Source organism: Acidiferrobacterales bacterium (assembly GCA_028820695.1).
GTDB lineage: Bacteria > Pseudomonadota > Gammaproteobacteria > Arenicellales > JAJDZL01 > JAJDZL01.
On sequence record JAPPIB010000051.1, the window covers coordinates 1 to 55,229 of the forward strand.

Here is a 55,229-nt window from a genome sequence, read left to right on the forward strand (position 1 = left end):
CGCCAGAATCGGGCTGTTGATGCGAAAATAATGCTCTAACGCGATTTCAGGGTTTATACTGTTATGGACTATAAAATCGGTTTGTTTCACCATGACGATCACTTATTGTGATTTCGCGTCTGCGAAAACAGGATTGAATGAGTGCATTGAGCGCTGTTGAAGCAAAGCACCGGTTCTAATGACTCAATTATCAAATGGAATGATAGGGGTATAGGATGAAAAGGTCATTTGCTGCGATCGCAGCGACAGTCATACTGTTTTGCGGGATGCATGGCCAGGCAGGGTCGCTGGGGCCGGTACCGCAGATAATTGCTAAATACGATCGTAGTTTCATTGAGCGGTCTGGCGCACAGACTTTCGGGGAGATGCTTGATACCGGCATCCTTCGTTACTTTTTTACCGGCGGGCGCAATCTGCTCGTCATGGTGAACGGTCAGCCATACGGAACGACCGCCAGCAATCTGGACGCCATCGTGCTTTCAGCTGTTGAGCGAATCGAGGTGATCAGGGCGGAAAGTCTAGGAACGATTGGCGGCTCGGCGGCGGTACGAGGCGCTTTCAACCTTGTCCTTAGAGACGATCTGGAAGGGTTCGATGTTCGGGCCGTCGTTCGCAAACCAAGTCGAGATGGTGGTGAATCCGGGCAAGGGAGCGTAGTATGGGGAGAAAAACTTGATGCGGGTGGGTATATAACCGTCGGTATCGATATCTTTGATCGCAGTGAGATTGAAGGCAGTACGCGCGACCATAGCCGTTCGGAGTGGACTTCAGAAGGGGGTTTTGCAGGATCGAAAAATGTCAGCGTGGGCGGCAACACTGCCTATTTCTTCGATAATGGGTTAAGGTCTAGTCCGGTCGGTGGCTGCGACAAGGCTCACGGTTACACTGGCGAACTCAGCAACCCTCCGGGGATCACTACCGGCGACAAAGGTTGCGGATTCGCCTACGGCAAATTCTGGTGGGACACGCCAAGTTACGAACAAAAAAATGCGATTATAAATCTCAGCAATCCAATTGGAGAGCACACTGAATTTGAGATGTACGCCAATTTCACGCAGGGCAAACGCAAGTTTCGCTACGCCCCATCGGTTGGCACGTTCGTCCTTTACGAAAATATTCCTAAAAAACTGGTTAACAGTATAAATTGCAACTTAGGCGGCAATCTAGGTTGCGACCCAGACGACCCACCGGAATTAGACCAAGGCCCCGTGGACGAAAATACACCCATTGCCCTTTCACATCGATTTACAGGCCACGGCAACCGAGACTGGATAACAGATAGAGACGAATACGACATATCTGCCGGTATCAATCATCGAATCGCCCCCAATATTGCATTTGACGCCAAGTTCAACGTGTATCGCGGCATCAGCGATATAGATGGCAATACCTTCGTATCCATCCCTGACATAGTTGCCGAGGTCACGGATGGACGTTATGACGTGGTCAACCCGCTCTCGACCATGCCGAGCCATCGGGCTGCAGTCAAGGCGAGCAGCCTGCAGGAGGACGAAAGAGCTGTGTCAAAATACCAAGACGCGCGTTTCGCGTTTGACGGTACCATACCGGGAATCGGGGGACGCGACATAGCATGGACAGCGGGTATTCAGTTTTCCAAGGTTGACTCCTCCCTGCAACTGCGGTTCATAAAGGACAACGGCGAGATTATCGACGACGTGACCGAAGTGCTTGGTTCGGGTGGCACGAGTTATGCTGGAAAGCGCAGCACGAAAGTCGCTTTCTCCGAGGCTTCTATTCCTGTTACCGACTCGGTAACTATACGAGCGGCGGCGCGGTTGGACGACTCCACTGACATCGGCAAACGGCGCGCTTGGCGATTTGGAACCGAGTACTACCACAGCGAAGTCGTATCGCTCAGAGCCTCAGTCAGTCGAGGTGACGGTGCGCCCAGCATGTACCATCTTCACAGCACCAAGTTACTGACCCATCCTTATGTCAGTTGTCTCCCGGCAGACGAGCCGCCGGTGCGTAGCTGCAACACCATCAATCCGGTGCAGGTAAAAAGAGAGTTGAAGGGTAATCCCAACCTCAAACCTTCAAGATCCGAGAGGCGTTCGGTCGGTTTTGGGATTATCAAAGGACCGTCCTATTTCATTGCCGACTGGTACCGACTCACCACTTCAAATTTACCCGGGACAAATTATGCAAGTTGGGCAGTGCGTAATTACGACAAATGTGGCGACGGCGTCCCTGAAACTAGGTGTATTGAAGGCCTGAAGGAGGGCAATGTCACCATTAAAGACAGTTTTGCAAATAACACCAAAACAGACATTGTCGGACTCAATACCCGGTTTGGTACAACTGTGGATACTGATTGGGGCTTTGTCGGAATGCGTGGATTCTGGCGATATGTCGCCAGCAGCGAGCGGGAAGTTGCAGGCGTGAAACGAAAGTATCCGCTCCCGCGTAACGCTGTGCGTGTTGTGAGTGCAGTCGGTCGTGGTAATCTCACTGCGTACTGGGCATTGAATTACCGCGACGAGATCGGAAATACATGGGGCGATGGACGATTCAAATCTTGGATCGGCCACGATCTGACGTTTGACTGGAAAAATCCACTCGGGCATGAAGACTTGCGATTGACCGCAGGCATATATAACGTCACTGATGCAAAACTTTCAGTCAACACTGCTAATCCAACTTCGACTGACGGACCGCGCGCTGCCGGCTGGGGTCGCACCTACTTTCTGACTCTCAACATGCGCTTCTGACGTATGGAGGTTTGCTGATCGTTTATTTTGACCTCGCGGGCTGACGCAGCCTGTTTGTGGCGATCGCTACCCATTTCATTGCGGTGGACTGCATAATCTCGCGTCACTGCAGGTTGTGATCTTCACCTGGCTTTACGAAGTGGGCATTTCGGGAAGACAAGCTCATTGAACCTTAGCATGCCAACCAATAACATTAAGCCTATTTTGGTTGCGCTTGTCGTCATGAGGTCTCGAGACACTATGGTGCTGACTGCCGGAATGCCAGCTTGCAAGCTCCGAATTCCGGTCGAATTGAGCAATCTCGTTTCCGTATATACTTTTCCACCCGTAGATGCCGGAAATTAAAATTATTTTAGCTGGCACAACGGGCAATCTCCACCAGACACCAACTTCAAAAGGAGCAAAACCATGATTGAAAGAATTGAGACAGGTCAGCGAATGAGCCAGATTGTCATCCATGGCGATACAGTCTATCTGGCAGGACAGGTTGCACTCGCCGCACCCGGTGCAAGTGTTGCCGACCAGACGAAAGATATATTGGGACGTATTGACAACCTCCTATCTCAGGCGGGAACTGACAAGTCAAAACTGCTTTCGGCAACCATATGGCTTACCGATATCGGTGACTTTGACGAAATGAACTCAATCTGGGACGCTTGGGTCTCGCCAGGCAATGCGCCAGCCAGGGCCTGTGTCGAATCTGCATTGGCAGCACCACAATTCAATGTGGAAATCGGTATCGTAGCGGCAAAATAATTGAGGTACCCAGTCGGTCTGATCATTTGAGGAAACTTGAGTTATGCGGATTGTGATCCTGGGTGCCGGTGTTATCGGCATCACAACCGCCTACGAACTGTCACGTAACCAAGATTTTCAGATCACGGTTGTCGACTCAAGTCCTGAACCTGCTTCAGAAGCCAGCGGCGTCAATGCCGCGATGATCGCACCTGGACACGCTTTTGCCTGGGCGTCTCCCAAAGTACCCGCGATTCTGCTCAAGTCGATCTTCCGAAACGATCAGGCGTTTCGACTCAGATTTCGATTCGATATGCAATTCTGGCGATGGACTGCACTGTTTCTCAAACAATGCAACAATGCGGACGCAATTCGAAACACAATTCAGAAACATAATCTTTGTGTTTACTCACAGAAGAGACTGGGAACTATCAACCGTGAGAACGATATCGATTATGAGAGGATTGCAAAAGGGCTGTTGTATGTTTATCGACGCGATGCCTCCTTTCGTGCCGGCGTGGAGCATTCCAAAATTCTTCAAGACAACGGCCAGCAGCTGGAGGTTTTGGGCACCGATGAAGTCATTGACCTGGAACCCGCATTCGAACACGCCTGTAACCGAATTGCCGGCGCGATCTACAGTCCGACCTGTGAAACCGGAAATTCCCAGATATTCTGCCGGAAACTGGCGCGCATATGTGAGTTGAAAGGTGTTGAATTTCTCTTTGATACAAAGGTAAAGTCGATTATCACCGAGTCGAAGCGGGCGCAAAGTGTGATGACGTCAAATGGCGAGATTGAAGCCGACCTTTTCGTTGTCTGTCTTGGTGCGTACACACCGACAGTTCTGAAGCCGATTGGAATCAACCTGCCGATCTACCCGGTGAAAGGCTACTCACTGACCTTGCCGGCGAATCAGCAACAAACCAACCTGTCAATCGGAACAGTCGACGAGGACAATCTGGTCGCTTGTTCTCCGATCGGCCAATCGGTCAGGGCGACAGCAACAGCGGAGTTTGCCGGCTACGATCTCACACACAAACCCAAAGACTTCGCACCGATGATGAATGCCGTACAGGAACTGCTTCCTCATGCGGCAATCTATGACAAGCCCATCTTTCGTACCTGTTTCCGACCAATGACACCGCAGGGTACGCCATATATCGGTTATGCAAAGTTCCCCAACCTGTTCGTCAATTCAGGTCAGGGGCATATGGGTTGGACTATGTCATGCGGTTCCGCCAAGATTGCCGCTGATCTGATCATGGGAGAGAAACCGGAAATCGACGCTGAAGTTTTTCGTCCGAATCGTAGTGTGCCTTGACCAAGCATCAATAGATGACATAGTCTGGGACATCAGGTAGAATTTAGGTAACAGCGTACAAACACACAAGCAGGACAAAAAGATGGAAGCAGCATTGAAGATCAATCAGACATCAAGGATCATTCGCAACCATATTCCATTTGAACTCGACGGTGGAATTGCTGAACGAGCGGCGATCGGTGTCATAGTGCTGGGTACCGACCAGACGATTGAGCACGAATTTCGAGAGTTTCTCGACATCGATGGTGTCGCTTTCTACGAAAGTCGAATTCGTAATTCAGCCACAATCACACCTGAAACGCTGGCTGACATGGAACACCGTATACCCGAGTGTACGGAAGTGATTCTGAAAGATGTGCCGCTGGATGTAATCGCCTATGGGTGCACTTCGGCTTCGATGGTGATCGGAGAAGAGCGCGTGTTCGAGCGAATTCGGGAAAAACGCCCGGATGTCAGATGTACCACACCAATCACTGCCGCCTTTGCCGCGTTTTCGGCACTGAATGCGAAAAATCTTGCTGTACTGACACCTTATCGAGAAGACGTGAATGACGCGGTTGCCGCCTACATTGAAGACAATGGTTTCAATGTGGTGGCATTCGGCTCCTTCAATGAAGAGGATGACAACAAGACCGCAAGAATCTCGACAGACTCAATCCGTGATGCGGCCATCGAACTCGGACAGATCGATGACGTGGACCTGGTTTTTGTGTCCTGCACCAACCTACGGATAGCACCCGTAGTCAACGCGATTGAGCAGGCGATTGGAAAACCTGCAACGTCAAGCAATCACGCCATGGCATGGCATTGCCTGAGACTTGCCGGGGTTCACGACAGGCTGCCGCAGTTCGGTCGCCTTTATAACGTCTGAATATTTCTCATTCGGGATGAGATGAAGTCTCGTCCGGCGCAATTGTCTCGATCGACGACGGCTGGGTAACGAAAATATCGCGTGCCAGACCGACTATCCTGGAATCGGGGGGCACGACAATCTCCGTATTTTTATCAGGATAGTCGAAACTGGAAAGGAAATGCCTCATACAGTTAAGCCTTGCCCTTCTCTTGTCATCTGATCGGACTACCGTCCACGGTGCATCCCTGGTATCGGTATAAAAGAACATTGTCTCTTTCGCTTCTGTGTATTCCGCCCACAGGTTAAGGGAATCGTTGTCAATCGGACTTAGTTTCCAGCGTTTCAGCGGACTGTTCCTGCGTGCATCAAATCGACGGCGCTGCTCTTCCCGACTCACCGAAAACCAGTATTTGAAAAGATGAATGCCACTATCGACTAGCATTCTTTCCAGTGCCGGCGCCTGTCGCATAAACTCCAGGTATTCAAGTCGGCTGCAGAAATTCATCACCCGTTCGACTCCGGCTCTGTTGTACCAGGACCGATCAAACATCACCATCTCACCGGCGGTTGGCAGATGGCGGATATATCTTTGGAAGAACCACTGACCACGTTCTTTCTCACCGGGCTTGGGTAAAGCCACAACTCTGGCAATTCGTGGATTGAGGTGTTCCATGAATCGCTTAATTGTTCCGCCCTTGCCGGCAGCATCCCGTCCCTCAAACAGAATGACAATCTTCTTCTTGTCGTTCTTGATCCAGTTCTGAGCCTTGACGAGTTCAACCTGCAATTCGGATTTTACGTCCTCATACTCCCTTCGAGTCAGTTTCTGCTCATAAGGATACGGCTCTACATCAAAAGAACTTTTCGGGGCAATCGTGTTTTCTACCAATTTCATTTCTTGAGACCAGTCCAATACTCGCGAATTCAAGTCAAATCACAGCTCACAGTCAGTCTTACAGATAAAGTCCATGCTGGGATGAGAACTCGGACTTCCATACTTATACCAAATTTTTGGCATTAAATCAAAAGGCTATAACGCTTTTTCAAATCATTTGCGACTTCAGGTTGAACGCGTCATTGCTCAGCATTCCTCTAACAGTGCCTGACGGTCAATTTTTCCGGTACCGGTTTTCGGCAGTTCTTTTCGATATTCGACTACGCGTGGATACTTGAATGGCATCAGATGATTACGAACGTGGTCCTGCAGTAACCTTGTCTGGTCATCGTCAGCGCAAACTCCGTCCTTCAGGCAGATGACAGCTCGCAGGGTCATGCGTTTATCCGACAATTCCTGTGCCATGACTGCTGATTCGTGCACATCTGGATGGTCATTCAGGCAACGCTCAACCTCCAGTGGCCATACCCACTGCCCCGAAATCTTGACCAGGTCGTCGGCCCGACCCTGAAAGTAGTAATAACCATCCCTTTGCAGAAAGCGATCGCCTGTATAGATCCACTCACCTCGAACTGTCTCAGCCGTCTTTTCGGGCTGACGCCAATACCCGGGAGTGGACGAATGACCGCGCACCAGCATGATCCCCTCCTCTCCTGCTCCCACGTTATCGCCTTCTGGCGACACCAGTCTGATCTCGTAACCTGCAACTCTGGCGCCGGCTGCACCGGTTCTGTGATCGTCATGTCGATTGGAAAGATAGATGTGCAGCAATTCTGTCGAGCCCAATCCTTCCGTAATTCCATGTCCTGTCAACTCTTGCCAAGTGTTGTAGATTTCTTCAGAAAGCGTTTCCGCTGCGGATATCGACTGCCGAATTGAAGTGAGATTCCTGGAGCCGATTGATTCATCCCGGCATAACAGATTGTAGAGAGTGGGCAGACCGAAGAACACAGTCGGCCGAAACTTTTCGATCGTGTCCAGGACCGCGTCGGATCTTGGCCTGCCGGATGCCAACAAGGCTGTTGCACCGACTGAAAAGGGAAATGTCAGGGAATTTCCAAACCCATAGGCGAAGAAAATCTTCGGAACTGAGAAGCAAATGTCGTCATGTGACAGCTTCAACACATTCAATCCGAACGACTGGTGGGTATACGCCATATCGTGGTGCAGGTGGACAATGCCTTTGGGCTGGCCCGTGGTGCCAGACGAATACATCCAAAAGGCCATCTCGTCAGGTTCGGTATCGGCACAGTTCAACCGTGTCGGCTGGTCTTTCAAAAACTCTTTCAGCCCTGCACTGCCATCGCCGTACTCATCAACCGCAATGATCTTTTCAACACACGTGCCGTCCAGCGTCTGCTTGGTGAATTGGTCGGACAACGACGCCTCGGTGACGACGAGTCTGGCCTCACTGTCCCTCAGATAGTAGTTCAGTACATCGGGTTTGGTTTGCGTATTGAGCAGTACCGGCACAAAACCGGCACGGACTGCGCCGAAAAATACAGCTGGATAGACGGGTGTGTCGTCCAACAGGCACGCAATTCGATCCTGTCGCACAAGTCCCGCCGCCTTGAATGCATTTCCCCACATCGAAGCTACGGCGGTCAGTTCGCGATAAGTCAGATTGCTGCTGGAACTGATTACTGCAAGTTTGTCGGGATTTCGCTCCAGATTGTCCCATAGAATCGATGAACAGTTTGCATGCTCTGACCGAACGAAGCCAATCTCCCGAGTACCAGGCACATCATCCGCGACCGGATCGCTCATTTTGATTTCAAATGGTCTGTTCAAATCGTATCCGTCTGTGATGCAACATATTGCCAAGAAACTGCTTTTCGAGAAAATGTTCAAACCAGTCACGGCCAACGCCGCAGGTCAACACTCACCCCATAGTATTGCAACTTGGATTTAAATCGAGGTTACGAATTGAAATTTCGAATTTCAAAGACTATTGATAAAGGAATTGACACTTCCTTCAGGGTCTGTGACATCAAAGAGGAAGCAAAGCAAACTCATGTCTCCTACCATAAACTCGAACCGGCGTGACTGTTCATACTGGTCAGATTTTGGATAAATCAATGCTACGGTCTTGCAATCGTAGTTCTTGCCGTAGGCGAACAACTGATACATATCAGATTGCGAAATACCATATTTCAAGTCGTTGGTTTGACCAACACGTTTCCATTTTGCGTCCAATATGAACCGAACAGAGTTTCCCTGTTTTAAAGAAATATCTGGCTTCATGTAAAAACCTTCATCACCGTCTTTTGACGCGAGAGGCTTGCGCGGACCTTGTGAATGAACATCATATTTGTTCTGATATCGCCTGAAACTGTGAATGACAAAATCCTCGAAAACTTCCTCCATCGGAAATAGCAAGGATACGTTCTCGTGACTGCCTGCAAATGTAGCTAAACGTTCGTCAAACAAGAACAAAATTATCCAATTCATCACTCCTTTGTAGTGTTGCATGGTACGGTCTACATGATGACTATTCCAGTCAGCATGTATATTGGTTGAGGCAGGAATATCAGAAAATGGATTTGTGACTTGCTGCAGCAATTGGCGATTATCTGAATCTGTCACTTGACTTCTAAGCAGTTTGAGAGTTTTGTGTATCAACCGATTGGCCGGTCGGTTTTCGCTGAATTCGTCATGTCTAACGTAAAAATTCGATTGATCGATCAGGTTTTCTCGAATTTGTCCTGTAAAATCCAATCGACCGCGTAGATAGGGTAAGTTTTCTTCAACTTCGATATATCGTCTGGCAAGGCCGCTACGAATCAAATCACGAACATTGGACAAGAACAGGAATATGAAAGCTTCCAGCAATGGAAAGTTGCGCAGCGTCCGAATCTGGCTACTTGACAGCTCTTGAAACCCTTTGCGCCGCCAGTGTCGCAACATTGACAAGAATATTTCCCGAGTTTTTTTGTCGGCCTTATCTGAATCGCTCGAAAAGTCGATTTTCGGAAGAATTTCAATGACCCTACGGCTTTTCGTGGTAAAAATCCCAACATAATTTTGCGCAACAAGATTACCGTTCGAAAACGAAAACACTCGGCTGTCCTGGTTTCTTAAATCGGCAATGTCGTCTTGGCTAAATTCCGAAGACATTGCCAGGCGGTCATACTCTCTGAGGATTATGGGATCAGCCATTGTCTATCGGACTTGCGTCATTCGTATTTTCATAAATTTGTTTGTACTGCTCAGCATTCTTCCATGCTTGTTCGTTCACGCCCAAACGTTCAAAATATTTTTCTTCTCCTGTAAGAAAGGAGTCAAGATTATTGTCGACGAGAGACAGTCCCTTAACCTTAACGAACGAATTATTACCTAGAATCGCTCTGATTTTTTCCCAGTCGTCATAGAAGTATTCTTGTAACAAGGGCAATATTCGATTTTGAAATCTATCAGCCAGACCGTCAATATCTTTTACGCCAAAAAAATAGGTATGACCAATTTGCCGTTCACGATCCAATAGCATAAAAATTCGTCGATTCATGCTCCTCAGCAACTCCTGACAATTCACTCCTTCAATGCTCGTTGGGATTTCAGAGTGAGATGGATTGGGCATCATTTCCTTAAATGAAAATCTTCTACGAAGGGCGGTGTCAAGAATTTGTATCGACCGATCAGCAGTATTCATCGTGCCGATGATATAGAGATTAGATGGCACACCAAATGGTTTTTGTGAATAGGGTAAGATCGCTATCTGTTGGTCTGACTCCTCCAACCTCTTAGAACCTTCAATCAAAGTAATTAATTCGCCGAAAATTTTGGCAATGTTTCCTCAATTGATTTCGTCAATAATGAGTACGTAATTCTTCTCCTTCTCGGCAATCGCAACTTCTGCAATGTTTTTGAATATACCGTCACGTATCTCATAACCGACTTGATCACCAAAAACGTTTGGACGTATTCCTTCGACAAAGTCTTCGTAAGCGTAGTTTTGATGGAACGTTGTAAAGGCGATTTGACCGGATTTTTCTTTTGGGTCGAATAGTAGGTCCTTGAATCTGGTGCGATCGTCGTCCGTAACCTCATCTGTTTTTTTCTTATCGACGATTGCCAAGGCATAGTTGATAGAGTGCCATGTCTTGCCTGTCCCTGGTGGTCCATAGAGAATCTGATTGCTGGGGAAGTGGGGATTCAAAATAACTACAGGCTTCAAAATAACTACAGGCGGAGGGCATATGCTTGCTAAATGTTCTAACGTTTGACGGTATTGTTCTACCGATTTAATTTCGTTTAGGCCCTCCAGCTGGGAAAAACCCTGTTTAAATTCGAAACGTTGATCCAAATTAGCGTGAAATTTATTTACCCAAATCACGTCGATTTTCCGGTTTTTATCCCAACCTCTTTCTTCTATGTATTCGTTATTAGAAATGACCCCAATACCATGTAAATCTGATTTTCTACTTCCGGCAATTACTATGCTGCCATTGCTCGCATTCTGGAGTTGAGGATAATCGTGTTCCGTAAATACACAGTTATCTTCAGAAAAAGTCTCCCAACGATCAATACCATCGTGCTGTTTATTGGTAGTAATCTGAAAATGTTTCCGTAAATTTTTTCTAAATTCATCATCTTTCAGCGTGTATGCCAATAAACCGATTTCGTACAGTTCGCAGCCAGGAAAAATGCTTCGAATCAATTTCAAGTTTTCTTTGTACACTTCCAGTGTGAAATATTGTGCGTTGTCTGTGTTGGGTACCCTTTCGAAGGTTTCGAGTTTCAGTGATAACAACGCTTTATCCATCGACAAAAAATCAGTAGCATTTATCAAAGTAAGGACTTGGGTAAGTTTGGTTACTCCAATGCCGGCAACAATTAATGCCTCTGAAAAATCCGTCGAATTAATATTGCTGAAGCCGTTCACAGCACATTTCAGCAACGTCCACAGCACATCTGGATTGCGAGGCTGCTTATCATGCCAAAAATTAAGATTTTTAGGTGTGGGCGTTGGGAAAACTAGTTTGTGACGTACGAAAAAATCCAATTTGTCTGCTTCTACCGATTCTCTTAACCCAAAGACTTCACTTATGCTGTCAAGAATTTTCTCCCTACTTGTTTCTCTATTCTTGCTCGCAACCCTATAAATAAAACTAAGGGGGTCAAAATATTCTTTGTGCTCCTCAACGATATTGACTGTTTTCCCTCCGTCATTCCATTCAACACGTTTCACTAAATCTATAAATTCCTTACGGTCGCCATCTTCAATTTCCGCAATTCGCTTTGATAATGCCTTGAACCAAGGAACCCAATAATATGTTTCTTTCACGGTAATCTTTCTCCTACTGCTAATCGATGGAATTGTCAGGGTCAATGCTGTGCATCGACGCTTACCTCCAGTAAATTGGAACAATATACCTTGGTTTCAATGAGTTGAGTTTATGTTTGTTTCAGATCTGATATCTCGAATGATCCTGATGCAAGACATTCATCCTGACTCGAAGTATTTCATGAATTCAGGCGCAATGGTACGCAACCGCTCTTTGCTCATGCGACCGGAACGCATCAGATAGTCCAGCGCAAACTGTTTGGGCGGCAGCGACATATTCTCACCAAATCGATCATACCAATGCGCCGAAGCGTCAGCCGCCATGACTATTTTCCTTACTATCGCCCGCCGACTTCGGTCGTACGCTGCCAAAGCACTCTCAATCGTCTCATTTGAATCAAGCATCCGGCCAAGTGCGATCGCATCTTCCATAGCGAGACGGGTCCCAGAACCGATTGAAAAGTGCGCCGTATGAGCGGCGTCTCCGATCAGGACACGATTGGATGAATACCAATTGTCACACCAAAGTTTGGGAAACCGACGCCAGACAGAATTGTTGGTCACCAACGAAGCGCCTCCAAGAACGTGTGCGAAAAGCCCGGAACAGATCCGAGCACTCTCAGCTTCACCAATCCTGTCAAATCCGAAAGACTCATAGGTGTGCGCACCACATTCGACAATGAAAGTGCTCTTGGACTCTTCGTACCGGTAGTGATGGGCGTTCAATGGACCATGTTCGCTCTCGATAAACGTCTGGGTCAACGTCTCGAAGCGCACTTCAGTTCCAAACCAGGCAAAGTAGTTGCCTGCATATTTGATCTGCGGTCGATAGACTTCATGATCCGCTTGTCTGATCATCGAATTCAGGCCGTCCGCGCCTATGATCAGGTCACCATCAAGTTCGTCCGGTGACTTGACCGCCCTGCCGTAACGAATCTCGGCACCCAATGCCAATGCATGTGCGCTCAGGATTTCAAGCAGCCGCAACCTGCCAATCGACGTGAACCCCATTCCATCAAGCGTTATTCGCTGCTGAGGCAAGTTGAGCGTCAAGTTCTGCCAGTTCTCCATTTCAGGAACAATCAGACTATGGACCTCAGGGTCGCCATTTTTCATGAAGTCCAATGCCCTGTCCGAAAATACAACCCCAAATCCGAAGGTTGCCCCTTCCTGATTCCGCTCTGTCACACGCACCGCCCGCTGTGGAAAAGCTCTGCGAAGAACAATTGCCGAATAGAGTCCTGCCGGTCCGGCTCCCACAATATCGACACTGCGAAGATCGACCGTCATTGCCCGGGAATATCAGTATTGGCTGATTGCGAGTATCAAAAGGTGGTGAATCAGGTTGTCGAATGGTTCGATCAATCGATTATCGGAGCGCAAGCGCTGGCGTCGCGCTGTCACCTCAGTCACTCCCCTTTCCAATTCGCATCACGCTTTTCGGCAAACGACTTTGGCCCCTCTGCGGCATCCTCCGACGCCATCATTTTCTGATAACCTTCAAATTCACCTTCATGCAGCATCCGGTAGCACTCCTCAATACCAACGTCCTCGGTTTTACGAAGTATCTCCTTAACGGCCGCAACCACCAGCGGCGCACCTTCGGCAATGACGGTCGCAAGCTCACGCGCAGATTGCATCAGCTGATCCTGAGGGACAACCCGATTGACGAGACCCCACTTCATTGCCTCTGCCGCAGACATCCGTCTTCCCGTCAATAGCATTTCCACCGCGATCGCACGTGGAATCTGTCTGGGCAAGCGGAATGAGGCAGCGTCCGCCACAACACCGACCTTGATTTCAGGAAGAAAGAACTCGGCGTGCTCCGCCGCTACAATCATGTCCGACGACAATGCAATCTCAAAACCACCACCCACCGCGTAACCATTGACAGCACTGATCACAGGCTTGTCAAGATCGTGCAGTTCTGTTATTCCGGCAAACCCACCGGGACCATAGTCATCATCAAACCCCGCATTGCCCGCTGCGACTTCCTTAAGGTCCCAACCGGCCGAAAAGAACTTCTCTCCAGCACCCGTGATGATCGCAACTCTCAATTCCGGGTCATCTCGGAAACCAACCAGAATCTCACCCATTGTGCGACTGGTTTCAAGATCAATCGCATTCGCCTTGGGCCGATTGATCGTAACCTCCAAGATTGGACCATTCTTTATGGTCAATACTCTCTCACTCATTCCCAAACCAACTCCTCATTACAAAACCAAAGACCAATCAAGTCTTGGATAATACCAGTGCGAATGATTGCACCATGCTCTCATAAATTCTGTCCAACTCACTCAAATCTTCGAATCACGGCATCGACTACGATCGCTTCCTGATTCCTGCTGTACACAAACAACGGATTGATTTCAAGCTCACTTATTCGATTGGCATCATCAGTGACAAGATCAGCTATCCGTACCAACGTCGCTACAGTCTTGTCGAGATTGAGACATTCATCTCGAAATTCCGAAAACAGGCCTCCTATCTTCAGTTGAGTTAACGCCTGCCTGATATCTTCGGGTTGTACCGGGAAAAATAATATCGCCATGTCGCCAATGAGTTCTGTCAGTTTCCCTCCCTGGCCGATGATCATGATTCGGCCAAAGTGTTCGTCATTGCGTATACCCACCAGAAGTTCCAATGCAGGCTGGGAAGCCATCTCCTCAATAAGAATCTGCCTGCTGACACGAGACAGTGATACCACCGCATCATTCAGACTCTCGTCAGATTGGATGTTTACGATCACACCATCGACTTCTGTCTTGTGCACGATTTGTGAAGAACATACCTTGGCAACAACCGGGTAGGAAAGGCTGCGGGTAACACAAATGGCTTCACTGAAGTCGGATGCAAGCTGGCCCCTCACTGTCCTTACCCCGAAATTCTGCAAAAGCTGTTTGGCCTCATGCTCATTGAGCAGGACTGAGTGGCCATGGTTGGCGCGCGTCAGCGGCCTCAGTGACCGCAGTCTTTCCCGAACCGATGCGAATCCGGCGCAATCCGATATCACCTGCATGCATTCGTACATGCCAAGCATCGGTGCGATGCCGTTTTCAATCAGCTTTTGCTGGACATTCTCGGAAAAATTCTCGTGCAGTGTTGCAACTACTGCGACACGGGCATTGGTCTGTCGCTTGGCATCGATGATCGCCTCGACTGCGAAGTCCCACTCGGTAGTATCGCATATGCCTGGTGCGGGATAGTCGAACACCTTGATGTTCGTGGCCTGACCACCCTCAAACACAGCCTGGAAACATGCTTTCTGCGCACTTTGACGTCCCCAGATGTAGGTGTGGTAATCCAGTGGATTCGAAATGACTACCCGATCGCCCAGCACATCATTCAACCGGCTTTCCTGGGCCGACGTGAACTCGGGAAATTCCAACCCGAAAGACTCAGCGATATCAGCCACCAACGCGGCCTCACCTCCTGAACAGCTGATCGATGAAATTGTACGTTCGGCAACAGGCTCGAGAACCGACAGGAATTTCAGGGTTTCCAGAAACTGCGGAATGCTATGTACCTGAATCATTCCGAATTTCTCATAATAGGCACTGCTGAGCACTCGGTCGCCGGACATCGAATGAGAATGCGTCATTGTGACGCTGGACCCGACTTCCGAAAAGCCTGCCTGCAAGACTACAATCGGAATATTGTGTTCGAGCGCGCCGATCGCGGCTTCAGACAAAGCCTCGGCATCCGGAATCTTCTCAAGATACAGCCCAATGGCTGTGACATCCGGATTGTCCAGCATGATGTTGATGTAGTCATGTGTCTTCAGACCCGCCATATTTCCGGTCGAGATGAGAAAGGCGATCGGCACCCCTCGTCGCTGCATCGTAAGATTGATGGAAATATTACCGCTCTGGCTGATGATCGCGACTCCTTTCTCGCACTTTCTTCCGCCCTGCTCGTCCGGCCAAAGAGCAACTCCATCCTGAAAGTTGAGCAGCCCGTAACAATTGGGCCCAATCAACGGCATCGTTTCTGAAACCGCTTCCAGTCGTTTCTGCAGTAACTCTCCATCCTTGCCGACTTCCGCGAACCCCGAGGCATAGCACACCACACCACCTGTACCAATCGACGAAAGATATTCGGCTGCTTCCACTGTTGCGTCTTTGGGTACTGCGATAAATGCCGCGTCGGGAGTTTGCGGCAGATCGCACAGTGAACGAAAGCATTCCCGCGACTCAATTTGTTCCCGATTCGGATTGACGGGCCAGATTTCGCCACTGTATCCAAGCCGGTCGCACTGAATGATGGCACGGCGAACCTGCTCACCACCGATCATGGCAATATTTCCAGGGTGAAGCAATCGCCGAATTCTTGTTTTGAATGGACTGCTCAAGACGGTCCGACGGGATCGGCTTTGAATTGGGTGTTGCCAGCGGCAAACTCGTATCGGTTCAGGACTTCCAGAATCTCAATCAGGCAATTGTCACGTAGCTGTTCCAATTCCCGAATCGATCGGCCTGCGGCCTGGGTCTGCGTTCCGGATACCATTCGGTCAATGAGGTCATCGGTCAGTTCAGGGGCTTCCATGTGTGTCCACGGCAACTTCAAGGCAGGGCCGAACTGATGGAGCATGTGCCTCATTCCCTGATCTCCACCTGCCAGATGAAATGTAAGACAAACGCCCATAATCGCCCATCGCAAACCGGGTCCATAGACGATCGCATCATCGATATCCTTTGTTGACGCAACCCCATCGGCAATCATATGCAATGCCTCACGCCAAACCGCTTCCTGAATCCGATCTGAAACATATCCCTCTATTTCCTTTCGAACCATCAGTGGATACATGCCGATTGAGCGATAGAAATCCGCTGCCTCATTTGCGAAATGCTCCGATGTATGCTCACCTGTGACAATTTCCACAAGCGGCAGGATGTATACAGGATTGAAGGGATGCCCGATCAGGATCCTGTCAGGATGCGAAACCTGTGCCTGAATTTCAGAAGGCAGCAATCCCGATGAACTGGAGGCGATTATGACTTGTGGCGGCGCGACTGAATCCATTTGCTGGTGCAACTGTTTTTTCAGCTCGAGGTTTTCCGGCGCGCTTTCCTGAATGAAATCACAGGTTGCTGCGACTTCCTCCAGGTCATCGCAAAAACTGACTGAGCCAGACCGTTCCCGACCAAACCCGAGTTTCTCAAGTGCGACCCAGGCATTGTCAACATGAGCCTTTGCCATCTGTTCTCCGTCTGGACTCGGATCGTAGACCAATACGTCAATGTTTCTCGCACTGCAGCGGGATATCCAACCCGACCCGATCAGCCCCGCACCGACAACGCCTATTTGGCTTATCGGTTTCATTTCAGCTGATCCCGTGCAGTTTGTTGTGTTCGCCCAGTGCAGGCACAACTTTTTCTATCGAGGCGCTATCCATAAGGCACTCGGCAAATGGCATCGGCAAGGCATTGATGATGTCACCCTCATCGGTCCGAATCTTTCGGTCAAAGACTCCGCGAGCGATGTAATGCGCATCGCCGACCGCTTCCTCGAGCGTACTCGCGATGACCGCGCAGGCATCCTTATCGACAAACGTCTCCTTCCAGCAAGCAGAACTCTTGCTCTGGATGATTCCCTGTATTGCCGCTACAACATCTTGAGGTTTTGCAGTTTCATCAATGGAATCCCGATCGAAACCGATCGCAGTACAAAACACATCCCAGAATCGGTCCTCAAGAGCCGCCACGGCCAGGTAGCGTCCATCAGCTGTTGCATAGACCTGATAGCGCGGTGAGCCGCCGGTCAGGAGCTGATTACCGTATCGCGGCCAGTCACCCGTCCCCCATCCCAATCCCAGACACCAGAACATCAAGGGAAACAGACAGTCTGTCATCGATACATCAATGTAGCACCCGCGTCCCGTACGGACTCGCCGATGAAGAGCCAGAAGAATATTCATGACGGCCGGATATGAACCCGCTGCCAGATCGGCCGCGAGCAGTTGCGGAATAGACGGCTTGCCGGAACTGGTATCCCCGATCGCGAGCATCCCGGTATCTGCGACATAATTGAGATCGTGGGCAGCAACCGAAGCCTTGGGTCCGGTCTGGCCAAATCCGGTGATGGAGCAATAGATCAATCGTGAATTGATCGCTGAAAGATCGTCATATCCCAAACCCAGTCTCGACATCACACCAGGTCTGAATTGCTCAAGCACTACATCACATTCTTTTATCAATGACTTGATTTCATTGATAGATACGTTATCTTTCAAGTCTGCAGCAATACTTTTTTTGCCTGCGTTCAGCAGCGCGAAAGTCACGCCGTTGTCTCCGAATGCATCCTTGTAGATACGCATTTCATCACCGATGCCGGAACGTTCCACCTTGATGACTTCAGCACCGGCGTTGGACAACATCAGGGATGCGAGCGGTCCGGGCGCAAGCGTCGTAAAGTCTATGACAGTCAGATCATCAAGCGGTCCTTTGGCTGCGTCTTGCATTGCTGGAACGGTCAATTGTTTTTCAACTTGCGCAATGTGTCCGCATCCTGTCCGAACAAGATTTTCTTTTCTTCCTCTGTCATCTTCTGGGGACTCGGGTTCACCTGCTTGGCCACGTCATATGCACGAACTGTTGCGGGGCGACTTCTTATTTGCTCAAACCACCGGCTGAGATTCTCAAACTCCGAAAGATGCTGTCGTTGTCGCTCGTGAGGGACAATCCATGGGTAACATGCCATGTCGACAATCGTATATTCCCGCCCGCAGATGAATTCGCTGTCCGCCAGCTGGTCGTCCAAAATTGCATACAGCCGCGACACCTCTCCGACATAGCGTTTGATCGCATATGGATTCTCTTCTTCAAGATAGACCACGAAGTGATGGTTCTGACCGGCCATCGGACCCAGATTCGCCATCTGCCAGAAAAGCCACTTCAGAACGCTGGCTCGTCCGCTGACCCCGGAAGGAATGAAAACGCCGTGCTTTTCTGCAAGATATAGAAGCATGGCGCCTGATTCGAACAGTGACACCTTTTCACTGCCATCTGCGGGCTGGTTGTCAACCATTGCCGGAATTCGGTTGTTTGGAGAGATTTGCAGAAAGTCGGCAGTGAATTGCTCACCTTTGCCGATATTGACAGGAATGATTTCGTAGTCGACACCCGCTTCTTCAAAGAACATGGTAACCTTATGCCCATTGGGCGTGGTCCAATAATACAAATCGTACATGGTTGATTCCCCTTCGCTAGAGTGTGGTCGATCGTCGACCTGTCATACGGCGCGCATTCAAGCGGCCATTCGCAATCCCAAAATCTCTCTGGCTTCTGTCACTGTCGCCGGACGCCGACCAAACTCGCCGGCAACATCAACAATCTTCGTAACCAGTTCGGCGTTGCTCGCAGCCAGTCGGTCCCGATCATAGCGGATGTTGTCTTCCAGACCGGTTCGACAGTGCCCGCCAAGTTCCAGGCACCATTGGTTCACCGTATACTGATGTCGGGCGACTCCGGCAGCTGTCCAGGTTGCGCCCGGCAAGACATCATTCAACTCGGAAATCAGGAACTCAAGCAAACTTCGACGTGCCGGCAACGCATTCGGTATGCCAAGTACAAACTGCACATGTGCAGGTGCCGCAAGGAGATCTCGCCGGACCAGTGAAGCCGCGTTATACAGCATTGCGACATCGAAAATCTCAATCTCCGGTTTGATGTCATACTGCAGCATCGTTGACGCCAACTCATCAACGAATGAAGGTGGGTTCTCATAGATTGACGTCGGGAAATTGACTGAGCCCGTTGCGAGCGAGGCCATATCGGGCCGAAGCCTCAGCATGGCGCCTCGCTGGCTGAGTTCCCTGCCGCGACCGCCTGTAGAGAATTGGATGACCATGCCGGGGCAGTATTTCGTCACACCTTCCTGAATTTCGGCAAATTTCTCCGGATCCGACCCGGGCGACTGATCTTCGTTACGCACGTGGATGTGTACCAGGGACGCACCAGCCTCAAACGCCTCATGCGTCGACTCAATTTGCTCAGGCGGTGTTACCGGTACGGCCGGGTTGTCCTCTTTTCTGGGGACTGCACCGGTGATGGCAACAGTGATAATGCACGGTTCTGACATGACTATCTCTCCTTTGGGATTCTCAGGCTGTTTTTGCCTTGAGACTGAAAGAACGAATGGACGGACGCGAAGCCAATTCCCTGATCAGCGTCGTCAATGGTGAGCCGGTTACGGAAGTCGAATCCAGGCGGATCGGACCAGCGCCTTTCAACGCTGAATATTCCTTTTCGGCGTAGAACGCAGCGAGCAGAAGATCATCGTCCGACGCGAACGGTCCCCTCGTCCTGCGCAAGCGTTCCAGGGCCGGTGGAACATGCGCACCGGGACGCTCCCGAATTGGTTCCGCGCCTCGGGCAATCTTGTCATATAGGTTGGGTTCGATTTCACCGGCCACCTCACCATACCCACCTTGGACATACAGTCGTACCTCATCGGGAACTGCATCATAGCGATCATTTCCGCGGTCTCGACCCATTACATTGAGTACCGACTGGGTAATGATGTATTGAGCGAACGGGCTGACTACGATTGGATAGCCGAGATCAGCTCTTACATGCCCGGCCTCCTCCAGAATCTCCTGAAGCCGGTCCTCGATGCCGAGTGTACCCAACTGATAGCGCAGATTCGAAATCATTCCGCCGGGCACTTGATGGTGATAGTGAAATTCGTCATATTCCGCGACTTCGCCAACGGGCTTGTTTTCAGTCTTTGCAAGGTAGGCCAGCTTGTCGGCAACCTGTTCGACCTGCCCGAGATCCACATCAGTCTCATAACCCCTACGCTGGCAATTGCGCACGAACAGCTCGGTCGGCGGATGTGAGGCGCCGTTCGCCAAGGTTGATGTTGCAGTGTGCACGACATCGACGCCGTAATCAACGGCAAGCAACGCAGTATAAGGCGCAAGTCCGGACAGGCAATGGGAGTGAAGTTGGAGCGGCAAGTCACCGATCGCGTTCTTCAGCGCAGGAATCAGGGTCGGTACCCGGTCCGGACGCAAAAGGCCACTGGGATCCTTGATATATACACCATCAACGTCCAGTTTGATCAGTTCTCTCGCTTTTCTCGCGTAGTACTCGTCAGTGTGGACCGGGCTGACGGTATAAACCAGCCCCCCGACCGTTTGCAATCCATGCTGTTTGGCTGCACGTATGGGGATCTCAAGGTTTCGGATGTCATTGATGGCATCATACGGGGTGTGGTATCTCATACCATTGGCGGCAAATCGCTCCGCTGCCAGCTCAACCACGTCATCTGCAAAGAACTCAAATGTGAACAGACTCTGACCGCGAGTATGGATGATCAGGGGAGTCTCCTGGACCCAACTGCTCAGAATGCGCATCCGCTCCCAGGGGTCTTCGTGAAGGTATCGCACACAAACATCGAAAACCGCACCGCCAACAAGATCAAGGGCCTCAAACCCTGAACGGTCTAGAATTGGGGCGATGTCTTTCATCATCGCCGTTGTCATGCGCGTTGCCCACAGACATTGGTGTGCGTCACGCATCGTCAGGTCAATCAGGTTAACTTTTCGCGCCATCTCAAGTGTGCTCCGGGAGAAACTTGTCTTCCACCCATTTGGTTGAAATGTTACCTGTTTTGAAATCGGTGTGCCGTAGCAATTTCTGATGGAATCCGATCGTGGTAGCGACGCCCGCGATCTGAAATTCCTCCAAGGCCTGTTCGGCGCGGGCCAGTGCGTGTTCTCGATCATGACCATGAATGATCAGCTTTGCGATCATCGAATCATAATATGGACTGATCCGGAATGACTCATAGGCATGGGTGTCCACGCGTACTCCCGTTGTGGCCGGCGACTTCCAATGTGTGATCACCCCCGGTGAAGGAATAAAATCATTCTGCCAGTTTTCGGCATTGATTCGAAATTCAATGGCATGCCCGCGATACTGTACGTGTGGCGCAATACTCGACAGCGACTCCCCGCCGGCAATTCGAATCTGGGCCTCGACCAAGTCCAATCCGAAAAGCTGTTCCGTTACCGGATGTTCCACCTGGATCCGCGTATTCATCTCGATAAAGTAGTATCGCTTGCGGTCTTCGGTCAGGACAAACTCCACCGTCCCAGCCCCTCTGTAGCCGATGGACTTCCCCAGTCGGACTGCACAATCATGCAATCCTTCGCGCATGGAATCATCGATCACACTGCAGGGCGACTCCTCTACGAGTTTCTGATGTCTGCGCTGGATCGTACAGTCACGCTCGCCCAGAGCGATGACATTGCCGTCATTATCCGCCAGGATCTGCACTTCAACGTGACGAATCCCGGTCAGGTACTTTTCCAGATACAGTTCGCCATCGCCGAATGCGGATTGCGCTTCCGCGGCAGCCTGTGTGAACTCTGAAACAAACAGTTCGGCGTCCCGAACAATTCTCATCCCTCGCCCGCCTCCACCGCCGCGGGCTTTAATCAGCACGGGAAAATCGATGTCTTTAGCAATTCTCAACGCCTGGTGCGCGTCCTTGAAAGACGACTGGGAGCCTGGCACGACTTCAATGTTGAGCTTGACCGCTTCAGCACGTGCCTGTGACTTATCTCCCATACGCTCAATCGAATCAGGGTGAGGACCGATGAAAATCAAGCCTTCACGCTCACATAACCGGGCAAATTGGGAGTTTTCTGATAGAAACCCGTAGCCAGGATGTATAGCTTGGCAATCGGTAGCAACTGCGGCGTGAATCAGGCCGTTGTGATTCAGGTAACTGTGGCTGGCAGTATTCGGACCGATTCTGATACTGTCGTCTGCCTGCAATACGTGTAGGGACTTGCGGTCGGCGTCAGTGTAGACAGCAACGCTCTGAATGCCCAGGTTTCGACAAGCCTGAACCACACGTAAGGCAATCTCACCGCGGTTCGCAATCAGTAACCGTTTCATATCAAATCCACAATCCCGAGTTTCAGGTCAGCGGCAGATGCCAAACTGCCCACCAAACCATGTTTGGTCTGATTTTCCGAAAAAGTATAGCCCATTGTCACGCAGCTTCGGATGAATCAGTTGGCACTTACCGCAGTGTCAACAACTGGATATAGATACGGAAAAGGGTATCGGGAAATTTGTGGAATGGTATCGGCAATACCATAACTGATTGCCAGGTCACGCGGCAGTTCTGCGGCGTATTCAACTCGATTGGATCACCAGCATCACAGCAAAACGCGATTGGCAAATAATCTGACAGCTTGATCAAACAGCAATTGCCCGAAATCCGAAGAGTCCGGGCAATTGCAAATCAGATCACTGCGTTGGCAGAATCGATTGTCTCATGCTATCGATTCAGATAGACCTTCTCTCGGCGGTCGGCGAAGTCGGGAAGCGGATGATCCTCGCGAAGCGCTTTTGTGATTCCGTAAACCATAAGCAAGCAAATTATCGCGAGCGGCAGTGCAGCAACGATTGACGCTGTCTGCAAGGCTTGCAGTCCACCTGCCAGCAGCAGGACTCCAGCCACAACGCCCGAAAGCAGTCCCCAGAACAGTCTGAATTTGATCGGCGGGTGCTCGTCGCCCATAGACAGCATCGTACAGATAACCAGCGTGCCGGAATCCGAAGATGTGACAAACCAGGAAATAAGCAGAATCGTTGTCAGAACTGTCAACACCGAAGTAAACCAACCAAGGTTCAAGCCTGTCAGAGCCGCATAGATTGCATTCGAATAGTCATCATTGACAACATCGATCAAGCCGATTTGATTGAATAGTTCCATTCCGATAGAACCACCGCCAAATACTGCGAGCCACAGAATCAATACTGCAGTAGGCATCAGCAATACGAATGTGACGAATTCTCGAATCGTTCGACCTCGCGATATTCGCGCGATAAACAATCCCACAAACGGACACCAGGCGATCCACCAGCCCCAGTAAAAAACTGTCCACCAGCTCTGCCATTGACTTTCCGGATCTCCATCGATCAGGAAACCCATCGGAATGACGTTCCACAAATAATCTCCCGTCACCGTCACCATAATTCCCAGTATGAATGCGGTAGGACCGAAGATGAGAAAAACCACCATCAGCACGATGCTTGCGATAACGTTCGCTTCACTGAGTATTCTCACACCTTTTTCGACTCCGGTTACCGCCGATGTCGTACCCATTATGGTAATTGCGCCGATCAGAATCAGCTGATTGCCAACGGAATTGGTGAATCCAAAAAGACTCTCCAACCCGGCATTGATTGCTAGCACACCCATTCCGAGTGAAGTGGCGAGACCAAAGATAGTACCGAACACACCGACCAGATCAACGATATGGCCCCAAACACCGAATATCCGTTCTTTCAGTACCGGATATAACGCAGTTCTCAGAGTTAGAGGAAGATCGTTGCGATAGGCAAAGTAGGCGAGGCACAACCCGACTAGAACGTACAGGCCCCAACCGTGAAATCCCCAATGGAACAGGGTAATTCGAACGGCAATGACCGCGGCTTCTGCGGTATTGGGTTCAACTCCCGCGGCTTCAAGGTACGGATTGCCTTGCACATGATAGAGTGGCTCCGCCACTCCCCAGTACAACAGACCGGAACCGAGTCCGGCACTGAAAAGCATGCTGACCCACGACCAGGTTGAGAAATCCGGTGTGTCTTCGTCCTTGCCGAGTTTGATGTCCCCAAACCTGCTGAATGGCAACCACATGACACTCACGAGCACCGCGCAGACTGTACCAATGTAAAACCAGTCAAGCGACGTGGTGATAAATCCGTTAATTCCAGAGAAGAACGTTCCTGCGCGCTCCACGTCTGATATCGTGTAACCCACGAATCCAACAATCATGACCATCGAAGCAATAGCCATGAATGAGTTCGAACCCGCTAATATGCCCGACGATGCGACATGAGATCCATTCGGTTTTTGATGATCGTTATTACTCATTTCAATTCACTCCTGATTTCTATCTCACGCCGCCGATCGCACCTTGGCGAGGCGCTTTCATTGCCCATTCTTCAAACTTTTCGGAAATTCTCACATAGTTTTCCGCCCACCACCGGGCATCCGATGCCAGTGTGAACCCAGACTTTGCGTTTGGCCCGGTAACGAACCCGGACTTGATTTCATCTGGAATCAGATCATAGGCAGACAGACGCGTCGGTTCAATCGGTTGGTGCATCGCCTGTCCCGCCAAAGCATCACTGCTGCTCGCATATCTAATGAATTCAAACGCTGCTTCGAGATTCTGTGTGCCCTTTGGAACCGCATACAAGTCCATTTCGGTGATAGCTCCATCAGTTACGATAGCGATTGGACTGTTCTGCTGCCGAATTCGATCCGTTGCTGAAACCGTCCAAATTCCACTCATCGTTACCAACCCGTCTTCAAGATACCTGATCGGTTCATTTTCGTAAGCCCACCAAAGAAGTCCGGACCGGATTCTGTCCAGCATCTTGAAGGCCCGTTCCAATCCCTCGTCAGTCTCCAAAGTTGCATAGATATCTTCAAGGGGAACACCATCGGCCATCAGCGCCCATTCCATGAGCACAGACGGGTCGCGCCTGGCGGCTCGGGGACCCGGGAATCTTTCAACATCAAAAAAATCGGCTACCGTCGTCGGAGCGTCATCCCCAAATACCCGGGTATCGTATGCGAATGACGAAGACCATCGTATGCCACCAATCCCGCATTCGTTCAACGCACCTTCAACGAAATCCTCTGATGCCGGTACGCCATCGATGCCATCAGGCAAATTAATATCGGTGAGAGGTTCTAGCAAGCCTTCTGCGCAACCGCGCAAAACGTCCGCTTCAGTCATATCGATAACATCCCAGATTACGTTTGCGGACTCAACCTGGTTACGCACTTCCTTCAGGCCCCCGGCATAATGCTCTACAGCGACCGATTTTCCTGTCATCTGTTCGTACGGGCGAACAAACCCCAGCATCTGAGCGCGCATATAAGGCCCTGTCCAACTTACGAATGTCACATCCTCGTGGGCATGTGCACTAAGAGAAATGCCTGAAGCACAAAGCGACAGCAGACAGATGCGGGACAAATTTCTAAAGACTTTCATGGCGAGTGACACCTCCTGATAGAAATGAAAAACTCTTACTTTTATGAATGATTTAGTTGCATATCATTCAATTATAACGAGATACTCAAATCGACAATTAAAAGAGACCGTTTCGAAGGCTGTAATGTAATGATGTTTCGCGCGAAAGCCGCGACTTAAAAGTACTTACCCCAAAATGCAAACCCCGCACCCTGCGGTCGAAGCTACAGGGGGTATTTTGAAACGAGGACCAACTTGCAAATAATTTTTATTTGGTATATACGATTGAATACAAGAATACGAAAGAAAACGAGAATCTAGAAAGTACAAGTATTCTTCCAACGAATTTTTTACCGCCTCATGGCAAGCTGAGCCTCGCCGGGATGCAGTTCTGTGAATCTGAGTTATCAGGACATTGCTGAAATACTCAAGTCAATCGATGAATCCGATGCGGAACAGATCGAGATTGAAGTCGAAGGCTTTCGTCTGGCTGTTCGCAAGCGGACTGAAGGCACCCAAGCCCCACAAGGCGACCGTATAACAGCAGACCCCCTCGCGCTGCCCGAAAAGGCCGAGCCTGAGGTCGCACCGCCAGCACCGGAACCGGCAAGTCAGGTATCGGCATCGCATGAACCTGCACAAGTGGAAGCCCCTGCCGATCACTCGATCATACGGGCCCCGATGGTTGGTACGTTCTACCGCCGACCCGACCCGGAATCTGAACCATTCGTCAAGCAAGGTTCAACCGTCAGGGCCGGTGATCCGCTTTGCCTCATCGAGGTGATGAAACTGTACACAACCATCGAGAGTACGGTAGACGGAACCGTCGTGTCAATTTTCGCAGAAGAAGGCAGTCTCGTTGAATTCAATCAGCAATTGTTTCTGCTCAGTCCGTAAGGGGAAACATCTGGAATGCAGAACGACATACATACTTTAATTTCAAAATGAAGGAGGAAAAGTAATGAAACATATTGTGAAATACACGCTCGCATTGGTTTTGGTTGTATCCAGTACCGTGACGGTACACACCGCCAAGGCGCAAGACTTTGTTTCCATCTTGACATGCCCGTTTGGCTGTGGGGTCATGGAAGGAAACACCATATTCGGCAACGTTGTCGCTCGTAGTGGAGGCAATCTGTTCATCGCAGCACAGGAAACTCCAGGCTATATGTATAACGTCAGGGCCATGACCGAACAACGTCGATGGAAACATACCGTCTTCGGAACCGAAGACACAATCATCCAATTGGCATTGCATGGTGGAACCGAAGATGTGGCGGAATACCTGCCGGATCCCATTCCGATCAAGTTTAAGCTGCTGCATGGCGAGGCCTACTGGTCTCAAGGGAAGTTCTTTGTCACAACTGATCCGGAAATCAAGACAATCGCGGACATGAAAGGCAAAAGGGTTTCAGTCGGACTCAAGGGACAGAGTGATTGGGGCGTCTATCCAAGGCTGTTCCTGAAACATGCCTATGGAATTGATCGGTCCAATACGGATATTCGTCTGTTGAACCCGGGCGGTCTGACCCAGCAACTGATCGATGGAACAACCGACGTCTGCGTGACAGGTTACGGTACGGACCCGTCACAGGGATTTCACATTCTGAGCGGCCCGCTCAGAAAACTTGAAGCGTCCGGAAAGAAGTTGTATTACATTCCCATGGATCAATGGGCGATCGACAAGATGAACGAGAAATTCGGGACTACCTGGTTGGGAATGACCATCAAGGCTGGCACGCTGCCACACCAGGATGAGGACTTTCTCTCTGGTTTCAACCGGGGATACAAGGCCGTGCATCCGGAATTTCCGGAACAGCTTGCGTATGACTACGTCATAGCAACGCACACCCATCTGGAAGAAATGAGTAAACTCAACGCGCTTTGGAAAGTATTGACAGAAGACATGATGGTTGACGGATTGTCTGAAGAGAATACACATCCGGGTGCTATTCGGGCATACAAGGATCTGGGCATCTGGGACAAACGGAAGAATTTTGTTCCAGTGACTTATCCTGAGATGTAATTCAACTAGGCATTCAATCGGGTTCGCCGTCTGAAGCCGGCACAGCTTCATACGGCGAACCCTGAAACGCAGAACGCCGACATACTGTACGGCAGGACGTTCTCTCTCATGTCCCGCGCCAGACGACTTCGGTCTGCCTTGACCGCGCTGTTTCTGGTCATCGGTACCGCATTGACACTCTATATCGGAATATCGGTATTCGGACTGATCAGCAACTCAAAAGTCTTCTACGCGACGTTCGTATTCCTGGTCATGTGCATGGCCTCGCTGCATGCAATCAATGAGTTGATCGATCAGTTCATCGCCGGGTCGGTCAATCACATATGGCGAATCAGACTGGCGATCGCGGCGGTTGCGACAGTGCTTGCTGTCGGCGGGTCCGGTTACGTTCGATTTCACGCACTCCGTCTTGATGCGATTCATCCTTTTTTTGAGACTTTCGACATCACGATCGGAATTCTCTTCATTGTCGGGGTGATGATGCTGAATTTCCTGCATTGGGGTTGGCTGCTGACTTCGCTGGTCGTCATCATCATCCTTTATTTTTTCTTCGGATATCTGGTGCCCTATCCAATTCTCAGGCTTCCGGAATACGATGTCGGATTTGTCATTCACTATCTTGGACTCGGCGTCAGTGAAGGTATGTTCTGGCTGGCCAGACTGGCGGCGGACAAGCTCTATTTCTTGGTGATTTTCGCCGCTATCCTGCTCGGTGTGGGGATGCTGAAGATGGTCATAGAGATTGGCAAAGTCACTGGTCGGCGAGTACAGGGGGGAGCGGCCTTTCCCGCCATCATTGGCAGTGGGATTGTGGCTTCAGTCATGGGACAGGCCGTGTCCAATGTGGTCCTGACGGGCCGGCTTACAATCCCGATGATGAAAAGTCATGGCTATCGAAAAGACATGGCGGGCGCCATCGAAGCCGTCGCCTCGACTTCCGGGCAGATCATGCCGCCCATACTTGGACTTGCTGGATTCATAATCGCACTGTTCCTGAACGTGCCCTACATCGAGGTCGCGCTGGCGGCGCTCATTCCTGCGTTACTGTTTCTGTCCGGCACCACATTCGGCGTCATTACCTGTGCCCAGAGCGAACGGCTGGAGAAGATGCAGGACGAGATTGATTACAAGGCAATATGGCGCATGGCGCCAACATTTCTTGTATCCTTTGCGGCTGTTGTCATACTTCTGGTTGGATATTACTCGCCGGCGATTGCCGGAATCGTGGGTATTGCGCTGGCATTGGGCTTGTGCATGTTTCAGGGCAGGTACAGGCCAAAAATTCGGGAAATGTACGATGCCTTCCTGGACGGACTGGTCATCGTCACTCTACTGTCGCTGCTGCTTGTGGCGATCGGACCGCTGGCACAGACATTCCTCACAACCAATCTTTCGAACAGACTCGCGATCGTGCTGGTTCAGGTTCTTCCAGACAGCAAGATACTCCTATTGGTGGGCACGATGGTTGTCTCGCTGTTTCTCGGGATGGGACTGCCAACCCCGGTCGCCTACGTTGTCGTTTCCCTGACCCTGGTGCCATTTCTCCAGCAAGGAGGAATCGATGCGATCCTCGCACACTTCTTCGTGTTCTACTTCGCTGTGTTCTCCACCCTGACTCCACCGGTGGCAGTCAGCGCATTGGCTGCGGCGAAACTTTCGGGCGGTACGTTTCTCGGGACCGCCAAAGACGGCATGAAACTCATGCTGACAACGTTCATCATTCCATATGGATTCATCTATCACCCAGAGCTTCTGTCATTTCCAGATGTCACCCCGGATGTCATTGCACCGGTTGTGCTCATACTCTGTCTGCAGTGGACCTCGTCTGTCGTGTGTTATGGATATTTCTTCCGCGATCTGACTTGGACTGAGCGATGGGGATATCTGACAGTCACCGCGATCGGATTTTCCTACCTGATCAATGAACGGCTGATTGAACTGATCGCATTCGGGGCGTTGTTGATTGTAATGGTCGGATGGGTTCTGTCGACCCGCAAGCGTCGGGGCGTGCACGATGCCTGAGGTCCGAATGGAATCGACGACGGCCGATCTCAGTCACTGACATCAAACTTGAACTGACGTCTGGTCCAAAATGTCGGGGCGATGACCGTCACTGGTTTATCGCCGCAAATGCTGGTGGCGATTTTCCACGCATGATCAAAGTCTTTGGCAGGCGTGATGCCAAGTTTGCGAAACGCGCCCGGATTCTCAGTTCCAGACATGATCACAGCGGATGCCCTCTGCAACGTGTAGTGACCGATGTACATCAGCCAGAATGGGTGTCGAGGGTGATATGAATTTCCATTTCGATACAAGTCAAGGTACTTGGGTTTCGAACTGATTTCCAACTCGTACTGCTGCAGTTCGCTGATATCGTGATGCCGGTCATAGAGATCAATCACCTCCTGATAGGACGGATACATGGTCGGATCAATCTGTCCAGTCGATGGATTCAATCCGATCACCACACCACCCTCACGAAGAACCGGCCGGTTAAGCCAGATTCTCGGCGGGTTGAGACAGCCGATGGCTGCAATTAGGGTGTTGTCCGCTTCGCCGTAGGCGAACCAATCGCTCATTCCAATGACCATGATGTCGGCCTGTGGTGACGGGTAGCGGCTGAAGGAATCAGCCAAATCCCAGCATGGTGCCTCGAGTTGCGGAGAATAGCCGGCATACACACCGGCGATCTTTCCGCCGACACCAACGATCGAGTTCACGTAAAACACCCGCTTGCCCATGGCTTGCTCCATGAAGTCGTGGACTTGCGCTTTCACACCGCGATACATCATGGTGCGATGATCGCCCGTTGTCGACTTGGGTGAGTGCCAGAATCGATGGGCGTGATGCGACGCCAGACTCTCCGCCGAAGCGAGTCCCGTTACAGCACCGGTACCGGAATAACCGCCAACATACGTCGCTGACACGGTCCCCACGTATATGGACAGGTCCGCCTCGACAAAACGTCGGTTGTGTTCGACGTAAGTACCGCGGTCGGTTCGACCCAGATAGCTCAACTCATTGCGATCCTGACAATCATGATTGATGACTTGTCCGCTTGGCCAGAACCGGTCGAATAAGGGAGCACCGAGAAAATTCCTCAATTCTTCGCGACGCCATTTACGATGAGCCCCGTTCGCACAGATCAGGCAGATGTCCTTGTCCCTGACGCCGCATCCGGTCAGTTCGTCAATGACCATCGGTATGATCGTCTGCCAAGGCAGCGGCGGTCGGGTCGGGTCATCAAATCCTATCGCGACGGTCATGCCGCGTCTTGCAAGTTCCTTCAGCGGCGCAGACCCAACCGGATCTTTCAGTGCCTGCTTGATTCGGGCTGCGGGATCTGGCAGAAACTGCGGGTCCTTGAATTCGATCACTGTCGAATCGGCAGGCACGTCAATATTGATCTTCTTCGAGCCGAAGTCGGTTTCAACTCCTTTCAAACCATACATGGCATTCATGACTTGATTTGGTTCATGATTCGAATGGCTGCGCATGCCGCTCCGAAACCGTTGTCAATGTTCACCGTTACAACCCCGGGAGAGCAACTGGACAGTATCGTTTCAAGTGCCGAACGACCACCTTGTGCGACGCCGTATCCGACCGATGTCGGGACCGCAATGATTGATGAGGGGGTCAGACCGGCAACGACTGTGGGCAACGCTGCGTCCATCCCAGCCACAACTACAACTATCGACATTTGACGCAACTGATCCTCAATACCCAGAATCCGCCACAACCCCGCCACTCCTACGTCGTAGAATTCGGAACAATCCCTGCCGTGATATGCAAGTGTACGCACCGCCTCGCGGGCGACACCGACATCGGAAGTACCGGCTGCCACAACCGCGATTTGGTCGGTGCTATCTGGCTTCGGACAATCGCCGACAATGCCGGTGCGGGATACTTCCTCATAATCGATCACGTTTCTGGCTTCATCGCTGAGTGCCGAATACTTCTGTGGATTCAGTCTTGTGAGCAATTGTGGCTGGCCCTGACGTTCCGGCCGCAAAACAATACGTTCGATCTGATCAATATTTTTGGACTCACAGAAAACCGCCTCATCCAGGCCAGTTCGGTTCGCGCGCTCATCATCAGGTTGAAAGTCTGCGCGAAGAGTCATCGACTTACCCGCGTGAAAGCGCTGCCCATTCGGTATTCCCCGAAGCGTATGGGGTGATATCCCAATCTTTCCGGAAGTGTCGCGTTCACCAATGATTCAATTTCATGCCGCTGGTGGTCGTCGAGTCTGGACAGCGTGTCGGCGGCCAGTTCAACTACGATGCCTTCGCGACGGACCCGACATCGGACCGTCTCGACTTTCTGCGAATGGCGTATCCCCTGCTCGATCAGGTCAATCACCCTCAACCATTCGCCATCAATCCGAATTCCAGTCTCCACCCTGCTGGAAAGACATGGAGAGGCAGGAAGCTCGGAAAGTTTGTGCAAATCCAACGTCCGCGCAATGTCCCTGATTGTCGCCTTGTCAATGCCGACTTCAACGTATGGATGACGGACGCCATACTGTTCAGCCGCATTCAGACCAGGGCGAAAATCATCAAGGTCATCCTGATTGGTCCCTGAAAGTATCTGCAATTCAACTTTACTGTCGATGTACTGATAGAGATTGAACTTGCAGTAAAAACAGCGATCCACCGGATTGCTCATATATCGCTCGTCACTGAACTCACCCGCATCGCAGATCATGAGCTGCCAGTTCTCTTTTCGGGCGTAGTCTCGCACCCTGTTTGTGGCTCGGATGGACACCGCCGGAGATACTGCATGAACCATGCGTGCACTGACATTGTTCATGCGACCGGCGATGACTGACAGCAACATGCTGTCGACGCCACCGCTAACCGCGATTACAAATGAATCAATCGACTGAAGCAATGACCTGAGCCGTCCGAGTTTTGAGTCCGTCGACTGCCCGTATGAATGATTCGAACAGGATTCCATGACTTCAATCAGGTTTATCGCACCGATTCTCAATCTCGGCCTCTATCTGCTGTCGGACTCGTTTGCGCGCGCTGTAGTCCCCGACTTCCGATAGAAATTCAGCTTCCACCTTCACCGTCTTTGAACCGTCTGGTCTGCCGGCGATCTTTGTCGGTGCCTGCTTGTGATGATAGGCATGTCGAGTGATGACCTTTCGATCAGCCAACTGATACCGAACGCCCAGTGTCGCTGTCTCTGAAAGGCAGCTCGAAGCGATCGTCTCGATGAACTCGGCCCTGCCTATGACCTGGATATGCGCAGTCATGCGCCCTTTCTTGCCGAAGGCAGGCACCTGCAAAACGTCTAAAACACCCTCGCAATCGCGTATTCGGTCCAATCCGATCGCAAGGTCTTCGGGCGACTGGTCATCGACCTCAAATTCGAGTACGGAGATTCTCTCATCTTGCACCTCACGGTCACCCGCGGCATATGAGAGCAGCCTGACCACATTACTGATACCCTCAAACGATGCTGAACCGAATCCGATTCCGGCAGCTCTGAGAATCATCGTAGCTCTTGGTTGATCGAACTTCGGGTCAATCGCTCTCAAGATTGCCGCTCCAGTCGGGGTTACCCGCTCCCCTTTGCGGCCATCGTTGTACAGCGGATAACCAGTCAGAAGTCGCGTTACGGCCGGTACCGGCAACGGCAGGTCTCCATGCGCGGTCTGGACAAAGCCACTCCCGGATGGGAGTGGGTCGCATGACCAAGTGACGTCACCGAGCGCGTCGATCAGGTAGGCGGAGCAAATGATATCAACCAACGAATCCACCGACCCCACCTCATGCAGAATCACTTTGTCCACATCAATCCCATGTACAGCAGATTCCGCTTCAGCGATGTAATCAACAATCCGATGTGCGACTGCCCGCACATTTTCAGGAATATCCGCATTGTCGATGTGATTCTGAATATCACGGTATCCGGTGTTGAGATGATTTGAGCGCGATTCGCTCACGTGGAATTTCTTTCCAACCATCACGGAATCGCGGTGAGTCTGTACGTCAATGCTGATATCATCTGACAAATTCAGACACTGCAACATCGCAAGCATTGGTTTTTCAAGTTCCGATGCAAGATCAAGCGCGGCAGCTACGAACATGTCGCCTGCGATTCCGCCCACGGGATTTATGTGTATGTGCACAACTCTCAGCAACTCTTGTGACGATTCGGTTACAACACAATGATACTGATATTGCCTGAAATATTGGGAATTGAAGACCTTCGGCAGATCGATCGACACTGTCTGTCCTGGCACGACTGCAAATCTCTATAATAACCGGCAGCAAAACAACGATAATCCAAATCCTGAAAATTGAAACCTCCCCTTGGCAGTTAACCGCATGACCTATCGATCCAATTCTCACGCCAACAACTGGAACTATCCGACTACAATGCGATTTGGGCAGGGACGAATCCAGGAGATTTCCGGTATCTGCCTGGAATTCGGCATCAAAAGCCCGCTGCTGGTAACCGACCCCGGACTGATTGACCTGCCGATGGTGCAGCAGATTTTCGAGCTGTGCCGGTCTAATCTTGACAACTGCTCCATCTTTTCGGAATTGCAACCCAACCCTGTGGAAAGCAATGTCGTCCAAGGCATTGAGGTATTTCGATCGGGCCGTCACGATGGGATAATCGCACTCGGCGGCGGAAGCGCGCTGGATGTCGGCAAGGCAATCGCACTGATGGTTGGACAGACACGTCCGATTTGGGACTTCGAAGATCGCGAGGATTGGTACACGCGAGCGAATGCCGACGCGATTGTCCCGACGATTGCAATACCGACGACCTCAGGCACAGGTTCCGAGGTCGGACGCGCCTCAGTCATTACGGATGGGTCTGATCAGACGAAGAAGATTATTTTCCACCCCAAAATGATGCCGGTCTGCGTCATACTTGATCCTGAAGTCACTGTTGGATTGCCAGCTTTGCTGACCGCTGGAGTCGGGATGGATGCACTGTCGCACAACCTTGAGGCATACTGCAGTCCCGTTTATCATCCGCTCGCCCAAGGTATTGCCGTCGAAGGAATGCGCCTGATCCGGGACTGGCTGGAACCCGCCTGCAGCGACGGTCATAATCTGGAAGCCAGGTCGCAAATGCAGGTCGCTTCCTCCATGGGTGCCACTGCCTTTCAGAAAGGTCTTGGCGCGATGCACAGCCTCAGCCACCCTTGCGGCTCGATTCTGGGCACGCATCATGGTACAACCAACGCCGTCGTCATGCCTTATGTGCTTGAGTTCAACACCGATGCGATTGATGATCGACTGACCGCACTGGCACGCTACCTTGACCTGCCGGATCCATCGCCGGAATCAGTAATCCACTGGGTTTTGGATCTGCGAAACCAGATCGGAATTCCACATACACTGTCCGAACTGGGCATGTCAGACGAAAATGTCACACAGTTTTCCAAGATGGCCATGCTCGATCCTTCGACATCCACCAATCCGATCCAGATGACACAGGATTACTTTGAGGATCTGTATGAACGCAGTATTTCGGGATCTATCGGTGTCAGCTGATCAGTCGATTTACGAGCGTTTGCACCTGCCCAGGAACAATCTCTGGGTGTTCGGTTATGGTTCATTGATGTGGAATCCGGGATTTTTCTACACCGAGTCGAGGCGCGGTAAACTATTCGGTTATCACCGCTCCCTGTGTCTTCGCTCTGTTCGCTATCGCGGAACTGATTCCAATCCCGGACTGGTTTTTGGTCTGGATCGCGGCGGATCTTGCACAGGTATGTGTTATCGGCTTGAGGATGACCGCCAGCGAGAGATCGCCGCTTATCTCCAGGATCGTGAACTGCTGAACAATGCCTACAATCCATTCATACGACCGGTCAATCTGGATGACGGTCGCTGTGTGGATGCCATCGTGTTTGTCGTAAAACGTCAGCATCCCTCATATGTGCGGAATCTCACACCAGACCAGATGGCTGGAATCGTAGCCCGCGCCGCCGGACATCGAGGTCCAAACCTCGATTACGTCATGTCCACGATCAAGGTTCTGGAGGAATTTGGAATCCGCGATCGTCTGCTGTGCAACATTGGAAGACTGGCATCGGCACAATCGGCAAAGCTCAGCGAAATCTGATCATGGAAAGGACCAAACGTTCCAGAAGGCCGACTGGAGTCTCCGGTATCAGGTCATTCGCAGGACAGATCGTCCTCATCGGATTGCTGGCCAGCTATTTCGTCTATCTTATATTCTTTCACATTATCGATACGGATACGGCGTCTGCCGAATCAGACTCGCTGACACCCGTCGACTACCATTCGATCGCGTCCATTGCCACCGCAAAAATGGCTCAGGGACTTCACTACAATCTTCCGAAAATCGACAACCAGGCATCCCCGGACATTCTTGAGAGCTATCTGACTACTTTAGACCCCACCAGAGCGTTCCTGCGTCAATCGGATATCGATGAGTTCCGCCAACATGAACTCTACTTTGATGATTTCCTGATTGGAGGCAATCTCGATGTGGTTTTTGAGATTTTTGAGCGTTATCGGGAACGGGTCAACGAGCGAATGGCGTACGCCTTGTCCATGCTGGACTACCAGTTCGACTTCAACCTTACAGATGAGTTGGCCAATGATCGTTCCGATGCCGAGTGGCCCAAGAATATCGAAGCCCAGGACTGGTTGTGGAAGCGGCTGGTCAAGGATGACGTCCTGACACTTGTACTTGAGGGCAATACGGAAACTTATCAGGATGTTCTCAAATCACGATATGAAAGACGTCTGAACAACGTTTCGCAATATAGGGCGGACGACGTAACTGAACTGTTTCTCAACGCATACCTGCGGAAACTGGATCCATATTCAGCGTATTTTTCCTCGAACAGCACCGAAGATCTCGAGATTACGCTCTCACAGCAGATCGAAGGTATCGGCGCAGTTCTGGTACTTGAGAACGATTTCACTGTAATCCATTCCTTGATCACTGGCGGGCCCGCCCAGCGCAGCAACCTGATCAACGAAGGTGACCGTATCGTCGCGGTAAAGGGCGAAAACGATGAATTTCATGACATCGTCGGTTGGCGTCTGAGCAACGTCGTTGACCTCATCCGAGGTCCCAAGGGTACGTACGTCACTCTCAAGATCATTCCCCAGGAAGCCCTCTCGGGATCGCTGCCAGTGGAAGTGACAATCCTCCGGGATAAGGTGAAGATCGAGGATCAGATGGCCCGCAAATCAACTGTGGAAATTGTAGAGGACGACCGATTGCTGCAACTGGGGATTATTGAGTTGCCGGCTTTTTATGCCTCACTTTATCCCGATGACAATCAGGATTCGGTTCGAACTTCTGCAAGGGATGTCGCCATGCTGCTGAAGCAACTGAATGATCAGCAGGTTGACGGGGTTCTGATCGATCTTCGGGGCAACGGTGGCGGTGCGCTGAGCGAAGCAGTCGATCTCACCAGCCTGTTTATCGAGTCAGGGCCGATCGTTCAAGTGGAATCCACAGATGGCGAATTGGAAATCCGTTTCGATTCAACTGGAAAGGTGACCTATGATGGCCCGTTGGTTGTCTTGGTTGATCGACAGAGCGCTTCCGGCTCAGAAATCTTCGCAGGTGCGGTTCAGGACTACGGTCGCGGGGTGATTGTGGGTGAAACCACATTCGGAAAAGGAATGTTGCAGACAATCTGGCCGCTCGACAGGGTCGCCAAGACGGAGCATGCCGGTACATTGAAACTGTCAACTGCCAAGTTTTACCGGGTCAACGGAGAAAGTACACACTATCACGGTGTCGTGCCCGATATTCCGTTCGCAACGGACGAATTCGCTCAAGATTCCGGTGAGCGATCCAACGAAAACTCTACTCCGGGCACCAATATCAACCGCGCCAAGCAGTTTGAGCAATGGCAGAGCGCACCGAGAATACGTGAGTTGGTCCCGAGTCTGAGCTCACGCAGCGAAGAGCGAACTGAGATGAACCCGGTGGTTGATTATCTGGTAACAAGGGAGCGAAACAGTCAGCGAAGGTTTGATCAGTCCACAATCTACCTGAACAAGGAAAAACGCGAGTCGGTCATTGGCAGCGAACGCGAGATTGATCTGAGGGCGCTCAATGACCTGCGCTTGGCAATGGGCTGGGAAAGCGCGACCGAACTGAGTGAGGACACAGTACCGACTGATTTGATTGAAGACACCTTTCGGGATGAGGCGCTCAACATTCTTGTCGATCTGATCATTTTTCAAATGCAGGCAGGGTAGCCGGCAGATCCGACTGGTTCGACTGACGACCCTCTTGCGGCGGTATCTGCAAAATGGGTGCGGCACACCCTGAAATTCACGACCGATGGTCATGTGTCTGGAGCGAGGTCGCCATTGAGATGAATGCGTCGAGGCGCCAGCACGTCCTTGCAAGCCTTCTCGGCAGCGTGTATTGCGCACCATTTGGGGAAATTCGTCAGCGGTCATCTCATTGATAATATTCCTTTTATTTTTCAATTAGATATGTGTGATAATTATCCCATTACACTTTATTGTTTATAGAAGCATGTCATGAAATTCTCGTCTTGGGCAGATAGGATCAATAATGAGGTCGGCATCATCAACCTGATGAAAGATCTCGGCAATGCGCCCACAATTTCAGGCGACCGGCCTTTATATATGCTTGGCGGTGGAAATCCTGCCCATATTCCGAAGATCAAGGAATATTTCCATGGACAGATGGAGCGGATTCTGCAAACGCCTGATGAGTTTGAGCGCCTGGTTGGCGACTATGCGGGACCTCAGGGGTCAGCCCGATTCGTCGCAGCGCTGGCCGACTTGCTGAAGGCGAATTTCGGCTGGAATATCGGACCGGAGAATATTGCGATATCCAATGGAAGCCAGATGGCATTCACTGTCATTTTTCGACTGTTGTCCGGCAAGTATCCTGATGGCGAGCCGAGGCAGGTTTTGTTGCCCATGACACCTGAATACATCGGATACAACGAGGCTGATGAGGCAGAATCCAGATTTCGTTCCATTCGGCCGAATATCGTGAAGACCTCACAACAGACGTTCAAATATGAAATCGATTTCGCCAACATCGAGATTTCCGACGAGGTGTCCGCGATTTGCATCTCGAGGCCGACCAATCCAACAGGTAATGTGGTGACTGACGACGAAGTGACTCAATTGATGGCACTGGCGGACAAGCATGAGATACCGCTAATCGTCGATGGCGCTTACGGACTGCCATTTCCGTCCATTGTTTTCTGCGACGCCACAGTTCAGTGGAATGAGAACGTCGTATTGGTTCTGAGTCTTTCAAAACTGGGACTGCCCGGCACGCGCACCGGGATCATCATCGCCAAACCGGAGTTGATCGAGCTGTTTACCTGTGCAAACGCAATCATGACTCTCGCCAGCGGCAACTTCGGTTCCTTCCTGGCACTCCAATGTGTGGAAGATGGAAAGATTCTTGAACTCAGCCGCAAAATCATACGTCCGTTCTATCGCAATGCACTGAATGACACAGTTTCGTCGATCAGGGCCTACTTTGCAGGCTTACCCTATATGCTGCATGAGCCTGAAGGCGCGTTTTTTGTATGGTTGTGGTTTCCGGGGTTGCCCATCTCGGACGACGAGTTGTATGTGAGACTGAAAAGAAGGGATGTCTATGTTGTCCCCGGCAACTTTTTCTTTCCAGGACTTGAGGGTGAATGGGCGCATCGACACGAGTGTATCCGGATCAGCTACGCCGGTCGCCGGGACGTAGTCGATAGAGGCCTGCGAATCATCGCAGAAGAAGTACGGCTCGCATACCGGGAGTCCGGATAGCTCGCTTCTGTCGGTTAAGCTCCCTTCCACTCCTGACCGGCGCAGATCAAGAGTGATCCGTAGTTCTGACTTTTTCGTTGTGGAATTTCCTGCACTTGCCCGATGCAGACTGGAACAGTTTTGGAAAGGATTCAGCAACTCTTGCCATCGTAACAATCCCCGGCATCTATGGGGTTGCATGTTCCTCAGGAGCGCTGCCGATCATCAATCGGCTTCATTGTGCCATCAGCGGTCTTTTGATCGATTGTCCTTGACATGAATTCAAAGGCATGAACACCGAATCTGACACAAGCCCCGCCACCGCCGGGTGGAAGGATGTTCTCGGCAGTGGTCACCGAAGACCATTGGCTTTGGTTTGCCTTTCGATTTGGCTTCACGCTTCGATGGTAACAGCCATGTCGACATTGATCCCGGAAATTGTCGACGAAATCGGAGGAGTTTCGCTGATTCCGTGGACCTTTGCGCTGTACGAAATTGGCTCCATCGTCGTCGGCGCGGGGAGTGGACTTCTGGTCTACCGCTATCGGTTGCGCAACCCCTTGAGTTGCGCCTCCTTGGTTTTCGCATTGGGCAGCGTCATTTGCGCGTTAGCGGACTTCATGCCGATTCTTCTGCTTGGCCGTCTGTTACAGGGGGTCGGAGGAGGCGGACTGATTGCGATTTCCTTCATCGCGGTCAGTGCCCTATTCCCCAACCACCTTATCCCGCGGGTGCTGGCTGCAGTGTCTGCAATTTGGGGTGCTTCTGCGTTTCTTGGACCATTGATCGGCGCATTTTTCGCCCAGCAGCTCTCCTGGCAAAGCGCATTCTGGTTCTTCGCCTTCATGTCAGCGGTATTGTCCATTTGGATTCGACCGAACGTCTCAGAAAATCAGGACCACGAGATTGCTGAAGTGACCCGCGGATTCCCTATCCGCAGACTATCGGTTCTGTCTGTTAGCGTTTTACTGATTGCTGCTGCAGGTATCAATCCATCTTTGGGTAAGACGCCCATATTTGTCTTGCTGGGAATCGGCTTTCTTGGCTGGTTTCTCCGGATGGATGGCAAAGGCCAGGACAACCGTCTTCTGCCGCACAGGGCAATCGGATTCCAGAACAGGGTAGGAGCAGGGTTGACCATGATCTTTTGCTTCGCGATCGCGACCATGGCAGTCACTGTTTACGGGCCGCTGTTTATGGTTCATATTCACCAGGTGTCCATACTCACAGCAGGATACGTGGTGGCCTGCAGTTCTGTGGGTTGGAGTCTCGGAGCGGTGGCGGTTGCCGGAATTTCTACATCCCGAGATACCCGAGCAGTTATGACAGGCATGTTAATACTGACTGTCAGTATTGCAGGATTTGTTTATGCCATTGTCAACGGGCCGGTGTATCTGCTGGCCTTGCTCGCGCTCATGGAAGGTGCCGGATTTGGCATTGCCTGGGCCAGCATTCTTCGCCGGATGCTAAGTCTGATTGATCTTGACGATCGTGAACGGGTTTCCGCAGCCATCCCAACACTACATCGACTTGGGTACGCGATTGGAGCTGCTTACATTGGTATAGTGGCGAATGTTGGCGGATTGGAGATGGACGTTGCCAATGAGACGGTCGACTCAGTCGCCCAATGGATTTTTCTTGCCAGTCTTCCCTTCGCGATTCTGGGATTGTACGCAGCATACAGATTTGTCAGTAAATCACCGTAGTCAGACCAAAAAAGGATAGAGCAGGATCAACGCCGATTCCCTGATATTTCACTGAATCTTTTAAGGGAGTCAGTGTATTCAGTCAACTGGTATCCGGATAACAACCCCTCCCATTACATCGCCGACTTCGATATCGCTGCGTGGGGAATCCTGGTGGTTGTTGTGACAGGCTGCGCATGCCTGTGCTACAGCGATGTCTGCATACATTGCCGCGAAATAACTTTCGCCGCCAAGTTGTTCTTCACCGTAAAAGGTTTCATCCGGATTCGCAGCAACAAATTCAAGTCCTTCCCTTTCCAGATCCGTCGCTGGGCCGTTTTTCTTGTTTATCGGGTCCAATGAAATAAGAGAATAGGAAAACTCTTCAGTTGAATCTGCAACATATTCCGAGCCGAATCTAAACATCTGCGCCGGAAGCGGCAAGGCCGCGTCGTCATCGAAATATTCCGAAGCTGTAATCACCTCCTCGTCCACCGTGAGACGCTGAACAACCTTTTGTGTATATACGGCTCGGTCAGCAGAGATCACCAGATATAGCATATCGGCTACCTGCTCATACGAAAGGTCATCTGCCAATGCGTTTTCAGCCATTGTGAAATTCATCGCAAGTACTAAGGCGAGCAATTTACTGAAGTGCTTATTCATTGTCTTTCTCGATGGTCTTTGCATGGTCTTCTGTTATATCACCGTTGGCCAAAGACGGCGTTCTCAATCAAATTGAGAAGCTTGTGCCGGGACTTCTTCGCATGAATCAGAAGTCGACACGTGCGAATGCATTGCCGTTTGCAGGTGAGTTTGGGAGAGCTCCAGATCAGTCCCAAATCATCGATCGCTTGGCGGAACCTGAAAACAAATCAGCTCGTCACGGCTCCAGCATGCAACAAGGGATTTGTGTTGCAGTTTCGAACCATGACTATTCGTCTCGCTTCTCCTGCTCCTTAAGTAACGCCCATTCGATACTCTCGACATGCACGTTTGGCTTGCCGAGAAAATTTCGCTTGATCAACTCGTCGTCAGCCAATGAGTCGAGAGTAAAACTGAGCCCGTGGCAATCCAAACAAACAGGGCGAATCATTTTTTCGTTTGGTCTGAGTATGTCGTTTTGGTTATGGGAAGTCACAACATTCCCTCGCCGTTCAATTTTTGCCATATGACAAGTTGCACAACTGACCCCGCTGCCAAGCGTTGCCTCGCCCGCAACTTCAGCTTGCCAGAGCGAGAAATGCGGACTTGCCCGATAAGCCTTGCTGTGTGCGTCGTCGTGGCAGGTCAGACAGGCATCAACTGCAGCATACGCGACATCAACGGAATGAGGATCATGACAAGAACCACAGCTTAGCAGCTGTCCTTTCACCTCATGCCGCATTGGCAAGCGCGATTCTGCTACTGTCATGTACAGTGGCACTGCCGGGTCGGAAAACCACGCTTTGATAAATGAAGGTGTAATCTTCTCAAGTCCCGGAGAGTTGATCGCAGTATTGATATCGCGCGGGGTTGCAATCTTGGGATGCTGTCGCATGCCGTGGCGACCTTGATTGAAAGTGTTGACCTCAAATCTGTGACAATCAGCGCAAATTTTTCGACCTGGCCTGTCTTCCCAAGCCGATTCGATCCCAGCCACATCCGAACTATTGGCAACTGCAGGTGCGTGACAGTTGGTACAGTTGACTGCGTTTTTTGCATGGTCAGAATCAAGCCAGTCACGAAGGATAGCTGGGTCAGCCAGTGCCTCTGCCGGTGCTTGAGCATCGCCGGCTGCCAGGTGTTTTGCTTCGGAATTGTAGGCAGTGCGAGCCTGAAGTGTGAGTTCGTGAACAGGGCTCTGCGCGAGCCAGGTTGTCGTGGCATGCTTGATTAGAAAATCACTATACAGCGCCCTGTTGTCATGGTAGTTATGGCAACCGGAACTGGCGCACGTCTCGAATGAAAGTCCTGCATGACTTGTTCGAATCAATCGCACATCCTGTTCCCCTTCGGAGTGGCATGCGATACAAAAGTTCATCGCAACTGTGACCGCGCTTTTTCGCGTAACTTCCGGTCGATGCTCGATATGGCAAGTCGTACACAAGCGTCCGTCAAGTTTTTCCCAGTATTCAGCCATTCTGGGATTTCGAAACTTCTTGCGCGGGTGACTGTCATCCGCTTTGGCCAATTCATCTTCGTGACAGGTTCTGCAAGTCTTGTTCATGGCCTTGACAGCTGCTGCAGGCCGACTGAAAGCGGGAGCCGCATGGCAGGACTCACAAGCCAACTCAAATTGATGATGAGCATCTGTAGTCTGTCCTACGAGAAGCAGTTCACGGCTGCCGCCAGCTGTCATCCAAATCAACACAACCCCGATTGCAACCAGTGTTGCCAGCATCCAGCACAAAAAATAAATTTGTCTTCTCGACATTCCCGTCAGTGACCTAATACAAGTAGACGATGAGGATATGGACAACAAGCAGTGCCGGCAATGGAAGCAGGAATAGAAAATGGGTCTTGACGGGAACCTTTCGAATTCGTTTGGTGACAGACAATCCCCTTTTTCCCAATCCGGATGCCCCGCCAATCAGAATTCCAGCAGCTGCACCGACAATCAGCACCGCAAGGTAGGATAGCATCAGCAGAGCGTTTAGATTCGCACCGAGTCGGAAACCAGTATGAGCAAACAGCGTAAGGACGCACAAAATTCCAAGCAGGACATGAAAGAACTGCCAGGCCGAATAGCTTGCCCATTGGCTCAACAGCCGATATTTCAGCACAACGATAATCAGAATTCCCAACAGACTCAGTCCAAGAAGCAGGTATCCGGTCCACTGCTGCCAAAACGAATCGTTCCACAAGTATTCGAGCAAGGTAGGGCCGAATTGGTCCGGAATCGGCACCCGCGGTGACACCACAGTTGCAACAGCCGTAACACACGCCACAACGGACAAACCGAAAACAGCGTTCTGCCTGCGAGCGGTCCGGGCACGAATCTGAAGGATCTGCTTGCGTTCAATGGAAGCGATTCTATTGATCACCTCCCTTCCGATGAGTTCAAGACGACGCAAAATTCTCATTCGCGGCTGGCATTGCTTGATTTGCGAATCGCTTAGAATTTCGGGAAGCAATCCGCAAGCATCGACCAAGCATGCAGCGGCAGCGTCTGCAGGATCAGGAATATCGTCGCACAGTATCACATCCCTCAGTCGTTTTTTGACGTTCTCCTTCGAATTCAAGTCAGTTAACGAATAGATTCGATGGTGAGAGGACCAAGCAAATTTGTATTCCTTTTGCCCCACTACCCCGCTTTGTACCAGACTGGCCAACGCAAGTTCCTGAATGGAAATTGATGGGCTCGCCGATAGTGTCTCAATCCAATGCACGGTATCAGCGGATTCCGGATGTGTCCTTATTTCGGACAAAACGCGATCCATCAATATATTTCCGGTTGGCGTTTCGTCCAAGACGAAAAGCGTATTCATGTCGGTGTCAATTCGTCCTGCAAGCGATAGATCAAGCAAGACGGCACCCGCAAGGACACTGGCTATTGATTCGCTCTGACTGGCAGCAAAGGTTCCGTCTTCGTTTTCCAGAAGCAAAAGTACACTGTCACTGATTGTCAACATGGTTAAACAGGAGTAGGACTAGTGCCGAGCAATCCAAATTTTTGTCCGCTCTTTGGCTGATTATCGTTGCATTGCCGTCATTGCCAGTTCGATATGGGTCCCGGCGCAAGACTTCTCGATACTACAACTGTATCCAACTGCACTTATTCAGTGGATTGCTGCCTGACTGCTCAATGTCGTGAGTTATGTTGCATCGCCCTTCGGATTTGACAACACTCTCGATGCAGCATTTGTGTGTCCTGGAGACAGGTTTACTGTAACGGTAATCAAAGCGGTATTCGAAATCCATCGTTGCTGATTCCAAGTTTGGAAATATCGCTGCAACCAATCACTCAGCTTTGAGCCCACTCAATCAACTTGTCAAAAAATCGTTGCTGACATTGGTCAGATTCAGCAACATACTCCGGATGCCATTGGATTGCGATCACCTTCGGATAATGATCTGACTCGATAGCTTCGATCACTCCATCGACCGATCTCGCGCACACTGAAAAACCCGGCGCCACATCTCTGACACTTTGATGGTGATAGGAAGGACATTGAATTTCCGTATCGCCGACGATAGCGGCCAAAGCAGACTCGGGTTCAATCATCACAGAATGAAGAACAAAATCGACCGTTTCGTCTCTATGAATGACAGATTCGCCGTATTCGCTTGGAATATGTTCAACCAGAGTTCCGCCAAGTGCAACATTGAGCACCTGGATACCCCGACAAATCGCCAACAGTGGCTTTGATCGCTCAATCAGCAAACGAGCAACTGCAAGCTCAAATTGATCCCGCTCCGCATCAACGCCATATACCGACTCATCGTTGCGGCCGCCGTATTCGGCGGGATCAACATCCGCCCCACCGGTCAGCACAAAACCATCGAACTGAGCAACAATATCGTCAGGCGATTCTGATGTCGGAGTCAAAACTGCAGGTATGCCATGAGCGCGCTCCACCGACTCGACATACCTTGCAGGAATCGTAAATCTGTTTTCTTCGTTGCGAACGTAACTGGTTACACCGATCAGTGGTTTAGTCATTGCCGAATCTGATTTCCAAGTAGTTTTTCCAAATCAATCGAAAGCTGCTGGTAATGGTTTGCGGCGCATTGGTGATCCAATCACTTATTTCCTGAGCGGTGAACCATCTTCCATCCGCCGCCTCATTCGAATCCAGTTGGAACGGTCCATCATCGAACACCTGGTATACCCAACAGAACTCATAGGCCGTATCCTCACTCGCCGACAACTTGAACAGTCTTGGCGGAGTGGATTCAAGTACGATGCCGAGCTCTTCCTTCGCTTCACGGACTATTGCATTGTCGTAGTCCTCTCCGGCCTGCAAGTGCCCACCGACGGAAGAATCCCATAGTCCGGGGTCGCAGTCCCGATCATCAGTACGAAGCTGAAGAAAGACACGTTGGTCTGCATCAAATACCAGTGCATGGACTGAACGATGCAGAAGATTGCGAGCATGAACTTGAGATCTAGGAAGACGATCAATCACCATGTCCCGACTATTGACTACGTCGAATATCTCTTCAGTTTCAGTCATCAGATCCGCTATGAAGTTCGAGTTGCCAATAAATAGAAATAACCTTGTACTACAATGGTTTACGAACACTCGAATTCGACTGGACAGACAGTCCCGAGTGATTTGTCACGATTACAAGGCTGCCAGGCATTTTACACCATAATCACAGTCGCCTGAACATGCCCGGCACAAAGAACCGCCGCAGTCTATTGCTGCACTGACTGTACCGGCCTGGCAACGAATCGTCACTGACAACCCCAAAATACAAAACCGACAGCCTGGTTTCAGGCATGTCGGTCAATTTGGTTGCGGGGGCCGGATTTGAACCAGCAACCTCCGGGTTATGAGCCCGACGAGCTTCCAAGTTGCTCTACCCCGCAACACGGTCGAGAATTATACAGGCATTTTCCGATCACCGTTGACCAAACAAGGCCGATTTCTCGCAGTGGACAGGGCCGGGGAAAGTTCAGCCAAGGCTGAGAATTGCTTGCTGGCATATTGCGATCGCACTGCCGACCCATGGCAGAATTGCCACGAGAACGATTGCATTGAATCCCAGCAGTACACGCGTGTGTGCGGTCCTGTCGAAGTCGATTGGCTGTTCACTGATGTCGTCGAAGTAGACTACCTTGATGATGCGCAAATAATAAAAGGCGCCCACAACCGCGAGAAGTACGGCTATGACTGCGACCCAGACCAGATTTGCGTCGACCAGTGCCTGAATCACAGCAAGTTTTGCATAGAATCCGACTGTAGGCGGAACTCCTGCAAGCGAAAACATCAATAGCAGCAACCAAAAGGCCATCCACGGATCACGCGCATTCAATCCACTGTAATCCTTGATCAGGTCAGATTCATCGCCCTTGCTGGCTGATATGACAATGATGCCAAACGCGCCAAGGCTCATTACAGCGTAGACCAGTACGTAAAATAATGAGGCTGTGTAACCTTCCTGGCTGCCGCTTAGAATTCCAAGAAGCATGAATCCCATGTGAGCGATGGTGGAATACGCAAACATACGCTTCAAATTCGTCTGCGCGATGGCTATCAGATTGCCCACGGCAATGGAAAGCAATGCAATAATGATGAACATATCCTGCCAGATTGGCGCAAGACTCTCCAGTCCCCCGATCAACAGGCGCATCAGCATTGCAAAGGCGGCGATTTTCGGCATCGACCCGAGATAGACTGTCGTCGCAGTCGGCGCACCATGATAGACATCGGGCACCCACATATGAAAAGGGGCAGCGCCCAGTTTGAATGCGATTGCTGTCACAACGAATACAAGTGCGAAAATCAAAGGCAAATTCTGTTCGCTCGAATCCACCAAGGTCGCATGTATGATTGAGATATCCAGTGACCCGGTCAAACCGTAGAGAATTGATAGACCATACAGCAACGAACCTGATCCAATTGCGCCGAGCACAAAATACTTCATCGCCGCTTCGGTAGCCAGTGCCGAGTCTCTTTGAAACGCAATCATCGCATACAGACATAGCGACATCAACTCAAGCCCAAGATAGAGCACCAAAAGGTGATCCGCCGAAGACATGATCATCATGCCCAGAATTCCGAACAATCCCAGAACATAATATTCGCTTCTCGCGATATCGCGCTGTTCGGAATACGATCTCGAATAAACGAAGACGGCGACACCGAGCAAGCAAATCATGAACTTTGTCACAGTGGCGAAGGCATCGTCTGCGAACATACCCTCAACGACTGTAGCGCTTTCCCGATAAACCTGCGAAGCTGTCAGTGCGCAAACTACGAGCAGGGTAAGCAGCGTAAGGGCAAAGGGAAGATTCCTGATTCTCTCAAGCCGGGTCTGGTCAGCGACCAGAATAACGCAGGCCATGACGCTTACGACAATTTCCGGAATCAGCCGGCTCAATTCACTTGCTAGTGACATAATTTACTTTAACATTTATAGATATATTTATGTATTTACACAAATATTATGAGTCGGTGTACATGAAGCACGATGGCCCACAGTCAGAAAATCTGACGCAACCATCGCATACGACTGTGCATGGCACTATTGATTATTGATTATTATATTGTCAATTTGCCTAAACAACTCACTATCGAACAATCAGCGACACGGTGTGTCTGACATGACTGAAGCTACTGTTATTCCAGCCAGACAGGGCAAGGCTGCCATTGCGAAAAAGGGGCAATCAATACGCATCATCAACACCCACGGCAATCAGGTTGTCGACACTTGGGCATTCAATCTCGAAGACTTGAAAGAATTCCAGTCCAACGAGCATACCCGGACGACCTTGATGAGTATGACGTTCCGTCCCGGGGACTCCCTATATACCAATAAACGCCGTGCGATTCTTGAAGTTGAAGAGGATACTTCAGGCGGGGCACATGATCTGTTGATGGCTGCCTGTGATGGCTATCGATACAGATTGCTGGGTTGCGCCGAATATCACGACAACTGCACTGACAATATGATCAATGCAATGAAGGAGATTGGAGATGTCGCACCGGAAGTACCCTGTCCGATGAATCTATTCATGAATATCCCGTGGACGCCTATAGGGGGACTGTCGTGGCAGGCGCCAATTTCAAAACCGGGAGATTACGTACAGTTTCGCGCGGCGATGGACTGCGTTATGGTGTTTTCGGCATGCCCTCAGGATATTCTGCCGGTCAACGGCGCGGGCCTGAACCCGACCGAAGCGCACTTTTCAATATTCTGAAAATTTCCGACCATCGCGCTGACCGTGCAACTGCTCGAAACTCATGCATACTCGGGCAATACTTCCGGGCGAGGATATAGTTCAATCATCGGAACCGACTGGCCGTTGCTTTGTACAACACGGACGTGACTGCGATCCATCAGCCGTGGCCGTACGACTCCACACGAGTGCGAAATGACCTGCACCTCGTATATGACCCGCTTCGCGTAGTTGCAGACCCGAACTACCTTGTCAGCCGGGTCCAATCCCTTCTGCAGTCGCGGATTGTGCGTTGTAATTCCGGTCGGACACGTATTCTTATTGCATTTCAGTGACTGAATACAGCCAAGTGCGAACATAAAACCCCTGGCCGAAGTGACAAAGTCCGCGCCGGTCGCGATTGCCCACCCGACTTCTGATGGGTTGGTCATCTTTCCAGAAGCAATCATCCTGATTCTCTCCCGTAAACCGTATTTGTGCAACACGTCGGACGCCAGAGGCAGCGATTCCTTGACCGGCAATCCAACATTGTCCATCAACGGCATGGGTGCCGCACCAGTGCCGCCGTCGCCACTGTCTACCGTAATAAAGTCCGGAGCAGACTCAATTCCGCGCCGATGAACTTCCACGCACATCTCCTCGAGCCATTCGAAACTACCGAACACCGACTTGAAGCCTACCGGCTTACCAGAAATATCGCGAACACTCTCAATCACATCCAGCAGTTCGGGAATACTGTTTATTTCAGGATGTCGATTGGGTGAGATTGAGTCCTGCCCGGCCGGTATACCTCGTATTGCGGCTATTTCCTCAGTTACTTTCGCACCAGGCAAAATACCCCCCTTTCCCGGTTTCGCTCCCTGACTCAGTTTCAATTCGAACATCTTGACCTGCGGATGGCCTGCAACCTCGCGCAGCTTGTCTGCACTTAGCATTCCATTTTCATCGCGTACTCCGTATTTCGCAGTGCCGATCTGAAACACTATGTCGCAATCGCCTTCGAGATGATACTTCGACAGTCCGCCCTCACCTGTGTTGTACCAGATTCCTGCCATTTTGGCACCTTTGGAAAGAGCACGAACAGCCGGCGTAGAAAGAGCGCCATAACTCATTCCGGAAATATTGAAAAATGACGGGGCATTGTAGGGTTGTCTGCTGTAGGGTCCGATCAACATCGGCAACATCGCTACAGCATCTTCCGTCAGGGTTGGAAACGGATAATTCACAAAAATCGGTGTGCCCACCGGAGAAAGGCTTCGTGTCGAACCAAACGCAACCGTGTTGTCCACATTTTTCGATGATCGGTCAATCCATTCCCTTTCCGCACGATTGAACGGCATCTCCTCTCGATCCATCGCAAAAAAATACTGGCGAAAAAACTCACCCAGCATCGTAAATATGTGGCGAAATCTGCCAACTACCGGATAGTTTCTTCTCACTGCATCGTGCGTCTGTCGCACATCAATTATGAAAACTACCACCCCGGCTGCCGCGATCAGTCCCACAACAAATATAAACAGTGCCGAAAGGAACTGGAGACTTCCCATCATAATTTCATCTAGTAACATGTTCGAACTCACCTTGTTTTTGCCGATGATTGCAAGTCGCGCGAAGGATCGATACCTCTGAACCTCGCGAATTCACAACAGTCTCACTGATTGTTCATATTATCTATATTCGATGTCGGGGCGATCATTTTGTTCGCGAATCAAGTGCATTGCATAAAAGAACTTTCCTTCATCAGTGCCTGTAAGGCAGATCGCAAGCTGCGAGACCAGGTAGTAAGCTGGCATTAACCGCTTGTCGCTTTTATTTAAAAAAAACGATTCCCATTGAATATCACTGTCAAGATAAAATGCTCACTGTAATCCGAAATTGCGTTGTGAGCCTGTTTTGTCAAACGCAAAATGAACCCAGCTGATTTTTTGCAAATGATTCACAATGGCAACCCAATCAGCCGGTTTGACGGAAATGTCCTGCGCAGCGCTTGAACCAACCCTTTCAAATTTGGAGTCCAGATGGGAAAATCACCACGTTCATCTCCTGACACCTTGGCTGCGCATCTAGGGAGAGACTCGAACCTCAGCCAGGGTTTTGTCAATCTGCCGGTTTATCACGGTTCAACCGTATTGTTCGACACGTATGAGGATTTGGAACATTCTCATCAAAGTCGCAACGAAATGAACCAGATTGCCTATGGTCGATATGGCACCCCCTTGAGTTTTGCGCTGGAACAATCGGTCGCTGAATTGGAAGGAGCGTTTGGAGGTATCACAACGTCATCCGGTCTAGCGGCGATCACCAGCTCCATCATGTCATTCACCGGCAGTGGCGATCACATTCTCGTTACCGACAGCGTCTATAAGCCGACTCGATCCTTCTGTGATGTTGTACTCAAGGGATACGGTGTGGAAACGACTTACTACGACCCGCTGATAGGCGACGGGATTTCAGACCTGATTCGTCCGGAAACCAAAGTGATTTTTCTGGAATCACCCGGGTCGCAGACCCTTGAAGTCCAGGATCTGCCCGCGATCACCTCAGTTGCCAGGGAAAATGGGGTTGTTACCATGCTGGATAATACCTGGGCAACACCGTTGTATCTGAACCCATTCGAGTTGGGTGTGGATGTATCAATTCATGCTGCGACAAAGTACATCACCGGACACTCTGATGCGATGCTCGGAATCATAACAACGACTGAAGAGCATTATTTCACCATTCGGGACAGTGTGCGTCTCTTCGGACAGTGTGCCGGACCCGATACGATTTTTTTGGGACTGCGCGGATTGCGTACCTTGCCTACCCGTTTACGTCAGCACCATGAGTCAGGAATGACTATTGCCAGATGGCTTGCGCTACGTCCTGAAGTCGCAAGGGTGATTCATCCGGCATTACCAGAAGATGCCGGGTATGGCATCTGGAAACGGGACTTTTCAGGCGCAAGTGGCTTGTTCACATTCATTCTGAATCCTGTACCGACTTGTGCGGTTGCCGCATTGGTCAACAATACAAAACTGTTCGGTATCGGTTATAGCTGGGGCGGTTTCGAGAGTCTGCTGATTCCGTTTGACCCGACTGGGTACAGAACGGCGACAAAGTGGGAAACCGAAGGCCCGGCACTTCGCATGCATGTCGGATTGGAAGACACCGACGATCTGATTGCGGACCTAGAAGCAGGTTTTGAGGCGATGGCACAGAGCACGTAGAATGTCTGGTCAAGTCGAGCAGATTCTCAGTGAAATCGACACGCTGATTGAACGTCACCGGTCGGTCGAGCTGGCTACCGTATCGACCGATGGGGTACCATCTGTCAGTTACGCGCCTTACGTCTACATGGGCAATCTATCGTTTGGTGTGTTTCTCAGCAGTCTTGCAGAACACACACACAATATTGCAGGGAACAACAGCGTGTCAGCTATGGTCATCACGAGCGAAAAAGATTCCCCGAATCTTTTTGCCAGAGAACGGGTTGCAATCACCTGTGAAGCCAGACTCCATGATCGAAAAAGTGATGAGTTTGCCAGTTGGCTGCCGAGCTACCGGGAACGGTTCGGTGCGATAGTCGATACGCTGGTACAGCTCGCCGACTTCAATCTGTATATTCTGCGACCACTGCGTGCAGTCTATGTCAAGGGATTCGGTCAGGCCTATAGGATTTCAGGTGACGTTATGAACGATGTGGAGCACATTACCAACCCTGCCCGCGACGCGCAGAATAGAATCAAGACCAGAGACGAGGAGTGAGAAGTGATCGTTGAACAGATTTGGACCAACAATGCCTACCGCAATTTCAATTATCTGATCGCTTGTGGACAGACCGGCGAAGCCATCGCAGTCGATCCGCTGGACCATGAAAAATGTCTGTCCAAAGCCAAAGATCGCGGTTGGGAGATTACAGCGGTTTTGAATACACATGAGCATCTTGACCATACCGGTGGCAATGACATGATGATCAGGGCAACCAACGCCCGATTGATCGCACACAAGAATGCCAAAGACAAGATTCCAGGAATCGACCGCGGTGTCGGCGCCGGGGACGTCATACGAGTTGGCACGGTCGAGCTTGAGGCAATGGATACGCCCGGCCATACGATGAGTCACATCTGTCTGATTTCACACAGCGATCCTCCCGCACTTTTCTGCGGCGACACCCTGTTTAATGCAGGTGCTGGGAACTGTCACAATGGAGGACACCCCCATGAACTGTATGAGACGTTTGCAAGCCAACTCGAAAAGTTGCCCGCGACTACGAAGATTTACCCTGGCCACGACTACATTGCCAATAATCTCGCATTCACACTGGACCGGGAGCCTGACAATCGAGCGGCAGCGGATCTTCTGAGAAAGATAGAGAATCAGGACCCGAATGATGCACTGGTCACAACAATTGAGATGGAAAAGACGTTCAATACGTTCTTCCGACTGGGCAGTCCCAGCGTGATCGAGCAACTTCGCAACAACTTTCCGGACCTGCCCGACAATCCGGATCGCATGACCGTATTTCTAAAGCTCAGGGAATTGAGAAATAGCTGGTAGTATTCGGACCGAGTTACAGTTGCCCTTCAGTTTTCACGATCTGTCGGAAGGTGAGATTGATTCGTTCTGCATTGCAAGATTTGGTCTTTGGCACGCAGTGACGCCAATAACGCTGCGTGTCGCCTGCCATGACCAATGCTGATCCATGCTTGAGATGCCTTTCCCAGCGACAGGCAAGTTTCTTATGCTTCATCATGAATTTTCGCTGCTCGCCAAGACTGATCGAAACAATTATGGGTTGATCGCCCAGTTCGGGCTCGTTGTCTGCGTGCCATCCCATACTGTCCGAGCCGTTTCTGTACAGATTCAGCAATACGCTGTTGAAACGGATTTCTGTCAGGCACTCGAGCGCATTGCGCAATTGCAAAAGAGTTTCTGTCCACGGCAACGGTTTGTTGCGCAGTCCGGAATACGTGTATACCGAATCCGGATCACCATGCCAGGCTGAAAGGCGGGGAGAATTAACCAGTTTCGCACCCAGTTTTATGGTGGGCTGCACCCATGCTGTCTCCTCGCGCAGCTGATTGAGATATCGTGTTGCGGCAGGAGGCGGGATGAAACCCTCATTGATCCACAACCAACCATCTTCAAGCTGAATGGCATCAAATGCAGCGATGAGCAGTCTTTCATTCAGTTCACTGACTGACATATGAGTTTATGGACATATAGTGAGTCTGAAGCCGCATGTTCGTATGATTCTCACACCTGTCCCAATCTAGCCCGACGTCCGCCTCGCCGGGTTTTTTCCTGTGCAAATGGCTTTTTGACAAAGAGCACGCAATCGCCAGCATCTGCCTGATGAAAGTCGGAAGAAAACATCACCTGATCGTCAGGTCGAACATCTTCGTTCTTGGGCACGAGCACACATCCTCCGGCAGGCACCATCTGTGACAGCTGGTCGCATGCCGGCGGCGAAATTTCCCCATGGCACATGATGACAAGATTGAATGAATGGTGGCTGATGTCCTTCAGGAACTGTTCAGTACACTGTCGGTGTACAGCAACCCTCAAGTCCATGGACAATTCGTTTTCCTCATCACTCAGCGGCGATTCGTCGGGCAGATTGACGACCAATCGTGTCATGGCATCCATACCAACAAGCACCGAGCCGCAGAACTTCAACGCCGACTCGCCAATCGAAAGAATCAATCCGCTTGAAGCGATCGAGGCGAATGCGACCATCAACTGATCAACTTTCATGTCTGTAGACTGCATGTGGTTCACATTTTCGAACAAGTCGGGCTGTCGGGTCCTGAAACGGTATCGGCGGGTGAGGTGCTATCGGTTAAGTTTCGTGCTTTCTTGTCTTTCCCTTTATCAGGATCAAGGCACTTGATTTGAATCGTTCCTCAAACTTTCAACTGGCTGACCTGATGTACACAACCATCAAGGTATCTGGCAGTGACATTGCACGATAGATGCTCAGAAAGTCAGTGCCGTTGCAACCAATCGCCACCGAGCCTCTGTCCCGACGCAAATGTAAAGGCATGGAACCCTGAAATCTCTTTAGACAAGTCAAAAACAAGAAAAGCCCTGCCGGTATAAT

At 50.7% G+C, this 55,229-nt stretch carries 45 protein-coding genes and 1 tRNA gene; 16 read left to right on the forward strand and 30 right to left on the reverse strand.

Annotation, left to right across the window (positions count from 1 at the left end):
• Positions 1-215 precede the first annotated feature (215 nt).
• From OXI60_09545 to OXI60_09560, 4 genes are all read left to right on the forward strand, one after another.
• On the forward strand, positions 216-2,732 hold the full coding sequence (locus tag OXI60_09545; GenBank protein MDE0310058.1) for a TonB-dependent receptor: 2,517 nt from the start codon (positions 216-218) through the stop codon (positions 2,730-2,732).
• Between the two features lie 408 nt (positions 2,733-3,140).
• Entirely contained in the window at positions 3,141-3,488 is a 348-nt protein-coding gene (locus OXI60_09550; protein MDE0310059.1) for a RidA family protein, read from the forward strand.
• 43 nt (positions 3,489-3,531) lie between these two features.
• Positions 3,532-4,791 (forward strand): FAD-dependent oxidoreductase, encoded by a 1,260-nt coding sequence (locus OXI60_09555; protein MDE0310060.1) that lies wholly within the window; start codon positions 3,532-3,534, stop codon positions 4,789-4,791.
• Positions 4,792-4,873: 82 nt separating this feature from the next.
• Complete coding sequence (locus OXI60_09560) at positions 4,874-5,662, forward strand: hypothetical protein (GenBank protein ID MDE0310061.1); 789 nt, start codon at positions 4,874-4,876, stop codon at positions 5,660-5,662.
• A 7-nt stretch (positions 5,663-5,669) separates the two neighbouring features.
• On the opposite strand, the gene ppk2 is transcribed toward OXI60_09560, so the two are convergent.
• The 16 genes from ppk2 to OXI60_09640 form a co-directional block, all read right to left on the reverse strand.
• Positions 5,670-6,539, reverse strand: coding sequence for a polyphosphate kinase 2 (ppk2, locus tag OXI60_09565; protein ID MDE0310062.1), 870 nt, complete (start codon positions 6,537-6,539; stop codon positions 5,670-5,672).
• A gap of 186 nt (positions 6,540-6,725) precedes the next feature.
• Entirely contained in the window at positions 6,726-8,306 is a 1,581-nt protein-coding gene (locus tag OXI60_09570; GenBank protein ID MDE0310063.1) for a benzoate-CoA ligase family protein, read from the reverse strand.
• 174 nt (positions 8,307-8,480) lie between these two features.
• The gene (locus OXI60_09575; protein ID MDE0310064.1) at positions 8,481-9,698 is read right to left on the reverse strand and encodes a hypothetical protein; all 1,218 of its coding nucleotides are present in this window, start codon (positions 9,696-9,698) and stop codon (positions 8,481-8,483) included.
• Positions 9,691-10,296 (reverse strand): hypothetical protein, encoded by a 606-nt coding sequence (locus OXI60_09580; GenBank protein MDE0310065.1) that lies wholly within the window; start codon positions 10,294-10,296, stop codon positions 9,691-9,693. Before OXI60_09580 ends, OXI60_09575 begins: the two co-directional genes overlap by 8 nt.
• 36 nt (positions 10,297-10,332) lie before the next feature.
• Positions 10,333-11,823, reverse strand: coding sequence for a hypothetical protein (locus OXI60_09585; GenBank protein ID MDE0310066.1), 1,491 nt, complete (start codon positions 11,821-11,823; stop codon positions 10,333-10,335).
• A gap of 159 nt (positions 11,824-11,982) precedes the next feature.
• A complete protein-coding gene (locus OXI60_09590; GenBank protein ID MDE0310067.1) occupies positions 11,983-13,113 on the reverse strand; it encodes an FAD-dependent monooxygenase in 1,131 nt (376 codons plus the stop codon).
• Between the two features lie 119 nt (positions 13,114-13,232).
• Positions 13,233-14,018 carry a carnitinyl-CoA dehydratase gene (locus OXI60_09595; protein ID MDE0310068.1) on the reverse strand — a complete coding sequence of 262 codons (786 nt, stop codon included), beginning with the start codon at positions 14,016-14,018 and terminating at the stop codon, positions 13,233-13,235.
• Positions 14,019-14,116: 98 nt separating this feature from the next.
• Entirely contained in the window at positions 14,117-16,117 is a 2,001-nt protein-coding gene (locus OXI60_09600) for an acetate--CoA ligase family protein (protein ID MDE0310069.1), read from the reverse strand.
• Between the two features lie 53 nt (positions 16,118-16,170).
• Positions 16,171-17,145 (reverse strand): 3-hydroxyacyl-CoA dehydrogenase NAD-binding domain-containing protein, encoded by a 975-nt coding sequence (locus OXI60_09605; GenBank protein MDE0310070.1) that lies wholly within the window; start codon positions 17,143-17,145, stop codon positions 16,171-16,173.
• A 1-nt stretch (position 17,146) separates the two neighbouring features.
• Positions 17,147-18,298 (reverse strand): CaiB/BaiF CoA-transferase family protein, encoded by a 1,152-nt coding sequence (locus OXI60_09610; GenBank protein ID MDE0310071.1) that lies wholly within the window; start codon positions 18,296-18,298, stop codon positions 17,147-17,149.
• Positions 18,295-19,011 carry a glutathione binding-like protein gene (locus OXI60_09615; protein MDE0310072.1) on the reverse strand — a complete coding sequence of 239 codons (717 nt, stop codon included), beginning with the start codon at positions 19,009-19,011 and terminating at the stop codon, positions 18,295-18,297. Before OXI60_09615 ends, OXI60_09610 begins: the two co-directional genes overlap by 4 nt.
• A gap of 57 nt (positions 19,012-19,068) precedes the next feature.
• Positions 19,069-19,902, reverse strand: coding sequence for a 3-keto-5-aminohexanoate cleavage protein (locus tag OXI60_09620; GenBank protein MDE0310073.1), 834 nt, complete (start codon positions 19,900-19,902; stop codon positions 19,069-19,071).
• Positions 19,903-19,924: 22 nt separating this feature from the next.
• A complete protein-coding gene (locus tag OXI60_09625; GenBank protein MDE0310074.1) occupies positions 19,925-21,379 on the reverse strand; it encodes a pyruvate carboxylase subunit B in 1,455 nt (484 codons plus the stop codon).
• A gap of 1 nt (position 21,380) precedes the next feature.
• On the reverse strand, positions 21,381-22,733 hold the full coding sequence (locus tag OXI60_09630; protein MDE0310075.1) for an acetyl-CoA carboxylase biotin carboxylase subunit: 1,353 nt from the start codon (positions 22,731-22,733) through the stop codon (positions 21,381-21,383).
• 388 nt (positions 22,734-23,121) lie between these two features.
• Positions 23,122-24,726, reverse strand: a complete 1,605-nt coding sequence (locus OXI60_09635; GenBank protein ID MDE0310076.1) for a BCCT family transporter — start codon at positions 24,724-24,726, stop codon at positions 23,122-23,124.
• A gap of 19 nt (positions 24,727-24,745) precedes the next feature.
• Positions 24,746-25,858, reverse strand: a complete 1,113-nt coding sequence (locus OXI60_09640) for an extracellular solute-binding protein (protein ID MDE0310077.1) — start codon at positions 25,856-25,858, stop codon at positions 24,746-24,748.
• Between the two features lie 372 nt (positions 25,859-26,230).
• Here OXI60_09640 and accB point away from each other — a divergent pair, with 372 nt between their 5' ends.
• The 3 genes from accB to OXI60_09655 all read left to right on the forward strand — a co-directional run bounded on the left by accB (position 26,231) and on the right by OXI60_09655 (position 29,885).
• Positions 26,231-26,734 carry an acetyl-CoA carboxylase biotin carboxyl carrier protein gene (gene accB / locus OXI60_09645; GenBank protein MDE0310078.1) on the forward strand — a complete coding sequence of 168 codons (504 nt, stop codon included), beginning with the start codon at positions 26,231-26,233 and terminating at the stop codon, positions 26,732-26,734.
• Positions 26,735-26,798: 64 nt separating this feature from the next.
• Entirely contained in the window at positions 26,799-27,863 is a 1,065-nt protein-coding gene (locus tag OXI60_09650; protein ID MDE0310079.1) for a hypothetical protein, read from the forward strand.
• Positions 27,864-27,971: 108 nt separating this feature from the next.
• Positions 27,972-29,885, forward strand: coding sequence for a TRAP transporter fused permease subunit (locus OXI60_09655; GenBank protein MDE0310080.1), 1,914 nt, complete (start codon positions 27,972-27,974; stop codon positions 29,883-29,885).
• Between the two features lie 29 nt (positions 29,886-29,914).
• On the opposite strand, the gene OXI60_09660 is transcribed toward OXI60_09655, so the two are convergent.
• Genes OXI60_09660 through OXI60_09675 form a run of 4 tightly spaced genes read right to left on the reverse strand, consistent with a single transcriptional unit; the run spans position 29,915 to position 34,119 of the window.
• Positions 29,915-31,324 carry a lactate racemase domain-containing protein gene (locus OXI60_09660; GenBank protein MDE0310081.1) on the reverse strand — a complete coding sequence of 470 codons (1,410 nt, stop codon included), beginning with the start codon at positions 31,322-31,324 and terminating at the stop codon, positions 29,915-29,917.
• Complete coding sequence (gene larB / locus OXI60_09665; protein MDE0310082.1) at positions 31,321-31,986, reverse strand: nickel pincer cofactor biosynthesis protein LarB; 666 nt, start codon at positions 31,984-31,986, stop codon at positions 31,321-31,323. Before larB ends, OXI60_09660 begins: the two co-directional genes overlap by 4 nt.
• Positions 31,983-32,822: a hypothetical protein gene (locus OXI60_09670; GenBank protein ID MDE0310083.1), complete on the reverse strand. Its 840-nt coding sequence runs from the start codon at positions 32,820-32,822 to the stop codon at positions 31,983-31,985. Before OXI60_09670 ends, larB begins: the two co-directional genes overlap by 4 nt.
• Positions 32,823-32,826: 4 nt before the next feature.
• Entirely contained in the window at positions 32,827-34,119 is a 1,293-nt protein-coding gene (locus tag OXI60_09675; protein MDE0310084.1) for a LarC family nickel insertion protein, read from the reverse strand.
• A gap of 85 nt (positions 34,120-34,204) precedes the next feature.
• Between OXI60_09675 and OXI60_09680 the strand changes: the two genes are divergently transcribed.
• From OXI60_09680 to OXI60_09700, 5 genes are all read left to right on the forward strand, one after another.
• On the forward strand, positions 34,205-35,389 hold the full coding sequence (locus OXI60_09680) for an iron-containing alcohol dehydrogenase (GenBank protein MDE0310085.1): 1,185 nt from the start codon (positions 34,205-34,207) through the stop codon (positions 35,387-35,389).
• Positions 35,352-35,963: a gamma-glutamylcyclotransferase gene (locus OXI60_09685; GenBank protein ID MDE0310086.1), complete on the forward strand. Its 612-nt coding sequence runs from the start codon at positions 35,352-35,354 to the stop codon at positions 35,961-35,963. The genes OXI60_09680 and OXI60_09685 overlap by 38 nt, the downstream gene beginning before the upstream one ends.
• A 2-nt stretch (positions 35,964-35,965) precedes the next feature.
• Positions 35,966-38,092 carry a carboxy terminal-processing peptidase gene (locus OXI60_09690; protein ID MDE0310087.1) on the forward strand — a complete coding sequence of 709 codons (2,127 nt, stop codon included), beginning with the start codon at positions 35,966-35,968 and terminating at the stop codon, positions 38,090-38,092.
• 291 nt (positions 38,093-38,383) lie between these two features.
• Complete coding sequence (locus OXI60_09695; protein ID MDE0310088.1) at positions 38,384-39,649, forward strand: valine--pyruvate transaminase; 1,266 nt, start codon at positions 38,384-38,386, stop codon at positions 39,647-39,649.
• Positions 39,650-39,918: 269 nt separating this feature from the next.
• Positions 39,919-41,334 (forward strand): MFS transporter, encoded by a 1,416-nt coding sequence (locus OXI60_09700; GenBank protein MDE0310089.1) that lies wholly within the window; start codon positions 39,919-39,921, stop codon positions 41,332-41,334.
• Between the two features lie 78 nt (positions 41,335-41,412).
• Here the strand turns inward: OXI60_09700 and OXI60_09705 are convergent, their stop codons facing one another.
• The 7 genes from OXI60_09705 to nuoN form a co-directional block, all read right to left on the reverse strand.
• Positions 41,413-41,925, reverse strand: coding sequence for a DUF3365 domain-containing protein (locus tag OXI60_09705; protein ID MDE0310090.1), 513 nt, complete (start codon positions 41,923-41,925; stop codon positions 41,413-41,415).
• Between the two features lie 322 nt (positions 41,926-42,247).
• A complete protein-coding gene (locus OXI60_09710; protein ID MDE0310091.1) occupies positions 42,248-43,729 on the reverse strand; it encodes an ammonia-forming cytochrome c nitrite reductase subunit c552 in 1,482 nt (493 codons plus the stop codon).
• 13 nt (positions 43,730-43,742) lie between these two features.
• Positions 43,743-44,927 carry a GPP34 family phosphoprotein gene (locus OXI60_09715; protein MDE0310092.1) on the reverse strand — a complete coding sequence of 395 codons (1,185 nt, stop codon included), beginning with the start codon at positions 44,925-44,927 and terminating at the stop codon, positions 43,743-43,745.
• 332 nt (positions 44,928-45,259) lie between these two features.
• Entirely contained in the window at positions 45,260-45,958 is a 699-nt protein-coding gene (locus tag OXI60_09720) for a gamma-glutamyl-gamma-aminobutyrate hydrolase family protein (protein MDE0310093.1), read from the reverse strand.
• Entirely contained in the window at positions 45,951-46,472 is a 522-nt protein-coding gene (locus tag OXI60_09725; GenBank protein ID MDE0310094.1) for an NUDIX domain-containing protein, read from the reverse strand. The genes OXI60_09720 and OXI60_09725 overlap by 8 nt, the downstream gene beginning before the upstream one ends.
• 282 nt (positions 46,473-46,754) lie before the next feature.
• A tRNA-Met gene (locus OXI60_09730) sits at positions 46,755-46,831 on the reverse strand.
• 86 nt (positions 46,832-46,917) lie between these two features.
• On the reverse strand, positions 46,918-48,363 hold the full coding sequence (nuoN, locus tag OXI60_09735) for an NADH-quinone oxidoreductase subunit NuoN (GenBank protein ID MDE0310095.1): 1,446 nt from the start codon (positions 48,361-48,363) through the stop codon (positions 46,918-46,920).
• A 205-nt stretch (positions 48,364-48,568) separates the two neighbouring features.
• Between nuoN and OXI60_09740 the strand changes: the two genes are divergently transcribed.
• Positions 48,569-49,165 (forward strand): urea carboxylase-associated family protein, encoded by a 597-nt coding sequence (locus tag OXI60_09740; protein ID MDE0310096.1) that lies wholly within the window; start codon positions 48,569-48,571, stop codon positions 49,163-49,165.
• A 41-nt stretch (positions 49,166-49,206) separates the two neighbouring features.
• Here the strand turns inward: OXI60_09740 and OXI60_09745 are convergent, their stop codons facing one another.
• Entirely contained in the window at positions 49,207-50,712 is a 1,506-nt protein-coding gene (locus OXI60_09745) for an FMN-binding glutamate synthase family protein (GenBank protein ID MDE0310097.1), read from the reverse strand.
• A 450-nt stretch (positions 50,713-51,162) separates the two neighbouring features.
• Here OXI60_09745 and metC point away from each other — a divergent pair, with 450 nt between their 5' ends.
• The 3 genes from metC to OXI60_09760 are packed head-to-tail and all read left to right on the forward strand — an operon-like array spanning position 51,163 to position 53,683.
• Complete coding sequence (metC, locus tag OXI60_09750) at positions 51,163-52,353, forward strand: cystathionine beta-lyase (protein MDE0310098.1); 1,191 nt, start codon at positions 51,163-51,165, stop codon at positions 52,351-52,353.
• 1 nt (position 52,354) lies between these two features.
• The gene (locus tag OXI60_09755; GenBank protein MDE0310099.1) at positions 52,355-52,891 is read left to right on the forward strand and encodes a pyridoxamine 5'-phosphate oxidase family protein; all 537 of its coding nucleotides are present in this window, start codon (positions 52,355-52,357) and stop codon (positions 52,889-52,891) included.
• Positions 52,892-52,894: 3 nt separating this feature from the next.
• Complete coding sequence (locus tag OXI60_09760; protein MDE0310100.1) at positions 52,895-53,683, forward strand: hydroxyacylglutathione hydrolase; 789 nt, start codon at positions 52,895-52,897, stop codon at positions 53,681-53,683.
• Between the two features lie 13 nt (positions 53,684-53,696).
• On the opposite strand, the gene OXI60_09765 is transcribed toward OXI60_09760, so the two are convergent.
• Positions 53,697-54,332, reverse strand: a complete 636-nt coding sequence (locus tag OXI60_09765; GenBank protein MDE0310101.1) for an alpha-ketoglutarate-dependent dioxygenase AlkB — start codon at positions 54,330-54,332, stop codon at positions 53,697-53,699.
• A 50-nt stretch (positions 54,333-54,382) separates the two neighbouring features.
• Positions 54,383-54,883, reverse strand: coding sequence for a hypothetical protein (locus OXI60_09770; GenBank protein MDE0310102.1), 501 nt, complete (start codon positions 54,881-54,883; stop codon positions 54,383-54,385).
• Positions 54,884-55,229: the final 346 nt, after the last annotated feature.

Coding starts and splice junctions, on each gene's coding strand:
- OXI60_09545 (MDE0310058.1), top strand. CDS start 216: ATGAAAAGGTCATTTGCTGCGATCGCAGCGACAGTCATACTGTTTTGC.
- OXI60_09550 (MDE0310059.1), top strand. CDS start 3,141: ATGATTGAAAGAATTGAGACAGGTCAGCGAATGAGCCAGATTGTCATC.
- OXI60_09555 (MDE0310060.1), top strand. CDS start 3,532: ATGCGGATTGTGATCCTGGGTGCCGGTGTTATCGGCATCACAACCGCC.
- OXI60_09560 (MDE0310061.1), top strand. CDS start 4,874: ATGGAAGCAGCATTGAAGATCAATCAGACATCAAGGATCATTCGCAAC.
- ppk2 (MDE0310062.1), bottom strand. CDS start 6,539: ATGAAATTGGTAGAAAACACGATTGCCCCGAAAAGTTCTTTTGATGTA.
- OXI60_09570 (MDE0310063.1), bottom strand. CDS start 8,306: ATGAGCGATCCGGTCGCGGATGATGTGCCTGGTACTCGGGAGATTGGC.
- OXI60_09575 (MDE0310064.1), bottom strand. CDS start 9,698: ATGGCTGATCCCATAATCCTCAGAGAGTATGACCGCCTGGCAATGTCT.
- OXI60_09590 (MDE0310067.1), bottom strand. CDS start 13,113: ATGACGGTCGATCTTCGCAGTGTCGATATTGTGGGAGCCGGACCGGCA.
- OXI60_09595 (MDE0310068.1), bottom strand. CDS start 14,018: ATGAGTGAGAGAGTATTGACCATAAAGAATGGTCCAATCTTGGAGGTT.
- OXI60_09600 (MDE0310069.1), bottom strand. CDS start 16,117: ATGATCGGTGGTGAGCAGGTTCGCCGTGCCATCATTCAGTGCGACCGG.
- OXI60_09605 (MDE0310070.1), bottom strand. CDS start 17,145: ATGAAACCGATAAGCCAAATAGGCGTTGTCGGTGCGGGGCTGATCGGG.
- OXI60_09615 (MDE0310072.1), bottom strand. CDS start 19,011: ATGTACGATTTGTATTATTGGACCACGCCCAATGGGCATAAGGTTACC.
- OXI60_09620 (MDE0310073.1), bottom strand. CDS start 19,902: ATGTCAGAACCGTGCATTATCACTGTTGCCATCACCGGTGCAGTCCCC.
- OXI60_09625 (MDE0310074.1), bottom strand. CDS start 21,379: ATGGCGCGAAAAGTTAACCTGATTGACCTGACGATGCGTGACGCACAC.
- OXI60_09630 (MDE0310075.1), bottom strand. CDS start 22,733: ATGAAACGGTTACTGATTGCGAACCGCGGTGAGATTGCCTTACGTGTG.
- OXI60_09635 (MDE0310076.1), bottom strand. CDS start 24,726: ATGAGTAATAACGATCATCAAAAACCGAATGGATCTCATGTCGCATCG.
- OXI60_09640 (MDE0310077.1), bottom strand. CDS start 25,858: ATGAAAGTCTTTAGAAATTTGTCCCGCATCTGTCTGCTGTCGCTTTGT.
- OXI60_09650 (MDE0310079.1), top strand. CDS start 26,799: ATGAAACATATTGTGAAATACACGCTCGCATTGGTTTTGGTTGTATCC.
- OXI60_09655 (MDE0310080.1), top strand. CDS start 27,972: ATGTCCCGCGCCAGACGACTTCGGTCTGCCTTGACCGCGCTGTTTCTG.
- OXI60_09660 (MDE0310081.1), bottom strand. CDS start 31,324: ATGAATGCCATGTATGGTTTGAAAGGAGTTGAAACCGACTTCGGCTCG.
- larB (MDE0310082.1), bottom strand. CDS start 31,986: ATGACTCTTCGCGCAGACTTTCAACCTGATGATGAGCGCGCGAACCGA.
- OXI60_09670 (MDE0310083.1), bottom strand. CDS start 32,822: ATGGAATCCTGTTCGAATCATTCATACGGGCAGTCGACGGACTCAAAA.
- OXI60_09680 (MDE0310085.1), top strand. CDS start 34,205: ATGACCTATCGATCCAATTCTCACGCCAACAACTGGAACTATCCGACT.
- OXI60_09685 (MDE0310086.1), top strand. CDS start 35,352: ATGAACGCAGTATTTCGGGATCTATCGGTGTCAGCTGATCAGTCGATT.
- OXI60_09690 (MDE0310087.1), top strand. CDS start 35,966: ATGGAAAGGACCAAACGTTCCAGAAGGCCGACTGGAGTCTCCGGTATC.
- OXI60_09695 (MDE0310088.1), top strand. CDS start 38,384: ATGAAATTCTCGTCTTGGGCAGATAGGATCAATAATGAGGTCGGCATC.
- OXI60_09700 (MDE0310089.1), top strand. CDS start 39,919: ATGAACACCGAATCTGACACAAGCCCCGCCACCGCCGGGTGGAAGGAT.
- OXI60_09705 (MDE0310090.1), bottom strand. CDS start 41,925: ATGGCTGAAAACGCATTGGCAGATGACCTTTCGTATGAGCAGGTAGCC.
- OXI60_09710 (MDE0310091.1), bottom strand. CDS start 43,729: ATGTCGAGAAGACAAATTTATTTTTTGTGCTGGATGCTGGCAACACTG.
- OXI60_09715 (MDE0310092.1), bottom strand. CDS start 44,927: ATGTTGACAATCAGTGACAGTGTACTTTTGCTTCTGGAAAACGAAGAC.
- OXI60_09720 (MDE0310093.1), bottom strand. CDS start 45,958: ATGACTAAACCACTGATCGGTGTAACCAGTTACGTTCGCAACGAAGAA.
- OXI60_09725 (MDE0310094.1), bottom strand. CDS start 46,472: ATGACTGAAACTGAAGAGATATTCGACGTAGTCAATAGTCGGGACATG.
- nuoN (MDE0310095.1), bottom strand. CDS start 48,363: ATGTCACTAGCAAGTGAATTGAGCCGGCTGATTCCGGAAATTGTCGTA.
- OXI60_09740 (MDE0310096.1), top strand. CDS start 48,569: ATGACTGAAGCTACTGTTATTCCAGCCAGACAGGGCAAGGCTGCCATT.
- OXI60_09745 (MDE0310097.1), bottom strand. CDS start 50,712: ATGTTACTAGATGAAATTATGATGGGAAGTCTCCAGTTCCTTTCGGCA.
- metC (MDE0310098.1), top strand. CDS start 51,163: ATGGGAAAATCACCACGTTCATCTCCTGACACCTTGGCTGCGCATCTA.
- OXI60_09755 (MDE0310099.1), top strand. CDS start 52,355: ATGTCTGGTCAAGTCGAGCAGATTCTCAGTGAAATCGACACGCTGATT.
- OXI60_09765 (MDE0310101.1), bottom strand. CDS start 54,332: ATGTCAGTCAGTGAACTGAATGAAAGACTGCTCATCGCTGCATTTGAT.
- OXI60_09770 (MDE0310102.1), bottom strand. CDS start 54,883: ATGAAAGTTGATCAGTTGATGGTCGCATTCGCCTCGATCGCTTCAAGC.